General features: G+C 71.5%; 56 protein-coding genes and 1 pseudogene (2 of these 57 cut by a window edge). 27 read left to right on the plus strand and 30 right to left on the minus strand.

The features are described from left to right. The 9 genes from Pma05_RS11305 to Pma05_RS11345 form a co-directional block, all read right to left on the minus strand. Nucleotides 1–263: the 5' end (the start) of an amylo-alpha-1,6-glucosidase gene (locus Pma05_RS11305; RefSeq protein WP_203857306.1), read on the minus strand. The gene continues 1,804 nt to the left of window position 1, outside the view; only the first 263 of its 2,067 coding nucleotides appear in the window; it begins with the start codon at nt 261–263; its stop codon lies off the left edge, out of view. Beyond that, complete coding sequence (locus Pma05_RS11310) at nt 260–631, minus strand: SCP2 sterol-binding domain-containing protein (protein WP_203857307.1); 372 nt, start codon at nt 629–631, stop codon at nt 260–262. The genes Pma05_RS11305 and Pma05_RS11310 overlap by 4 nt, the downstream gene beginning before the upstream one ends. 240 nt (nt 632–871) lie before the next feature. Next, nucleotides 872–1,288: a CBS domain-containing protein gene (locus Pma05_RS11315; protein WP_203857308.1), complete on the minus strand. Its 417-nt coding sequence runs from the start codon at nt 1,286–1,288 to the stop codon at nt 872–874. Nucleotides 1,289–1,713: 425 nt separating this feature from the next. Beyond that, the gene (locus tag Pma05_RS11320; RefSeq protein ID WP_203857309.1) at nt 1,714–2,559 is read right to left on the minus strand and encodes an NAD-dependent epimerase/dehydratase family protein; all 846 of its coding nucleotides are present in this window, start codon (nt 2,557–2,559) and stop codon (nt 1,714–1,716) included. 103 nt (nt 2,560–2,662) lie between these two features. After that, nucleotides 2,663–3,100, minus strand: coding sequence for a PPOX class F420-dependent oxidoreductase (locus Pma05_RS11325; protein ID WP_203857310.1), 438 nt, complete (start codon nt 3,098–3,100; stop codon nt 2,663–2,665). 81 nt (nt 3,101–3,181) lie between these two features. Continuing rightward, complete coding sequence (locus Pma05_RS11330) at nt 3,182–4,207, minus strand: aspartate-semialdehyde dehydrogenase (protein ID WP_203857311.1); 1,026 nt, start codon at nt 4,205–4,207, stop codon at nt 3,182–3,184. Nucleotides 4,208–4,448: 241 nt separating this feature from the next. Beyond that, nucleotides 4,449–5,810 (minus strand): M16 family metallopeptidase, encoded by a 1,362-nt coding sequence (locus Pma05_RS11335; protein ID WP_203857312.1) that lies wholly within the window; start codon nt 5,808–5,810, stop codon nt 4,449–4,451. Next, on the minus strand, nt 5,810–7,108 hold the full coding sequence (locus Pma05_RS11340; RefSeq protein ID WP_203857313.1) for a M16 family metallopeptidase: 1,299 nt from the start codon (nt 7,106–7,108) through the stop codon (nt 5,810–5,812). The genes Pma05_RS11335 and Pma05_RS11340 overlap by 1 nt, the downstream gene beginning before the upstream one ends. A gap of 97 nt (nt 7,109–7,205) precedes the next feature. Continuing rightward, nucleotides 7,206–8,138, minus strand: a complete 933-nt coding sequence (locus tag Pma05_RS11345; RefSeq protein ID WP_203857314.1) for an endonuclease/exonuclease/phosphatase family protein — start codon at nt 8,136–8,138, stop codon at nt 7,206–7,208. 274 nt (nt 8,139–8,412) lie between these two features. Here Pma05_RS11345 and Pma05_RS11350 point away from each other — a divergent pair, with 274 nt between their 5' ends. From Pma05_RS11350 to Pma05_RS11370, 5 genes are all read left to right on the plus strand, one after another. Beyond that, nucleotides 8,413–12,126, plus strand: a complete 3,714-nt coding sequence (locus Pma05_RS11350; RefSeq protein WP_239312188.1) for a reprolysin-like metallopeptidase — start codon at nt 8,413–8,415, stop codon at nt 12,124–12,126. Nucleotides 12,127–12,525: 399 nt separating this feature from the next. Beyond that, on the plus strand, nt 12,526–13,620 hold the full coding sequence (locus tag Pma05_RS11355; protein ID WP_203857315.1) for a 3-deoxy-7-phosphoheptulonate synthase: 1,095 nt from the start codon (nt 12,526–12,528) through the stop codon (nt 13,618–13,620). Nucleotides 13,621–13,823: 203 nt separating this feature from the next. Then, nucleotides 13,824–16,265, plus strand: a complete 2,442-nt coding sequence (locus Pma05_RS11360) for a penicillin-binding protein (RefSeq protein ID WP_203857316.1) — start codon at nt 13,824–13,826, stop codon at nt 16,263–16,265. A 327-nt stretch (nt 16,266–16,592) separates the two neighbouring features. Further along, nucleotides 16,593–16,823 carry a hypothetical protein gene (locus Pma05_RS11365; RefSeq protein ID WP_372441456.1) on the plus strand — a complete coding sequence of 77 codons (231 nt, stop codon included), beginning with the start codon at nt 16,593–16,595 and terminating at the stop codon, nt 16,821–16,823. Between the two features lie 67 nt (nt 16,824–16,890). Beyond that, entirely contained in the window at nt 16,891–17,109 is a 219-nt protein-coding gene (locus Pma05_RS11370) for a hypothetical protein (RefSeq protein ID WP_203857318.1), read from the plus strand. 175 nt (nt 17,110–17,284) lie between these two features. Here Pma05_RS11370 and Pma05_RS11375 read toward each other — a convergent pair whose 3' ends face one another. The 3 genes from Pma05_RS11375 to Pma05_RS11385 form a co-directional block, all read right to left on the minus strand. Further along, entirely contained in the window at nt 17,285–17,803 is a 519-nt protein-coding gene (locus tag Pma05_RS11375; protein ID WP_203857319.1) for a DUF1360 domain-containing protein, read from the minus strand. Between the two features lie 71 nt (nt 17,804–17,874). Further along, nucleotides 17,875–18,210, minus strand: coding sequence for a hypothetical protein (locus Pma05_RS11380; RefSeq protein ID WP_203857546.1), 336 nt, complete (start codon nt 18,208–18,210; stop codon nt 17,875–17,877). Further along, entirely contained in the window at nt 18,210–18,572 is a 363-nt protein-coding gene (locus Pma05_RS11385; RefSeq protein WP_239312190.1) for a DUF6158 family protein, read from the minus strand. Before Pma05_RS11385 ends, Pma05_RS11380 begins: the two co-directional genes overlap by 1 nt. Nucleotides 18,573–18,707: 135 nt before the next feature. On the opposite strand from Pma05_RS11385, the gene Pma05_RS11390 reads away from it, so the two are divergent. After that, nucleotides 18,708–19,130, plus strand: coding sequence for a hypothetical protein (locus Pma05_RS11390; protein ID WP_203857320.1), 423 nt, complete (start codon nt 18,708–18,710; stop codon nt 19,128–19,130). 3 nt (nt 19,131–19,133) lie between these two features. Beyond that, nucleotides 19,134–19,457 (plus strand): DUF3817 domain-containing protein, encoded by a 324-nt coding sequence (locus Pma05_RS11395; protein ID WP_203857321.1) that lies wholly within the window; start codon nt 19,134–19,136, stop codon nt 19,455–19,457. Nucleotides 19,458–19,608: 151 nt separating this feature from the next. Here Pma05_RS11395 and Pma05_RS11400 read toward each other — a convergent pair whose 3' ends face one another. Continuing rightward, complete coding sequence (locus Pma05_RS11400) at nt 19,609–19,794, minus strand: DUF397 domain-containing protein (RefSeq protein WP_203857322.1); 186 nt, start codon at nt 19,792–19,794, stop codon at nt 19,609–19,611. 312 nt (nt 19,795–20,106) lie between these two features. Here Pma05_RS11400 and Pma05_RS11405 point away from each other — a divergent pair, with 312 nt between their 5' ends. Then, entirely contained in the window at nt 20,107–20,973 is an 867-nt protein-coding gene (locus tag Pma05_RS11405) for a helix-turn-helix domain-containing protein (RefSeq protein ID WP_203857323.1), read from the plus strand. A 200-nt stretch (nt 20,974–21,173) separates the two neighbouring features. Here the strand turns inward: Pma05_RS11405 and Pma05_RS11410 are convergent, their stop codons facing one another. Further along, nucleotides 21,174–21,713, minus strand: coding sequence for a DUF6232 family protein (locus Pma05_RS11410; RefSeq protein ID WP_239312192.1), 540 nt, complete (start codon nt 21,711–21,713; stop codon nt 21,174–21,176). 676 nt (nt 21,714–22,389) lie between these two features. Here Pma05_RS11410 and Pma05_RS11415 point away from each other — a divergent pair. After that, nucleotides 22,390–23,352, plus strand: coding sequence for a C40 family peptidase (locus tag Pma05_RS11415; RefSeq protein WP_203857324.1), 963 nt, complete (start codon nt 22,390–22,392; stop codon nt 23,350–23,352). Here Pma05_RS11415 and Pma05_RS11420 read toward each other — a convergent pair. Both Pma05_RS11420 and alr read right to left on the minus strand, forming a co-directional pair. Beyond that, the gene (locus tag Pma05_RS11420) at nt 23,349–24,377 is read right to left on the minus strand and encodes a D-alanine--D-alanine ligase family protein (protein WP_203857325.1); all 1,029 of its coding nucleotides are present in this window, start codon (nt 24,375–24,377) and stop codon (nt 23,349–23,351) included. The two genes, Pma05_RS11415 and Pma05_RS11420, sit on opposite strands and share 4 nt — an antisense overlap. Next, nucleotides 24,370–25,548, minus strand: a complete 1,179-nt coding sequence (alr, locus tag Pma05_RS11425) for an alanine racemase (protein ID WP_239312194.1) — start codon at nt 25,546–25,548, stop codon at nt 24,370–24,372. The genes Pma05_RS11420 and alr overlap by 8 nt, the downstream gene beginning before the upstream one ends. A 207-nt stretch (nt 25,549–25,755) precedes the next feature. Between alr and Pma05_RS11430 the strand changes: the two genes are divergently transcribed. After that, entirely contained in the window at nt 25,756–26,454 is a 699-nt protein-coding gene (locus Pma05_RS11430) for a hypothetical protein (RefSeq protein WP_203857326.1), read from the plus strand. 90 nt (nt 26,455–26,544) lie between these two features. Here the strand turns inward: Pma05_RS11430 and Pma05_RS11435 are convergent, their stop codons facing one another. Beyond that, on the minus strand, nt 26,545–27,342 hold the full coding sequence (locus Pma05_RS11435; RefSeq protein ID WP_203857327.1) for an ABC transporter permease subunit: 798 nt from the start codon (nt 27,340–27,342) through the stop codon (nt 26,545–26,547). Beyond that, the gene (locus Pma05_RS11440) at nt 27,339–28,517 is read right to left on the minus strand and encodes an ABC transporter ATP-binding protein (RefSeq protein WP_239312196.1); all 1,179 of its coding nucleotides are present in this window, start codon (nt 28,515–28,517) and stop codon (nt 27,339–27,341) included. The genes Pma05_RS11435 and Pma05_RS11440 overlap by 4 nt, the downstream gene beginning before the upstream one ends. A 289-nt stretch (nt 28,518–28,806) precedes the next feature. On the opposite strand from Pma05_RS11440, the gene Pma05_RS11445 reads away from it, so the two are divergent. Next, nucleotides 28,807–29,208: a GntR family transcriptional regulator gene (locus Pma05_RS11445; protein ID WP_203857328.1), complete on the plus strand. Its 402-nt coding sequence runs from the start codon at nt 28,807–28,809 to the stop codon at nt 29,206–29,208. Continuing rightward, entirely contained in the window at nt 29,205–30,329 is a 1,125-nt protein-coding gene (locus Pma05_RS11450; protein ID WP_203857329.1) for a DUF1648 domain-containing protein, read from the plus strand. Before Pma05_RS11445 ends, Pma05_RS11450 begins: the two co-directional genes overlap by 4 nt. Before the next feature lie 43 nt (nt 30,330–30,372). Here Pma05_RS11450 and Pma05_RS11455 read toward each other — a convergent pair whose 3' ends face one another. The 5 genes from Pma05_RS11455 to Pma05_RS11475 all read right to left on the minus strand — a co-directional run bounded on the left by Pma05_RS11455 (nt 30,373) and on the right by Pma05_RS11475 (nt 35,470). Continuing rightward, a complete protein-coding gene (locus Pma05_RS11455; protein WP_203857330.1) occupies nt 30,373–30,579 on the minus strand; it encodes a DUF397 domain-containing protein in 207 nt (68 codons plus the stop codon). A gap of 15 nt (nt 30,580–30,594) precedes the next feature. Further along, nucleotides 30,595–31,449, minus strand: coding sequence for a helix-turn-helix domain-containing protein (locus Pma05_RS11460; RefSeq protein ID WP_203857331.1), 855 nt, complete (start codon nt 31,447–31,449; stop codon nt 30,595–30,597). A 336-nt stretch (nt 31,450–31,785) separates the two neighbouring features. Beyond that, the gene (locus tag Pma05_RS11465) at nt 31,786–32,784 is read right to left on the minus strand and encodes a sigma-70 family RNA polymerase sigma factor (RefSeq protein WP_372441454.1); all 999 of its coding nucleotides are present in this window, start codon (nt 32,782–32,784) and stop codon (nt 31,786–31,788) included. A gap of 580 nt (nt 32,785–33,364) precedes the next feature. Continuing rightward, nucleotides 33,365–34,444, minus strand: a complete 1,080-nt coding sequence (locus tag Pma05_RS11470; protein ID WP_203857333.1) for an N-acetylmuramic acid 6-phosphate etherase — start codon at nt 34,442–34,444, stop codon at nt 33,365–33,367. Between the two features lie 117 nt (nt 34,445–34,561). Then, nucleotides 34,562–35,470 carry a MurR/RpiR family transcriptional regulator gene (locus Pma05_RS11475; protein WP_203857334.1) on the minus strand — a complete coding sequence of 303 codons (909 nt, stop codon included), beginning with the start codon at nt 35,468–35,470 and terminating at the stop codon, nt 34,562–34,564. Nucleotides 35,471–35,731: 261 nt separating this feature from the next. Between Pma05_RS11475 and Pma05_RS11480 the strand changes: the two genes are divergently transcribed. After that, the gene (locus Pma05_RS11480; RefSeq protein ID WP_203857335.1) at nt 35,732–36,439 is read left to right on the plus strand and encodes an SDR family NAD(P)-dependent oxidoreductase; all 708 of its coding nucleotides are present in this window, start codon (nt 35,732–35,734) and stop codon (nt 36,437–36,439) included. Nucleotides 36,440–36,707: 268 nt separating this feature from the next. Here the strand turns inward: Pma05_RS11480 and Pma05_RS11485 are convergent. Further along, nucleotides 36,708–37,358: pseudogene (locus Pma05_RS11485) on the minus strand (dTMP kinase); the annotation flags it as partial. 288 nt (nt 37,359–37,646) lie between these two features. Between Pma05_RS11485 and Pma05_RS11490 the strand changes: the two are divergent. The 4 genes from Pma05_RS11490 to Pma05_RS11505 are packed head-to-tail and all read left to right on the plus strand — an operon-like array spanning nt 37,647 to nt 39,494. Further along, a complete protein-coding gene (locus tag Pma05_RS11490) occupies nt 37,647–38,288 on the plus strand; it encodes a nucleotidyltransferase family protein (protein WP_203857336.1) in 642 nt (213 codons plus the stop codon). Beyond that, a complete protein-coding gene (locus tag Pma05_RS11495; protein ID WP_203857337.1) occupies nt 38,285–38,560 on the plus strand; it encodes a hypothetical protein in 276 nt (91 codons plus the stop codon). Before Pma05_RS11490 ends, Pma05_RS11495 begins: the two co-directional genes overlap by 4 nt. A 13-nt stretch (nt 38,561–38,573) precedes the next feature. Further along, the gene (locus Pma05_RS11500; RefSeq protein ID WP_203857338.1) at nt 38,574–39,347 is read left to right on the plus strand and encodes a metallophosphoesterase family protein; all 774 of its coding nucleotides are present in this window, start codon (nt 38,574–38,576) and stop codon (nt 39,345–39,347) included. Between the two features lie 3 nt (nt 39,348–39,350). Then, complete coding sequence (locus Pma05_RS11505; protein ID WP_203857339.1) at nt 39,351–39,494, plus strand: GPGG-motif small membrane protein; 144 nt, start codon at nt 39,351–39,353, stop codon at nt 39,492–39,494. 133 nt (nt 39,495–39,627) lie between these two features. Here the strand turns inward: Pma05_RS11505 and Pma05_RS11510 are convergent, their stop codons facing one another. Next, nucleotides 39,628–40,407, minus strand: coding sequence for a M23 family metallopeptidase (locus tag Pma05_RS11510; RefSeq protein WP_239312199.1), 780 nt, complete (start codon nt 40,405–40,407; stop codon nt 39,628–39,630). A gap of 128 nt (nt 40,408–40,535) precedes the next feature. Between Pma05_RS11510 and Pma05_RS11515 the strand changes: the two genes are divergently transcribed. The 7 genes from Pma05_RS11515 to Pma05_RS11545 all read left to right on the plus strand — a co-directional run bounded on the left by Pma05_RS11515 (nt 40,536) and on the right by Pma05_RS11545 (nt 48,297). After that, entirely contained in the window at nt 40,536–41,291 is a 756-nt protein-coding gene (locus Pma05_RS11515) for an HD domain-containing protein (protein WP_203857340.1), read from the plus strand. A 172-nt stretch (nt 41,292–41,463) separates the two neighbouring features. Beyond that, nucleotides 41,464–42,807, plus strand: a complete 1,344-nt coding sequence (locus Pma05_RS11520) for an ABC transporter substrate-binding protein (RefSeq protein ID WP_203857341.1) — start codon at nt 41,464–41,466, stop codon at nt 42,805–42,807. 76 nt (nt 42,808–42,883) lie between these two features. Next, the gene (locus Pma05_RS11525) at nt 42,884–43,951 is read left to right on the plus strand and encodes a carbohydrate ABC transporter permease (protein ID WP_203857342.1); all 1,068 of its coding nucleotides are present in this window, start codon (nt 42,884–42,886) and stop codon (nt 43,949–43,951) included. A gap of 1 nt (nt 43,952) precedes the next feature. Then, the gene (locus tag Pma05_RS11530; protein ID WP_203857343.1) at nt 43,953–44,924 is read left to right on the plus strand and encodes a carbohydrate ABC transporter permease; all 972 of its coding nucleotides are present in this window, start codon (nt 43,953–43,955) and stop codon (nt 44,922–44,924) included. Between the two features lie 105 nt (nt 44,925–45,029). Then, complete coding sequence (locus tag Pma05_RS11535; RefSeq protein ID WP_203857344.1) at nt 45,030–46,055, plus strand: LacI family DNA-binding transcriptional regulator; 1,026 nt, start codon at nt 45,030–45,032, stop codon at nt 46,053–46,055. 186 nt (nt 46,056–46,241) lie between these two features. Continuing rightward, nucleotides 46,242–47,891 carry a glycoside hydrolase family 13 protein gene (locus Pma05_RS11540; RefSeq protein WP_203857552.1) on the plus strand — a complete coding sequence of 550 codons (1,650 nt, stop codon included), beginning with the start codon at nt 46,242–46,244 and terminating at the stop codon, nt 47,889–47,891. Between the two features lie 127 nt (nt 47,892–48,018). Next, complete coding sequence (locus Pma05_RS11545; RefSeq protein ID WP_203857345.1) at nt 48,019–48,297, plus strand: hypothetical protein; 279 nt, start codon at nt 48,019–48,021, stop codon at nt 48,295–48,297. Here the strand turns inward: Pma05_RS11545 and Pma05_RS11550 are convergent, their stop codons facing one another. After that, nucleotides 48,298–49,770 (minus strand): MFS transporter, encoded by a 1,473-nt coding sequence (locus Pma05_RS11550; protein ID WP_203857346.1) that lies wholly within the window; start codon nt 49,768–49,770, stop codon nt 48,298–48,300. A 109-nt stretch (nt 49,771–49,879) separates the two neighbouring features. On the opposite strand from Pma05_RS11550, the gene Pma05_RS11555 reads away from it, so the two are divergent. Genes Pma05_RS11555 through Pma05_RS11565 form a run of 3 tightly spaced genes read left to right on the plus strand, consistent with a single transcriptional unit; the run spans nt 49,880 to nt 51,140 of the window. Further along, nucleotides 49,880–50,212, plus strand: a complete 333-nt coding sequence (locus Pma05_RS11555) for a PadR family transcriptional regulator (protein WP_239312202.1) — start codon at nt 49,880–49,882, stop codon at nt 50,210–50,212. Then, on the plus strand, nt 50,209–50,835 hold the full coding sequence (locus Pma05_RS11560) for a hypothetical protein (RefSeq protein ID WP_203857347.1): 627 nt from the start codon (nt 50,209–50,211) through the stop codon (nt 50,833–50,835). The genes Pma05_RS11555 and Pma05_RS11560 overlap by 4 nt, the downstream gene beginning before the upstream one ends. Before the next feature lie 2 nt (nt 50,836–50,837). Then, entirely contained in the window at nt 50,838–51,140 is a 303-nt protein-coding gene (locus Pma05_RS11565) for a hypothetical protein (RefSeq protein ID WP_203857348.1), read from the plus strand. 159 nt (nt 51,141–51,299) lie between these two features. Here Pma05_RS11565 and Pma05_RS11570 read toward each other — a convergent pair whose 3' ends face one another. From Pma05_RS11570 to Pma05_RS11585, 4 genes are all read right to left on the minus strand, one after another. Then, on the minus strand, nt 51,300–51,575 hold the full coding sequence (locus Pma05_RS11570; protein ID WP_203857349.1) for a DUF6458 family protein: 276 nt from the start codon (nt 51,573–51,575) through the stop codon (nt 51,300–51,302). 222 nt (nt 51,576–51,797) lie between these two features. Beyond that, on the minus strand, nt 51,798–53,420 hold the full coding sequence (locus Pma05_RS11575) for an amidase family protein (RefSeq protein WP_203857350.1): 1,623 nt from the start codon (nt 53,418–53,420) through the stop codon (nt 51,798–51,800). 303 nt (nt 53,421–53,723) lie between these two features. Continuing rightward, entirely contained in the window at nt 53,724–55,229 is a 1,506-nt protein-coding gene (locus Pma05_RS11580; RefSeq protein ID WP_203857351.1) for a hypothetical protein, read from the minus strand. A 121-nt stretch (nt 55,230–55,350) separates the two neighbouring features. Next, a protein-coding gene (locus tag Pma05_RS11585; RefSeq protein WP_203857352.1) for a hypothetical protein crosses the window boundary here: on the minus strand, nt 55,351–55,775 show its final stretch. Its footprint extends 634 nt past the window's final position; the window shows 425 of its 1,059 coding nt (coding positions 635–1,059); the start codon falls outside the window, past its right edge; its stop codon occupies nt 55,351–55,353.

Consider the following 55,775-nt stretch of genomic DNA (forward strand, 5'->3'; position numbering starts at 1 on the left):
TGCCGGATGATCGACAGCTTGGCGTCCACGTAGTGCGTCGGCTCGCCGGGGACCAGGAAGAACTGGGATTCGAAGTACTGGAGGTCGTCGACGGAGAGCACGTTCAGCCGGTTTCCGTCGACCGTCAGTTCCCACTTCGACAGGAACCGGGTGTCGAACGAGAAGAGCCCGGTCGGAAAGGTCGGCGACGGGTCGATGTCGCCCCGGTTGTCGCTGACCACGAAGGTGTTTCCGTCGAGGATGCTGACCAGTGGTTTCGTCACCGCTGCCCCCTCCCCCGTACCCAGTCCCGAGGTTCGTGCGCGCCGGGCGTCCCCGGCACCAGGCGGTTCAGGTAGCTGAACAGAAACAGCTTCCCCTCCACCGTGAGCCGGTTGCGCAGCAGTGCCGCGAACGGGTTCGCCTCGCCGGCGGCGATCCGGTTGAAGTACTCGCGGTCGGTCCGGACGGTGCAGTCCGCCGCCCGGTCCGTCTGGGTGGCGCTCACGCTGCCAGCACTGAACACCAGCAGCCAGGTGTCGATGTCCGTACCCGACTCGAGTTCGAAGCGGACCGTCCCCCGGATCTTGCCCAGCAGCGGGTCCGGGGCCCGGTGGTTGAGCGCTTCGAAGAACTCCGTGGTCGGATCCATCGCCGTGCCTCCCTCGCCTGCTCGTCCGACACCCTCCGGCCCGGCCGCGCCCGTCGCCGCCCTCCGGGTCCGTCCCTCACCATCAGGTGCCCGCGGATCACCTACGCGCCGAGGTCGAGGCCGAGGCGGGAGTGCTGGCCGCCGCCCGGGACGCCGACGACATCCGGGTACGGTTCGACGGCGCGGAGTAGCCCGACGGGCTCGGGGACGCCGTTGTCGCCCGGGCCCGTCGGGCCAGTCTCAGTTGTTCGGTTCATCGGCGCTGATGTCGGCGAGCACGGACTGCGGCTCCCGCTCGACCGCGAGGTCGCCGAGGGAGACCAACCCGATCAGTCGGCCCTCCTCGACCACCGGCAACCGCCGTACCCCGTACGTCCGCATCAGGTCGGCGGCGGCGACCGCGTCGTCGTACTGCGTCACGGTGATGACGTCCTGGGTGAGGATCTCGCTCAGCGTGGCACTCGACGGGTTCAACTGTTCGGCCACCCCGCGTACCGTGATGTCGCGGTCGGTGACGATACCTATCACGTCGTCCCCGTTGGTCACGATCACGTCGCCGATGGCGCTGTCCCGCATCTCCTGGGCGGCAGCGGTGAGCGTGTCGCCGCCGTCCATGGTCACCAAGCGGGTCGTCATGAACTCTCCGACGGTCGTCATCCTGCTCCCCTCTCAATGTCAGCCGACCCGGTCTACCCGGGCAGACCTCGACGTAACGCCCGCCTTCCCCGACCTGCGGTCGATCGTTCAGAGTCGGGCCCGGACAGGTTCGCTCGGCACCCGCCGACCCAGTCGGACCCGCCGGCGCACCGCCACCACCGCTCCGGCAGGTAGCACCGAAGCGCATGATCAGGGCGTTGTCCACAGGTACCGCAGTTGTCCACAATCCGGCGCCAGTTCGTTCTATGAAGTGCGCAGGTGTGCGATTCTCGGCCGAGAGGAAGGGAGGACGTGATGATCGACCGGTTCACCAGCACGTACTCGACCACCGCGTGGGGTTCTTGGTGGTACACGAGCACGGACCACCGCGGCGCAGGCGCTGACCGCTCGCAGGCCGTGGGTCGGGCCGAGGCGGTCAGCGGCGCTCAGGCGCGGTCGGCGTCGACGTGGTCGCGCCAGGAGTGCTGCGGCGCGAAGCCGAGCAGGTCCCGGGCCCCGTCGATGGCGAGCAGGGTCTCGAACTCGCCGACCTCCCGGCGCAGCGGCACCCCCGGGAAGACCTCGGCGAGCAGGTCGACCGAGGGCCGGTCCATGATGGTGTCGGCCGCCGCGATGATCACGTTCCGGGCTCCACTGACCGGCGCTTCGAGCCCGAGCCGGCACGCCTCGGCCACGTCACGTACGTCGATGTAGCCCCAGAGGTTCCACTTCCGGCTGTGCGGGTCGGCCCAGAACGACGGCACCCGCTGGTAGTCCTCGGGCAGGAAGATGTTGGAGAGCCGCAGCCCGACGAACGGGATGCCGGACCAGCCTGCGATGTGCTCGGCGAGGCTCTCGCTGACCACCTTGGACAGCGCGTACGTCGTGGTCGGCACCGGAAAGTGCGCCTCGTCCACGGGCGCGTACCGGGGCGGGGTGTCGAACGGCAGCCCGAGCGTGGTCTCGCTGGACGCCCAGACCACCCGGGCGAGGCCGAGCTGCGCCGCGCCGAGGAAGACGTTGGAGTTCATCGTGCTGTTGGCGCTCAGCGTCAGCGCCGGAGTCCGCAGCCCGGGGGCGGGGATGTTCGCCAGGTGCACCACCGCCTCGGTGCCGTGCAGCACCTCGACCGCCTGCCCGTAGTCGGTCAGGTCGGCCCGGAGCAGTGGCACCCCGAGGTCGACCGGCGCCGGCTCGACGTCGGTGGCGACCACCTCGTGGCCGTACGCCAGCAGGTGCGCCACGGCGGCCCGACCGGCCTTGCCACTGGCTCCGGTGACGCAGATCCTCATCGAAACTCCCCCTCGACGTGCCGGGCCCGAGCCTCGGCGTGTGATCGGCGACGATGCCGCCCCCGGCGACCCGGGCCGGGTGCCGGTGCCGGACAGACCCGGCTCAGCCGCGCGGCGGTGCGCCGTACACGCGCTCGACCGGGAGCCGCAGCACCAGTCGGCGGTCCGCGACCATCGCCCGGCGGTAGTCGTCCCAGTCCGGGTGCTCGCCCTGGACCGCCCGGTACACGTCGATCAGTTCCTCGACCGTCGGGTCGGTCAGCTCGGCCGCCACCGGGGTCAGCTCGGCGGTGCCCTCGGCGACCGCGTACGCCCAGCCGTCCGGGGTGCTCACCTGGAAGCTCGCCCGTGGGTCGCGCCGCAGGTTGGCGGTCTTCGCCCGGTCGTCGGTGATGGAGACCCGGATCAGCCGGCGTTCCGGGTCGAAGGTGTAGCTCACGTTGGACAGTTGTGGCCGGCCGTTCCGCTTGATCGTCGCCAGCACGCCGAGCGACCCGTCCCGGATGATGCCGAGCAGCGCCTGTTCCGTCGGACCGTCCATCACGCCCACCTCCCGAGCAAGATCACTCCCACCCTACCCACAGACCCGCCCAGCGCCACTCCGGCGGGGCGGGCACCGGAGTCACCGCGACTCGCCGGCCACCAGTTCGGCGATCTGTACGGCGTTCAGCGCCGCGCCCTTGCGCAGGTTGTCGTTGGAGCAGAAGAACGCCAGCCCGTACTCGACGGTCTCGTCGACCCGGAACCGGCCGACGTACGTCGGGTCCTGTCCCGCCGCCAGCAGCGGGGTCGGTACGTCCGCCAGCGCCACCCCGGGCGCCCCGGCCAGCAGCTCGCGGGCCCGCTCCGGGCTCAGCGGCCGGGCGAACCTGGCGTTGACCTGCAACGAGTGCCCGGTGAAGACCGGTACCCGGACGCAGGTGCCGGAGACCTTCAGCTCGGGAATCTCCAGGATCTTGCGGCTCTCGTTGCGGAGCTTCTGCTCCTCGTCGGTCTCCGCCGACCCGTCGTCGACGATCGCGCCGGCCAGCGGCAGCACGTTGAAGGCGATCGGCTGGGCGTACTGCCGGGGGGCCGGGAACTCGACGGCCCGGCCGTCGTGGGTGAGCGCGGCGGCGCCGTCGGCGACCTTGCGGACCTGCTCGTCCAGCTCGGCGACCCCGGCCAGTCCGGAGCCGGAGACCGCCTGGTAGGTCGCCACCACCAGGCTGAGCAGTCCGGCCTCGGCGTGCAGCGGGCGCAGCACCGGCATGGCCGCCATGGTGGTGCAGTTGGGGTTGGCGATGATGCCCCGAGGGCGTACGGCGGCGGCGTGCGGGTTGACCTCGGCGACCACCAGGGGCACCTCGGGATCCATCCGCCAGGCCGACGAGTTGTCGATCACCACCGCGCCGGCCTCGGCGACCCGGGGGCCGAGCGCCTTGCTCGTGCCCTTTCCGGCCGAGAAGAGCGCGATGTCCAGCCCGGTGTAGTCGGCGGTCTCCGCGTCCTCGACGGTGACCTCACCGTCCCGCCACGGCAGGGTGCGCCCCGCCGACCGGGCCGAGGCGAAGAGCCGCAGCTCGTCCACCGGAAACTGGCGCTCGGCGAGTATCCGCCGCATCACGCCACCGACCTGCCCGGTGGCCCCCACAATGCCGATCCTCATACCGCGAGGCTACCCAGCCGCTCGGCCGGCCCGGCAAGCCGATTACCACACCGCCCACCATCCGGTCAGCTCCCGGCGGTCCGACCGGCCGGGGCCGCCCCGACCCCGGCGCAGCCCGGCCAGCCCGGCGCAGATGGCGATGCCCGGCGCAGATGGCGATGCCTGGACCTGTGACCACCGCCGGCCTGCCGGGGGCTCCACGGAGCAGCCGCCCGGCACACCCGGCCCGGCGCGGGGGCCGTCAGCCGGCGGCGTCGACCACCTCGCCGAGCCCGCTGGCGACCAACTCGTCCCGGATCACCGCCGCGTCGCCCTCGATCACCAGGGTCAGCCCCTGCGGGTGCAGGTGCGTCGCTGCCGCCGCCGACACCGCCGGCTCGGCGGTCGACAGCAACTGCTCGCGCAGGGTCGCGTGGTAGTCGTCCGGCAGGTCGTGCACGACCAGCGTGGCGAGCGCGCTGGCGATGGCCCGGGGCGTCTGCAACTCCACCGAGAGCTGCCCGGCCCGCCAGGCCCGGGCGACCGCCAACTCCGGCTCGGTCACCCCGGCGTCCCGGGTACGGGTGATCTCGCCCACCGCGTCCACCAGGGCCGGCGCGGTCACCGCGGTCTGCACCCCGGAGCTGACCACGAACCGCCCGAACCGCCGCGAGTGGCCGAACTCGGCCCTGATCCCGTACGTGTAGCCGCGTACCTCCCGGATCAGGTGGTTGAGTCGGGAGGTGAAGGCACCGCCGAGCACCGTGGCGGCCAGCGCCATCGGCACGTAGTCGGGGTGCGCCCGGTGCGGTGCGGGGTGCCCGAGCCGCAGCGTGGACTGGACCGAGCCGGGCCGGTCGACCAGGATGATCCGTCGCTCGTCCCGGGTCCGCACGCCGAGCGGCGGACCGGCCGGCTCCGCCGCGCCGTCCGCACCGGCGAACGCGGTGGTGCCGAGTTCGTCGAGGTCGATCCGGTCCAGGTCGCCGACGACCAGCAGGGTGCCGAACCGGGTCAGCCAGGCGGCGTGGAACGACGTGACGTCGTCGACGGTGACGGCGGCCACCGAGTCGGGATCGCCGTCCATCGGGCGGCCGGGCCGCTGGTCGGCCCCGAACAGGTCGGCCCGGAGCGCGGCATCGGCCCGGGGCCCCGGGTTCGCCCAGTACATCCGCAGCGCGGTGACCTCGTCGTCGCGTACCCGGGTGATGTCCGCCGGGTCGAGGCGTGGGGTCCGGACGGCCTCGGCCAGCAGCTCCACCGCGGCCGGTAGCCGCTCCACCGGGACCTGCACGCTGACCTGGAACGCGTCCCAGTCGGTGGCGATGGTCAGCTCGGTGCCGAGCCCCTCCAGCGCCAGCGCGTACGCCGTGGAGTCGCGCCGGGTCGTCCCCTCCTCCAGCGCCTTCGCGAGTACCCCGGAAAGCCCCTCCCGGCCGAGCGGCTCACGCCCGGCGCCGCCGTCGAGCATCAGCACCGCGACGGCGAGGTGGTGCCCCGGCAGGTGGGCGGCGACGACCTTGCCACCGGCCACCGCCTTCCGGACCACCCGGGGAAAGGTGTACGGCCGGGCGGCCCCGGTCGGCGGCCGTTCCGTGCTCAGGATGGGGCCGGGCTCGGTCATCAAGACGCCTCTTCCTGGGTCTCCGGCAGGTAGGTCAGGGTCGCCCGGTCCTCGGGCCGGAGCAGCTCGGCGGCGAGCCCGCTCACCTGCTCCGCGGTGACCGAGAGCCAGCCCGGCAGCCGGTCGGCCGCCCGGGCCGGATCGCCGAGCTGGGTGGCGTGCCGGCCGAGGATGTCGGCCCGGCCGTCCACGCTGGCGAGCTGCCGCCACCAGCCAGTGGTGAGCAGCGCCTTGGCCCGGTCGAGTTCGGCCCCGGTCACCCCGTCGGCCAGCCCGTCCAGCACCTCGACGAGCCCCGCCTCCAGCTCGTCGGCGGTCACCCCGTCCCGGGCGGTGGCGGTGACGATCATCGGAGCCGGCGCGTACGCCAGGTCCACGCCGAACGCGCCCACACTGTCCGGCTGGGCGAGCCGGGCCCCGTCGGCGAGCCGCTGGTAGAGCCGGCTGCCCCGGCCGCTGCCGAGCAGCGTGGCCAGCACGGTAACCGTGTCGTAGCCGGGCCCGCCGAACGGGTGGGTCCGATGTGTCAGATAGACCCTCGGCGCCGGCACGTCCGCGGTGACGGTCTCCCGGACCGGCACACCGGTGGCCGGCACCTGCGTGCCGTCCGGGGCCGGCGGGATGTCCGACTGCGGCACCAGCTTGCCGAAGTAGCGCTCGGCCAGCGCGAAGACCTCGTCGGCCGAGGCGTCCCCGGCCACTGTGAGCACCGCGTTGTTCGGCGCGTAGTAGGTGGTGTGGAACGCCTGGAAGGTGGCCAGGTCGGCGGCGTTCAGGTCGGCCATCGAGCCGATCGTGGCGTGGTGGTACGGATGGCCGGGCGGATAGAGCAGCGGCAGCAGGCGCAGCCAGGCGTCCCCGTACGGGACGTTCTCGTAGCGCTGCCGCCGCTCGTTCTTCACCACCTCGCGCTGGTTGTCCAGGGTCTCCTGGGTGAGCGCCGGCACCAGGCCGCCCATCCGGTCCGCCTCCAGCCAGAGCGCGAGCGCCAGGTGCTCCGACGGCAGCGTCTCGAAGTAGTTGGTCCGGTCCGGGTTGGTGGTCGCGTTCAGCGAACCGCCGGAGCCCTGCACCAACTGCATGTGCTCGGTCTTGGCCACGTTGACCGAACCCTCGAACATCAGGTGTTCGAACAGGTGGGCGAAGCCGGTCTGACCGTCGGGCTCGTGCCGTGAACCGACGTCGTACCAGAGGTTGACCGCTACGACGGGGGCGCTGCGATCCTCGCTGACCACCACGCGCAGGCCGTTGTCCAGCCGGGTGGTCTCGATCGGCCAGGGATAACCGGTCTCGGGCATGGCCACGACGCTATCCGATCGGCCCGCCCCGGCGCGGACAGCCCCGCCGAGGGCGGGCGCCCCGGTCCGGGCGGGCCCGCCCGGACCGGGGCTCGTCTCAGGTGGCCGGCAGGTTGACGGTCATCCAGATCGGCAGGTGGTCGGAGGACTCGACCGGCGAGCCGGGCCGTCCGCAACTGTGCGCCAGGTCGGCGTTGGTGAAGAGGTAGTCAATCTTGATGGTGTCGGCGTTGTTGTGCGGAGTGCTCCTGTAGTAGGTACCCGGGCCGGTCCGCGGCGAGCCGGTGGTGGCCTGGGCGCACTCCACGAAGGAGTCGTAGAGCGGGGTGAGGCCGCCACCGGGATAGCTGGCATTGGCTGGCGGTTGCAGGTTGAGGTCACCGCCGAAGATCACCCGGAATCGGGACGGCCAGACGTACGCCTGGTAGGCCGCGACCTGCTGGGTACGGAACGCGTACGAGGCGTCGTCGCCGTTGTAGGAGAAGTGGGCGTTGCAGAGCTTCACCCACCACGACTCGACCGTGGCGCAGATCCCCACCCGCCACTCCGCACCGTCGGCCGACGGTAGGTAGCGCGCCTCCCACCAGGTGTTCTCGTCCGGTACCGCGAGCATGATCCCGTAGTCGCCCCGGCCGCGTACGCACTGCTTGTTCGGTGAGGTCGCCGGGTCGGCGGTCTGCTTCAGCTTGATCGGAGCGAAGCGGACGTCCCAGCCGTACCCGTAGTAATCCTCCAACTGGTATTCGAGCGGCTTGGCGAAGGAACTGCACACCTCCTGGATGATCGCCGCGTCCATCGGGGTGCCGTGGTTGCGCATGTGCCAGCGAATGGTCCCGATCAGCCCGTTCGGGTCCTCGTAGTACTTGCACGCCGAGTTGTTGCCGCAGGCGTTCCAGGTCATGACCTTGACCGTCCGGGCCGGCACCGCCGCCACCCCGACCTCCGCCACCCCGACGTCCGCCCCGCTGCCCGGCTCGACCGGGCGGGCGCCCGCGACCCCGGGAACACCGAGCGCCGCCACTGTGCCCACCAGCGCCAAGCCGACCGTTATCCAACGCCGTACCGACCTCATCGCGCTCCCCGTCCGAAAGGCGTGTAGAGGCACAGATATATAGCACCATGCGGCGTTACCCCGGGGCCCGTGACCACAGTGACCGGTCCTGCTTCCGGCCGTGTGGAGGCTGTTCACGGCAGGTCCGGGCGCCTATCGTGCGATCACCCCCACAACTGGTCGATGGCTTGGCCGGGTGGCAGGAACGCCCGCGCGACCGACCGGCGCTCGGAGTAGTCCCAAGGAGACAGAGTTGACGACCCCCTCGTTACCCGCCGCCACCCGCGGTCGGGCGGCACCCCGCCGACGCCTGGCCATCCTCGCGGTGGCCGCCCTCACCGCCGGCGTACTGCCGGTGCTGGCCACCCCGGCCTCGGCCGCCCCCAGCCAGCCGGCCAACCCGTGGACCCGGCTCGCCGACGGCTCCAGCGCCGCCCGGTCCGCCGGACCGACCGACGTCCACGCCGAGCGGTTCACCGGGTACGCCCTGGACCGGGCGAGCCTGGCCGCCACCCTGGACCGGGTACCCGAGGAGCGCCTCGGGACTGCTTCGGCCCAGTCCCTGGTGGTGGCGCTGCCCGCCCCGGACGGCACGTTCCAGCGGTTCGCGCTGGTCGACTCGCCGGTGATGGCGCCCGGCCTGGCCGCCCGGCATCCGGAGATCCGCACGTACGCCGGCCGAGGGCTGGACGATCCGACCGCGACCGTCCGGGCCGACCTCACCCCGCTGGGCTTCCACGCCTCCGTCCGGTCCGAGCGCGGCGTCTGGTACGTCGACCCGTACAGCCGGCAGGACCAGGGCCGGTACGCCAGCTACTTCGTGCGGGACAGCACGAACCCGGACGAGCCGTTCGTCGAGCGGGAGGACGTGGCGCAGACCGCCGAGGCGCTCGCCGACGAGGTCGGGGCGGCCCCGAGCACGGCCGGTGCCGACGTGACACTGCGGACGTACCGGCTGGCCCTGGTGACCGACCCGTCCTACGCCACCTACTTCGGGGCGGCGAACGTGACGGCCGCCAAGGTGACGCTGGTGAACCGGGTGACCCAGATCTACGAGGACGAGACCGCGATCCGGCTGGTGCTGGTCGACGAGACCGAGAAGACCAACCTGAACACCCCGGCCGAGGCGACCGGGACGAACGGGCCGTGCGGGGCGTCGCCCTGCTACACGGCGGCGCAGATCTCCTCCTGCGGCAGCGGCACGCTGAACCGCAACAACATCGTGCTCGGCCAGCTCGTCGGGGCGTCCAACTACGACGTCGGGCACATCGGGCTCGGTGTGAACGGCGGCGGGGTCGCCGGGCTGGGCGTGGTCGGCGGGGCGAACAAGGCGCGCGGCTGCACCGGCCTGCCGACCCCGGTCGGTGACTTCTTCGCGGTCGACTACGTCTCGCACGAGATCGGGCACCAGTTCGCCGGCAACCACACCTTCAACGGCACCCAGTGGAACTGCTCCGGCGGCAACCGCAGCGCCGCCAACTCGTACGAGCCGGGCAGCGGTTCGTCGATCATGGCGTACGCCGGCATCTGCCAGCAGGACAACCTGCAACCGCACAGCGACCCGTACTGGTCGCAGCGCAGCTACACCGAGATCACCACGTACGTCAGCTCGGCCCGCCCGGCCGTCAACGAGGTGCAGAACGTCTCGCTGCGCGAGTTCGGCACCAACGGCGACTCGTTCACGCTCAGCTTCGGCGGTGCCGAGTCGGCGCCGATCGTCCGGGGCGGCAACTACAGCGCGGCCGGGATCAAGGCGGCGATCGAGGCGATCCCCGGCTGGCCGGCCGGCGCCCTCGTCACCGTCGCGCCGTTCGGCGGCACCGGCCTGCTGGACGACACCGGGTTCCAGGTCACCTTCGCCGGTGGCCCGGTGGCCGGCGTCAACGTCGGGGCGCTCACCGTCACCAACCTCACCGGCACGGACGGGTTCGTCGGCGAGACGGTCAAGGGTGGCCCGATCGACAACGGCGGCTGGCAGGTCGCGCAGACCGGCAACTCCGCCCCGGTGGTCACCGTGCCGGCCGCGTACACGATTCCGGTCCGTACCCCGTTCGCGCTGACCGGCAGCGCCACCGACGCGGACGGCGACACGGTGACCTACCTGTGGGAGCAGAACGACCGGGGCGGGGTCAGCGGCGGCAGTACCGCCGGGACCGCGCTGGTCAGCAACACCAAGACCAACGGTCCGCTGTTCCGGCAGTTCGGTACGGCGGCGATCGTCAGCCCGACCGACACCCTGGAATACCACTCCCCCGGGCTGAACGCGGTCAGCACCAATCCGACCCGGGTCTTCCCGGACCTGGAGCAGATCGCCTGGAACAACACGAACGCGAAGACCGGCACCTGCCCGGCCGCGCCGGCACCACCGGCCAGCGGCGGGGCGAGCAACGTGCCGCCGGAGGTCGTCGACTGCTACTCGGAGTTCCTGCCCACCGCCGACTGGGTCGGCTTCAACGGTGACCGGACCATGCACTTCCGGCTCACCGCCCGGGACGGAAACCCGGGCGCGGGCGGGATCGGCAGCGCCGACACCGCGCTGACCCTGGCCCCGGCCGCCGGGCCGTTCCTGGTCACCTCGCAGGCCACCGCCGAGCCCCTGGTCGGCGGCACGGCCGTGCCGGTGAGCTGGGACGTCGCCGGCACCGACGCCGCGCCGATCGGGGTCAGCGAGGTGAAGATCTCGCTCTCCGTCGACGCCGGCAACACCTTCCCGTACGTCCTGGCGGAACGGACCGCCAACGACGGCGCCGAGACGGTGACCCTGCCGAACGTGGGCGCCAAGGCTGCTCGGATCAAGATCGAGGCGGTCGGCAACGTCTTCTTCGACCTGAACGACGCCAACTTCGCCCTCCGGGCCACCCCGAAGGTGACCTTCACCGGGGGTGACCTGGTGACGGTCCAGTACAGCGACCCGATCCTGCCGGAGGTGCGGGTCACCGCCACCGACCCGGACGGCGGCCCGGGGCAGCTCACCGCGACCGCCACCGGGCTCCCCGCCGGCCTGCTGTTCCGCAACACGACGCCGTCGGAATCGGAGGAGAACGGCGTGCCCGCCGTCTGGGGAGTCGTCGGCAACAACCGGGCGGCTCCGGGCGACTACCCGGTGACGGTGACCGTCGCCGACCAGCACGGCCTGGGCGAGACCCTCTCGTTTGTCATCCGGGTACTGCCGGAGGCGGCGGAGCTGGCGTACACCGGGGACACGCTGGTCTCGGCGGCCGGTTCGGGCCGGAACGCGGAGGTACTGCTCCAGGCCACCCTGCGGGAGATCTCGCCGTACACCGGGGCGGAGCCGTGGCCGGGTGACGTCTCGACCGCCACGGTGACCTTCGCCGCCGGTGGCCGGACGCTCTGCACGGACGTACCCGCGCCGCTCGACACCGACGACTTCGGATCGGTGGCGAGCTGCACGGCGAGCCTGCCGACCGGCGGCCACGAGGTGACCGTCACGCTCGGCGGCAACTACGCCGGCAGTACGAAGGCGCGGGTCGAGGTGGCCCGCTCGGACACCCGGGTGGTGATCGGCGGCGGCTCGGTGACCCCGACCAGGTCGGCCGGGGCGTACCCGGTGGATCCGAAGTCCAAGGTCGACGTCACCGTACTGGTCGCACAGACCCGGCTCGGCGGCACCGGTACGACGATCCTCTCCTTCCGCTCCGAGGGCCGGAAGTACGAGATCCGGGGCGTCGGGCTCGACTCGTTCGGCGTACGGTCCAACGGCGGCATCGACCACATCGACCTACGTACCCGAGCCGGCCTGTACGACGTCACCGACCCCCGCCGACCGGTCGCGGTGGCCACCGGACTCAACCTCCGGATCACCGGTACCGACCGTGGCCTGCTCGGCGGTAGGGACAGTGTCGCGGTCACCCTGACCGAGGGCGACCGACTGCTCCTCTCCACCGACTGGACCGGCCTGACCACCCAGGAGATCAACCTCACCACCGGGACGCTATTCGTCCTCTGAGGTCGAGGAAGGGCGTCGAAAAGGTGCCGCTGACCTGGACGACAGATGCGCTACCGGCGAGCTGTAGCGCCTCTGTTGTCCAGGTCAGGCGGGATGACCGGCTTGGCACCGCCTGTCCGCTTCGGCGCGCGCCAGCCGGTGATTCCGTGCGTACCAGGAGTTGGACAGCTGGTCCGGCGGGGGCCGGCATCGGGTATGGTTCCGTCCGTGGCGCGTTCCTATCGATGGTTTAGTCAGCCGGCTCCGGAGCCGGTGACTCAGCCATGACCTGACGTCACCAAGATCCAGCAAGAGCCGGCTGAAGCAGGGACATCGTCCCTGCTTTTTTCATGGAAACAGCCGGCTCGGCTCCCGGGCGCCGGCCCCGGGGTGGCGGTCGGCAGAGAGGGAGCCTCCACGATGACCACCACCGGGATGGGTCGGGTCAGCGACCAGCGCATCGACCGGATCGTGCCGCTGACCACCCCGGCGCTGCTGCACCACGAACTGCCGCTGGACGAGCCGCTGGCCAGCGCCGTACTGGACGGCCGACGATCGGTCGCCCAGGTGCTCGACCGGGAGGACGATCGGCTGCTGGTCGTCGTCGGCCCGTGCTCGGTGCACGATCCGGCGGCGGCCCTCGACTACGCGCGACGGCTGCGGGTGGCGGCGGCCGAGCACGCCGACGACCTGCTGGTGGTGATGCGGGTCTACTTCGAGAAGCCCCGCTCGACCGTCGGCTGGAAGGGCCTGATCAACGACCCGGGGCTGGACGGCTCCGGCGACGTGAACGCCGGGCTGCGGGCCGCCCGCGCGCTGCTGCTGGACGTACTCCGGCTGGGGCTGCCGGTCGGCTGCGAGTTCCTGGACCCGATCACCCCGCAGTACATCGCCGACACGGTGGCCTGGGGTGCCATCGGCGCCCGTACCGTCGAGAGCCAGGTGCACCGCCAGCTCTCCTCCGGGCTCTCCATGCCGATCGGGATGAAGAACCGCCCGGACGGCAGCGTGGGTACGGCGGTCGACGCGATCCGGGCCGCCGGGGTGCCGCACGTCTTCCCCGGCATCGACATCTCCGGGGCTCCGGCGATCATGCACACCCGGGGTAACGCGGACTGCCACCTGGTGCTGCGCGGCGGCCGGGGCGAGCCCAACTACGACGCCGAGTCGGTGGCGGAGTCGCTCTCGCTGCTCCGGGCGGCCACGCTGCCCGAGCGGCTGGTGATCGACGCGAGCCACGACAACAGCGGCAAGGACCACCGCCGGCAGCCGGTGGTCGTCGCCGACGTGGCCCGGCAGATGGCCGACGGCCAGCGCGGCATCGTCGGGGTGATGCTGGAGTCGTTCCTGGTACCCGGCCGGCAGGACCTGGACCCGACCCGGCCGCTGGAGTACGGGCAGTCGATCACCGACGCCTGCCTCGGCTGGCCGGAGACCGAAGAGGTATTCGCGGACCTGGCGGCGGCGGTCCGGGCCCGGCGGGTGGCGGCACCGGCGGGTACCGCTCTGGGCTGAGTGTCCGGGTCGGCGGCGGCCGGTCGGGGCCGCCGCCGAAACTCCGGGTGTGACGTAGCAGTCAGTTGGGAGAGCCACGGCCACGCAACCGTGCGGTTCGGTGCGGCGTCTGGATCAATAGGGCGAAAAGCGCGCGTACGGTTGTGCTCGCGCCGGCCGCCCCGCCCGCGACCTGCCCGCCAGACCCAGAGGTTCACGCGATCATGCCGAAAGTCCGCCGGCGTAGCCTGCCGAAGGCCGCCACGCTGCTCATCTGTGCCCTACTCACCGGGGTGGTGGTCGCCGCGGCCGCGTTCCCGGCAGTGGCCATGTCCGGGCTGGCGGCAAAGGCCGGAGCCGACTCGTTCCAGGACCTGCCGACCGAGCTGACCGTGCCCCAGGTGCCGGAGGCCACCCAGGTCTACGCCGCCGACAACAAGACGCTGATGGCGACGTTCTACGACGAGAACCGCCAGGACGACCCGCTGGCCGAGATCTCCCCGGCGATGCGGAATGCGATGATCGCCGCCGAGGACCACGCGTTCTACCGGCACAACGGGGTCGACGTGAAGGGCGCCATGCGGGCCCTGGTCTCGAACTTCACCGGCAACTCCCGGCAGGGCGCCTCCACGTTGACCATGCAGCTCGTCCGGATGTCGATCACCTACGGCGCGACCGACCCGAACGACGTGGTGGCGGCCAGCGAGGACACCAACGCCCGGAAGTGGCGCGAGATGCGCCTGGCGGCGGCGCTGGAGAACAAGCTGACCAAGGACCAGATCCTGGAGCGCTACCTCAACATGGCGCCGTTCGGCCACGGGACGTACGGGGTGGCGGCGGCGAGCCGGTTCTACTTCGGCAAGGAGCCGAAGAACCTGACCGTACCGGAGGCGGCGATGATCGCCGGCCTGGTCAAGTCTCCGAGCTACTACGACGCGCTGGACAGCAAGGGACCCGGCTACGGCCTGACGCTGAACCGCCGCGACTGGGTGATCGGGCAGATGAAGGAGACCGGTGCGATCACCGAGGAGGAGAAGACGGCGGCGCTGGCCACCCCGCTCAAGGTGACGGGCAAGCAGCCGACCAACGGCTGCACCAGCGCGGTGCACAACGACTGGGGCTTCTTCTGCGACTACTTCTACCGCTGGTGGATGGACCAGGAGACGTTCGGCAGCACCTCGTACGACCGCGAGCGGCGGCTCAAGGGCGGCGGCTACCGGATCGTCACCACCCTCGACCCGGCGGTGCAGAAGGCGGCGTACAAGAACGTGCAGCAGTACCTGCCCACCGGCAGGAAGGACGCTCTGATGCTGGCCGCCGTCGAGCCGGGCACCGGCCGGGTACGCGCACTGGCCACCAACCGGACGTTCGGGCTGGACGACGCGGCGAAGCCGAAGAACCCGATCTCCAGCAACCCGAAGCAGGCGGACAAGGGGATGCGGGCCACCTATCCGCGTACCACCAACCCGCTGCTGACCGGCGGCGGTGGGGTGGCCGGATACCAGGCCGGCTCGACGTTCAAGATGTTCACCATGGTGGCCGCGCTGGAACAGGGCTACCCGCTCAGTACCAGCTACAACGCCCCGCAGCGCTACCAGTCGAAGTACTCGGCGGCGGCCGGCTCCGACTCGGCCTGCCCCGGCACCGAGCGGTGGTGCCCGGTCAACGACAACGAGGGCATGGCCGGCATGCACGACATGTGGACCGCGTTCGGCCGCTCCGTCAACACCTACTTCGTGCCCCTGGAGGAGCGGGTCGGGGCGGCCAAGGTCGTCGACGCGGCGGAGCGGCTCGGCATCCGGTTCCGGGAGCCGGGCGAGGCGGCGATGGCCGACGACCCGGCCCAGGCGGACGGCTGGGGCTCGTTCACCCTCGGCGTCTCGGCGACCACCCCGCTGGACCTGGCCAACGCGTACGCCACACTGGCCGCGGACGGCAAGCACTGCGAGCCGATTCCGGTGCAGGAGATCAAGGACCAGACCGGCAGGGCGTTCGATATCGCCGCACCGCGCTGCGACCGGGCGGTGGACCCCGAGGTGGCCCGGGCGGCGATCGACGCGGCCCGGTGCCCGGTCGGCGACCAGTCCGCGTACGGCAAGTGCCGTGGCGCGACCGAGGCGGACGCGCACCGGGTGGTGGACCACCCGGTGGCGGGCAAGACCGGCACCACGGACAGCGAGCGGACGGCATCGCTGGTCACCACGACCACCTCGCTCTCGGTCGCCGGCATCATGGCCAACCCGGACTGGCCGGAGACCACCACCGACATGGACCACGACATCGTCAACCCGGCCGTCTACGAGACGCTGGCCGACGCGATGAAGGGGAAGCCGAAGAAGGACTTCCCGAAGCCGAGCGAGAAACTGGTCTACGGGGACCAGCGCTCGGTGCCCTCGGTCACCTGCCGCTCGGTCGACGACGCCACCAACGCGCTACGGAACGCCGGGTTCAAGGTCGAGGTCGACCCGAACCAGGTGGCCTCGAACTGCCCCGCCGGTACGGTCGCCGGCACCGATCCGGACGGCCGGACCGTCTCCGGCGGTGTGGTGATGCTCCGGGTCAGCAACGGCCAGTCCTCGGTGAACGGCCCCGGCAGCGGTCCCGGCAGCGGCCAGTCCTCAACCGAGGGCGGCACCTCCGGCGGCCTGCCCGGACGACGCGGCTGACGTCGGCGACGGGAAATGGATACGCCGCCCATGGCGAGGCCATGGGCGGCGCGGTGTCGGTGTGCAGGTCGCCTCTCGGCGAGTGGCACGACGCGGCTCCAGCCGGACGGTATTCCGCGAGGGCAATATGGTGAGGCCCGGGGACACTGGACACACCGACAGTCGTAGTCAACCTCGGATCCGGGCCCGGTGTTCCGTCCTTTGCCGTGACGCACGTCACCTGCTTCGTCCCGAGTACGGGTCACCGCCGAGGGCGGGCGAGGGGGTACGGCGAACCGGACGCCCGGCCGTCATCCGGGCGGGTTTGGCCGATTCGGCACCGGGTAGCTGATCTCCGTGACCGACCAACCGACCCGGGACGACTCGGCGAGTCCGGACCTCGACGCCCTGCTCGACGACCTGTACTCCGGCCAGGAGCGGGTCACGCAGTCGGAGATCCAGCGACGGGCCGTCGCCGCCGAGGTACCCGCCGAACTGTTGACCAGGATCACCGCACTCCCCCAGGGCGAGTACGCGGTCGACGAGGTCGCCGACCTGCTCGGCGGTACGGCCGGCTGACCCCGGGGGCGGCACGGGAGAGAGCCGGGGCGGCAAGGAGTCCGGGGCGGTGCGAGGAGGGAACCCGATGACCGAAGACGACCGGCCGGAGCGGGCCCGAGACGACCGGCCGGAGCCGGCCCGCCTGGTTCCGCTCGGCCAGGCACCCGGTGACCCGGATCCACGGGACGATCCCGACTTCACCACCGAGCACGACAAGACGGCGGTGGACGAGGAGATCATCACCGGCGCCGACACCGAACGGGAGCCGGAGTCGCCCCGGGGCTGGTCCGGCATGCAGCGCTGAGCCGCCAGCCGAGCGAATCGCCGTCAAGGGCCAGCGAATCGCCGTCAAGGGCCAGCGAATCGCCGTCAAGGGCCAGCGAATCGCCGTCAGGGAGCGAGCGAACCCGCCGACGGCCGGGCGCACCACCGAGGGCCGAGCGAATTCGCCGCCGCCCCGGCTAGCTCGCCGCCCCGTGCTACGGCCGGGAGGCGGCGCGCTGCGCGACGGCGTAGCCCATCTGGAGGAAGTCGGAGGCGGCCACCGCGGTGAAGGCCGTCGCCACCAGTCGGGTCAGCCGGGGGGCGAGCACCAGACCGCCGGTCAGCCCGGTGGCGACCCAGACGGCCAGGCAGAACGGGCAACTGAGCAGTTCGCCGACGGCGTGCCTGGTCGAGCTGCCCTGGTCGCGTACCTGCTCCATCACCTCGCCGCTGCCGATCGGCCGGTCGTACCGGGTGAACGGCGCGCGCAGCGGGCTGGTCACGGCGTCCTTGGAGAGCAGCCGGCTGAGCTTGTGGGTGGCCACCGACAGCAGTACGACGTCGGAGGCGCCCGGCCGGTCCGGAGCCCGGCGCCCGGTCGTCTTCGCCGCGATGCCCAGCGCCAGCGCCACCCCGGCGTACGTGCCCATCGCCGCAAGATAGCCGCCGAGCGGCCGGTACTCGTCGGGCGCGTACGCCTGCCGAAGTCGCGCCACCCTGTCCCGTACGTTCATCCCGCCTCGTTCCACGTTCCGCCTGCCGTGTACTGCTGCCGCCTGCCATCCGTCCCGGTACACCGGCACGCTCAACCCGGGGCGAGGTTGTCGTCGACCTCCCGGGCGAGGCTGGCCAGCGACTCGTCGGCGATCTCGGGCAGCCGCCGTTCCGCCGGGTCGGCCTCCAGTTCGAGTCGTACCGTGGCTCCCCCGGCGTCGACCGGTGACACCTGCAACCGGGCCGACCAGTCCGGGGAACCGGCGCTGCGCCACCGGGCCCGCAGCTCGGCGGCGGCCAGTTCCGGTCCCGGCATGCCGGTCCGGCGCAGCGGGGCGGGCAGCCAGGCCGAGACCCGGTCCGGGTCGGTGGCGGTGTTGAACACCACCTCCGGCGGGGCGGAGATGCCCCGCTCGGCGCGGGCCATCACCACGCGCCGTCCCGCAGGCGGCTCGGATCCACCTCCCGGCCGGGGTGCCGGGTCAGGTACTCGGTCTCCAGGTCGGCGGTGCGCCGCAGGTGGTTGCCGAGCGCGGTGTCGGCGGCGTGCCGGAGCGTGTCCAGCCTGGTCCGGTGCAGGCTGTGCATCTCCCGGTACAGGTCCTCGTCGCTCAGCTCGACCGGGTCGATGCCGAGCACCTCCTCCTCGGCGACCACGAAGTCGCTGGCGGTGCCGCCGTGCCGGACCGGGTCACCGTCCCACTGGCCGACCCGCTGTTCGGGGCTGGCGTCGATCGGTGTACCGACGTCGGCCGGGGAGAACTCGTCGTGGCGTACTGATTCGGACATCGTCGCCCCCGATAACTCGTCTGGGTGGACGACTAGACGGTTGCCCACACCGGGCACCGCCAAACCCCGGCTGGTCGGGCGACACTACGACGCCGCGTCGGAGACGGGACCGACCCGCCCGGTACGCTCGTGGGCATGAAACGGCTGTGCACACCGGCGTGGATCATGCGCCACGTGTTCACCGTCGCGGTGGTGGTCGGTTTCCTGGCCCTCGGCTGGTGGCAGATCAGCCGGGCCCTGGCGGGCAACACCCTGAGCTGGGCGTACGCCTTTGAGTGGCCGATCTTCGCCGGGTTCGTCGTCTTCCTCTGGGTGCGCGAGGCGCGCTACACGCTGCGCGGTGGCCGGTCACCCGCCGTCGAGCCGGCCGCTCCGCCGGCCCGGCCGACCACTCCGGGGGTACGCCGACCGGTGCGCGCGGCCCGGCCACGGCTGGCGGCCGAAGGGCCGGAGGACCCGGCGCTGACCGAATACAACCACTACCTCGCGTGGCTGAACGCCAATCCGGGCGCTCGGCCCGCCGACTATCCCGGCCTGGGCCGGCAGCAGGAAGGATGAACCGTGGGCGCAGCCCTGACCCGCTACCGTGTGGTCGCTTACGTCGTCGGCGTCGTGTTGATCGCGCTCGTCGTGGTGGGCATGCCGCTCAAGTATGTCTGGGACGACCCGGTGGTCGTCGAGACGGTCGGCCCGGCACACGGCTTCCTCTACATGGTCTACCTGCTGGCCACCTTCGACCTGGGTCGCCGGGCGCGCTGGCCGCTGAGCCGGATGGTGCTGGTCATGCTCGCCGGGACGATCCCGTTCGTCTCGTTCGTCGCCGAGCGGGCGGTCACCCGGCAGGTACGCCAGCCGGAGCCGGAGCCGGAGCCGGTGGCCGGCTGAACGCCGCCCGGGGCGGCCACGACCGCGAGCCGCCCCGTCGACCGTTGAACCGTTCATTCATTTGAATGTCTCGCGATAAGCGAGGCCAACCACCGTGCTCAGCGGCTCCGCCAGACCGGAACGTGAATGAATCACGCCTCCGGATCGGCTTTCACGCGTTGCGGAGCCCGTGTACGAATGCCTGCCAGGCACCCGTACCGAACAGCAGTGACTGCTCCGGATCGACCGAGTCACGGACGGCGGCGCCGCCCCCGACCTGAGCCACCTCGACACAATGCTGCGATTCGCATCGAGTGCTCTTCCGCCAGTTGAGCTCGGCGGAACCAGTCTGTGACATGCACCCTCCCCGGCACTAATACTGTTGCGGCAGATGCCGCGACAACGGACAGAGGCTACCCGTCTCCCCCGCATTCCGCACGGCCGGAATATCCGCGATTATGATGTCGACATCGACAATGGACACAACCGGTGATGGCGTCGTCGCGGCAAGCAGGGGCGCTGGTGGAACGCAGCCTGCCCGTGTAGCCTGCACAAAAGTCTGGCAATCTGGCAGGTAGCCGGTAGCCAGGTGGCAGGTTGCCGGGATCAGAATGAGCCGAATTGACCCCTCGCTCGGCCGCCGGGGCGCCGTTTGAAGGGAGCGTTCCCGATGACTACGGCGTACGGCCCGACGGTGGGTCGCCGCAAGCTCCGCTCGGCGATCCGGCGGGCCCGGGAAGCGGCCGGGTTCACCCAGGAGCAGGTGGCCGTCGCGATGGACTGGTCGCTCTCCAAGCTGATCCGGATAGAGGCGGGATACGTCTCGATTTCCACCAACGACGTCAAGGCGTTGCTCGATTACTATCAGGTGCGCGATCCGGAACAGGTCGCCGAACTGGTGCAACTGGCCCGGGTGTCCCGGCAGCGCACCTGGTGGTCGCAATACCGTGACGCACTGCGGCCCGCCTATTATTCGTACATCGGACTGGAGGCGGAGTCCTCGGAACTCTATTTCTACCAGTCGGTCGGCATGCCGGGACTGCTCCAGACAGAGGCGTACGCGCAGGCGGTCCTCAAGACGGCAATTCCCAAACTGGACGATCCCGAGGAGGCACAGGCATCCATCGCGTTGCGGTTGCGCCGCCAGCAGGAAATGCTCGGTCGACCCGATCCGCCGAACATTGTCGTGGTCTTCGACGAGGCGGCCCTGCACCGGCAGACCGGCGGCCCGGCGGTCATCCGGGAACAGCTCCTGCATCTGGTCGGCCTCGCCGACTCCGGCCGGATCACCGTCCAGGTGCTGCCGTTCACCTCCACCGTCTACACCCCGCTCGGGCAGTTCGTGATCATCCGCTTCGCCACCGAGGAGGACGCCGACGTCGTCTACCTGGAGAGCACCGGCCTGGAGGACGTACTCGACGATCCCGAGGCGGTGACCGCGCACCTGCGGACCTTCACCGGGCTCCGCGACGCGGCCCTGACCCCGGCCGACTCGCTGCGCCGGATCTCGGAGATCGCCGCCGAGCTGGCCCGCTGACGGGCACTCCCGTCCGACAGGGGTCCGGATCGGACGGTCACCGGTGGCCCGGGCGGCACCGCCGGACCCGTCGAAGGTCCGGCGGACCCCGCCCCGGGCTCACTCCATTGAACCTTTTTCAACCTCCCCTTGCGGTCCGCCGTGGCCGCAGGTGGAAGTCGGGGCGCATGCGCCGCGCGGTTCACGTTGAAAAAGGTTCACTACGGCATCGGCTCGTACGGGGTGTCCGAGGCGGGCGGAAACGCCAGCCCGCCCAGCCGAGCGGCTTCGCGGGCCCGGATCAGTGCCCGGGTCACCTGACCGAACTGCCGCTCGTGGTCGGAGCTGAACAGCAGCAGCGTCTCCCCCTTGTACCGCCCCCACAACTCGTACGCCGGCGGTCGCCACCGGTGGCCCACCAGGGCGAGTCCGACCGGCACGAAGGCCGCGAGCCCGAGCCCGGCGTACGTGGTGGCGGGCAGCCGGTGCAGGTCACCGGTGTAACCCAGCGCTACTCCGATGCCGACCAGCACTGCGGCGGTGACCATCACCGCGCGCAGGGTCAGTCGGTCGTGCGGCCCACGGGCGGTCTGTAGGTGGGTGAGTCCGGAAATCGAGAACCTGCGGCCGGCGACGATGAACGCCTCGTTGGTGATCCGTACGCCGGGTTCCCGGTAGAGGTCGACCGGACGGGGGCGGGCCAGTCCAGATACCTCGAATGACGCGTCTGGCAGGTGGACGGGAGGGCGAGTAGGCTCCATTCTTGCCTCCAACGGCTCCTGAGGCGGGCTGGTGTGGATGGTTCGTAGAGATCGGCATCTGGTGGCAGCCGGATGCCGATCGTCTTGCGGACGGCGACCTCGGGCGCGCTGACGGCCCGTAAGCTACGACTGGTTCACTGCACGCGACCTCGCCCCCCTGCTGGCGACTACGCCGTGTACTAATACGCCGGTCCCCCCGGAGAGCCTGTCGGCTCCTGCATTCATTGTGCGAAGCGCACTCCAGCAAGTGGAAGGGACGCAGACAGCCACCTGGCAGATTTCCAGGCGGCAGCCGGGCTGCTCGCAGCCCTCTGCCCGGTTCCGTGGTGGTTTGCCCATACTCAGCCCGAGCCACCATCCGCCAAGACCGACCTATCGGGCGAAGAGCGAGGGAGTGGCCCGACATCCCGCCCACTGCCAGCCAATATCACGCTCGGGACGTCCGCCGGCACGGTTCGTGATCACGACATTCTGGTTATCGCTCTCCACTGCCGCATCTCGCCCGCCGACCACTGTCGGTAATCCCGGACCCGGGTTACGTTGAACCGGCCGGCCCGGTCATCAGTCATCCCTGGAGGGTGGCGCCGGCCCGGTGCCGCCGCAGGAGCGGTCGCGGTGGCGTACGGCCGCCACACGCTCCACCGTGGTGGCGTGAGGAAGAAGGGTTCTGCACACGTTGTCTTCGGTGCGGATCCTGCTGCGTACCCTCGTCGTGGCCGGCCTGTCGGCGGCACTTCTCGCCCCGATGTCGGCGGCCCGGGCCGAACCGTCGGCCAGCGAGCTCACGCAGCGGATCAACAGGGCCTCCGCCGAACTGGAGAAGGTCGTCGAGTCGTACAACAAGCTCAACGAGGAGATCAAGGAGAGCAAGGCCGCCGCGGCCACGCTCGGCGCCCGGATCGGACCACTGCAACAGCAGGCGGACCAGAGCCGGGCCGAGGTGGCCGAACTCGCCACCCGGGCGTACAAGCTCGGTGGCTTGAGCACGGCGAGCGCGTTGCTGAGCCGGGGCGACGGCAGCAGTCTGGTCAACCGGCTCGGTGCGCTGGAGCAGTTGGCCCGGGACCGGGACCGACAGATCGCCGGGTTCGACGCGACACAGCGCCAGTACGCCGAGGAGAAGGCCCGGCTCGACGCCACGCTGGCCCGGCAGACCGCCCAGGCGAAGCAACTGGCCAGCGGCAAGAAGAAGATCGAGGGCGATCTGGCCAAGCTCTACGAGATGCGCCGCGAGGCGTACGGGTCGGCGACCTCGTCCGGCAGCAGGTACACCGGCAGTGTCCCGGCGGTCTCCGGCAAGGCCGGTGTCGCCGTCCGGTACGCCTACGACGCGATCGGCACCCCGTACGTCTGGGCGGCCGAGGGGCCGAACGGCTACGACTGCTCCGGGCTGACCCTGGCCGCCTGGCGGGCCGCCGGCAAGTCACTGCCGCACAACGCGGCGATGCAGTGGGACAAGGTGGCACACATCGGCCGTGGTGAACTGAAACCCGGTGATCTCGTCTTCTACAGTGGACTCGGCCACGTCGCGCTCTTCGTGGGCAGCGGCAAGGTGATCCACGCACCATCGGCGGGCGAGAGCGTCAAACTCGCCAGCGTCGACATGATGACCCCGTACGGCTACGGACGCGTCCGCTAGTTCTGGAGCAGGGTCGCTCGCGCGCCGGACCGGTCGGGCCGGCGCGCGAGTGCGTTCTCGACCAGTACGTCCAGCAGTTCCGGGTAGTCCAGCCCGGCGACCTGCCAGATCCGGGGGTACTGCGAGACCGGAGTGAACCCGGGGAAGGTGTTGACCTCGTTCAGCACCGGGGCCAGGCCGTCGCGGAGGAAGAAGTCGATCCGGGCCAGCCCGGCGCAGCCGAGCGCCCGGAACGCGCGTACCGCCAGGTCGGAGAGTTCGGCGGTGACCGCGTCGGCCAGTCGGGCCGGGATCTCGAAGACCGTGCCCGGGTCGTCGTACTTGGCGTCGTAGTCGAAGAACGACCGGTCGCCGGTGACCCGGATCTCCAGCGGCGGGCCGACGTCGAGCCGGCCGTCGGGGTGCTCCAGCACCGCCAGGTCGATCTCGCGGCCGGGGACCGCCGCCTCGACCAGTACCTTCGGATCGCTGGACCGGGCCCACTCCAGCGCCGCCGGCAGTTCGGCCCAGTCGGTCACCCGGGTCACGCCGAGGCTGGAGCCGGCCCGGGCCGGCTTGACGAAGACCGGCAGGCCGAGCCGGCGCAACTCCGCCTCGGGCGGCACCCCGTCCGGGTCGGTCGGCCGGGACACCACCGCGTCGGCCACCGGAATCCCCTCGGCGGCGAGCAGCTTCTTGGTGAACTCCTTGTCCATCCCGGCGGCGCTGGCCAGTACGCCGTTGCCGACGTACGGCACGCCGGTCAGTTCCAGCACCGACTGGAGGGTGCCGTCCTCGCCGTACGGGCCGTGCAGGGTCGGGAAGATCACGTCGACCGTACGCAGCCGGTCGACCGCCTCGAAGACGCTGACCGGCATCCCGGTGCCGAAGACCCACTGCCCGGTACGGGTGATCAGTACCGGTTCCGGCCGGTAGCGCGCCGGATCCAGGTTCTCCAGTACGCTCGCCGCCGACCGGCGGGAGACCCGGTGTTCTCCGCTGCGCCCGCCGGAGAGCACCGCGATCCTGATCGACGACTCAGACACTGACCCGCTCCCGTCCACTCTGCCGCTCGACCCGCACCGGCAGATAGCGCCGGCCGACCCGGGATCCGATGCCGGTGAAGATCTCGTGGGGGTTGGTACCGGCCCAGCCGGCCCAGTCGACGACCGTCGGCTCGCCCCGGTCACCGGGACCGAAGAGCAGCACCTCGTCGCCGGTGCGTACCGGCAGGTCGCCGACGTCGACGACGATCTGGTCCATGGTCACCCGACCGGCGACCGGGCACCGGCGGCCCTGGATCCACACCTGGGCCGCTCCGGCGGCGGCCCGGGGGATCCCGTCCGCGTAGCCGACCGGCACCAGCGCCAGGGTGGTCGGGGCGGCCGTGACGTAGTCGTGCCCGTAGGAGATGCCGGTGCCCGCCGCGACCCGCTTGGTGAGGATGACCCGGGACCGCAGGGTCATCGCCGGCCGCAGTCCCACCGGCCGCTCCGGCACCGGCTCCACGCCGTAGCCGGCGATGCCGGCCCGGACCAGGTCGAAGTGCGTCTCCGGCCGGCCGACCAGGGCGGCCGAGTTCGCCAGGTGCACCAGGTCGGGCGCGAGCCCGGCGGCCCGGGCCAGCGCGAGCGCCCGACCGAACCGCCGCAACTGCGTGGCGTCCCCGGGGTCGGCCGGAAACTCCCCGCCGGCCAGATGGGACCAGACGCCGCGTACCCGGATCCGCCCGACGGTCTCGAAGCCGCGTGCCAGGCGTACCAGCTCGGGCCAGACGCCGTCGGTCGCACCGTTGCGGGACAGCCCGGTGTCGACCTTGAGATGCACCTCGGCCCGTACGCCGGCCCGGGCCGCACCGGCGGCGATCCCCCGCAGGTGCGCCACGGAGGGCACCGACAGGTCGATCCGGGCCGCGACGACCGGGGCGAAATCCTCGTCCTCGGCGTGCAGCCAGCACAGCACCGGCGCGTCGACGCGGCCGGCCCGCAGGGTCAGCGCCTCGGCCCGGGAGGTCACGCCCAGCCACCGTGCGCCGGCCGCCAGCACCGTCCGGGCCACCGGCAGGACGCCGTGCCCGAACCCGTCGGCCTTGACCACGGCGAGCAGCTCCGCACCGGTCCGGCCGGCCAGGGTACGGGCGTTGTGCGCGATCGCGTCGAGGTCGACCACCGCCTCCGCGAGTGGGGTCAGGCCACCCGCTCCGCCGAGTTTGGTCACATTGCGTGAGACTAGAAGGAGTCTGTGCGGTTTTCATGAAGGCGAAGTGCGGGAACGGTTCGGCCACCTGCCGACCCGGATCGCCCCGAGACCCTGGTCCCGCCCCTGGCCGTGCCCGACCCGACACCGTGCCCGATCCGGTGCCGGGCCCCGGCCCGCGCCGTGCCCGATCCGGTGCCGGAGCCGGAGAGGCGCTAACCTGCCGGGATGACTCCGTCGGAGGCCAGGGAACTCGCCGCTGTGCTGCTCGACCGCCTCGCCCCACACCTGCCCGAGGTCGCCACAGCCGGTGACTCGGACCCGGCCCGTCGACTATACGGCCTGGTGGCGGAGCGGCTGCGTGCCCTCGGCGAGCAGGATGCGCTGGCCGACCTGGTCCGGGAACCCCGGAACAACTCGCTGGTCAAGCGCCTGCTGAGCACGGCCGCGATCGAGGATCCCGGGTACGCCGCCGAGCTGGCCGCCGCCGTCGAAGCCCTGCCGGCGGCGGCCGGCAAGCCGGTCCCGGCGAACCGGACGACCCCCGCCGGAGCGACCCGGCCGGAGAGCCGGGAGCCGGTCGAGGCGGCGGAGGCCGTACCCGGATCGGGCGGTGATCGACGGCCGCGCCGCTACGGTCCCTGGATCGCGGTCGGCGCGGTCGTACTGCTGCTGGTGGTGGGCGGCCTGGTCGTCCGCGCGGTGCTCGACGGGCTCACCGACGCCGGTGGGCTGACCGCCGACTCGACCTGCGAGGAATACCAGCAGGCCCCGCCCGAGGAGCGGGTCGCCGCGATCCGGCAGATCGGGCTGGCCAAGGGAATCTCCGGAGTGGACAGTCCGCTGGTGATGACGGCGGTGGACCAACTCTGCGACGCCTCCCCGTCGGCCCGGATCGGCGACCTGGTCGCCCGCTTCGACGGCTGAGCCCTCGACAGCCGAGCCCCTCGACAGCCGAGCCGCTCGACACCTGATCCCCTCGACGGCTGAGCCGTTGGGCGGGCGTCGGCCCGGCGCTCAGGTGACATCCCGGCGCAGGGGTACGGCGACGGCGAGCACCGTGGCCACCGCCGCGTAGCCGGCGAGCAGCAGCCCGCCGCCGAACGGTGACAGGAGCTGGACCGGTGCGGTACCGAGCCCTTCGGCCGCCGCGTCCACGACGTAACTGAACCCGGTCAGCGAGGCGGTCGCCCCGGCCGGCAGGTACGGATACAGCCGGCTCACCCCGGGGACGATCGCCAGCAGGGGTTCGAGCAGGTAGAAGTAGCCGACGACCACGGCGAGGGCCGCCACCTGGTTGCCGACCAGCGCGCCGATCCCGACTCCCAGCAGCGTGTACACCGCCATCGAGAGGGCCAACCGGGCGAACAACTCCAGGATCGACCCGGTGGAGAGTCCCGGGCTGATGCCCCGGGCCGCCGTACCGGCGAAGAACACCGCCGCAGCGGTGCCGGTGAGCACCAGCCCGTACGCCAGCCCGGCGACGCCGTACGCGACCAGTTTCGACACCAGCACCCGCCAGCGCCGGGGCGCGAACAGGAAGGTGAAGTCGACGGTCCGGTGCCGGTACTCCGCGCTGACCGCCAGCGTGCCCAGCACCGCCGGGACGAACATGGTGTAGCCGACCATGCCGAGGACGACCCGTACCCCGGTCTCGGTGTCGAGCCCCGGCATCGGCGGGTCGAAGTTCTCCGGACCGAGCAGGGTCAGCAGGCCGATCAGACCAGCGCCGCAGACCACGGCGATCAGCAGCGCGACCAGCCAGAGCCGGGTGGCCAGCAGGCGACGGAACTCGGCTCGGACCAGGCGGTTCATCGGATTCCCTCCGCAGTCTCGGCACGGTCACCGGTGGCCGTGCCCGGGCCAGCCTGCTGCTGGTCGCCGCCGTCGGCGTCCGGCGCGGTCGAGGTGAGCCGGAGGAAGAGCTGTTCGAGGCTTCCCGACGCGCCGACGAGGTCGACGAGCCGGCCGGCCACCAACCGCCGTCCGCCCCGGATCACCACGACGTCGTCCACCAACTGCTGGACCTCGCTCAGTACGTGACTGGAGACCAGCACGGTCCGGCCCTCCCGGGCCAGCTCGCGGAGGAAGTCCCGCAGCCAGGCGACGCCCTCCGGGTCGAGCCCGTTGCCCGGCTCGTCGAGCAGCAGTACCGACGGGTCGCCGAGCAGCGCGGTGGCGAGGTTCAGCCGCTGCCGCATGCCGGTCGAGAAGGTCCTCGTCCGGCGGTGGGCCGCGTCGGACAGTCCGAGCAGCCGGAGCAGCTCGTCGACCCGGCCGTCCGGGTAGCCGCCCATCGCGGCGTACGTCCGGAGGTGGTCCCGGGCGGTGTGCCCGGGATGGAACGCCGAGGCGTCGAAGACCGCGCCGACGATGTCGGAGGGCCGGTCCAGGTCCCGGTAGCGCCGGCCACCGATCGTCGCGGTACCCGAGGTCGGCCTGACCAGACCGAGGATCATCCGCATCGTCGTGGTCTTGCCCGCGCCGTTGGGCCCGAGAAAGCCGGTGATCGCCCCGGGGCGGACGGTGAAGCTCAGCTCCCGCACGGCGGTGACCGCGCCGAACCGCTTGGTCAGCCCGGACACCTCGACCGGGACGGCCGCCCGGCTCATGCCCGGTCCCCGGTGCCGGTGCCGGTGCCGGCGACGCCGCTCGACGGCCGCGGCGAGGCGGGCCGCGTCCGGGGTGGCGAAGACCACCTCGTCGAAGGCGCCGTCCACCATGCTCCGATCGAGCCGCAGGTGCAGGCCGGGCAGGCCACGGCGGGCGTACACCAACTGGCGTGGGCCACCGAACACGCCCCAGACCCCGATCTTGGCGACGCCGCTGACCACCAGTCCCCGGCGGGCGCCGGAGGCCAGCCGCAGTGGCCGCTCGACGTACGCCACCCGCCGGATGGACCGCAGCGGCACGGTCAGGGCCTGCCGACCGAGCCAGAGCCGTTCCAGGCCCTCGAACTCGAAGGCCACCGTGTCGCTGGAGATCCTCATCGTCGCCATCCGTTCCACCCGCGTTTCCTCGTCGTGGTCGGTCACGTCCGACCGAACTCGCGCCCGGCCAGCCGCCGCCGCCTCGGTCGCCACCTTCTGGCCAGGACGACTATCTGTTCTATTAGTTGTATAGCAGACCTCGGAGCCGATGGCGAACGGCGGCCGATGGCGAACGGCGGCCGGCGACGAACCGCGACGGGCAGGGATCGAGGACCGGTCGCCGCCACGGCGAGCTTGTCAGGAGAGACCGGGCTGTTCTATAACTTGTGGAACAGGAGGGGCGGCCGGCGTGATAATCGAGGTGGACCCGAACAGCGAGGTCCCGATCTACCAGCAACTGCGCGACCGGGTGGTCGAGGCGATCGCCAGCGGCGCGCTCCAGGAGGGCAGCCCGCTGCCCTCCACCCGCGCCCTGGCCACCGACTTCGGCATCAACTTCCACACCGTCAACAAGGGCTACGACCTGCTGCGCCAGCAGCGCCTGCTGCGGATCAACCGCAAGTCGGGCGCGGTGGTGCTCCGGGACGGCAACTCGGGTCCGCCGGCACCGGAGTTCGTCGCCGACTGGACCGGCCGGGTCACCACGCTGCTGGCCGAGGCGACCGCGCACGGCCTGGGCCGGGAAGAGGTACTCGACATCTGTCGCACGGTGCTGAAGACGTTCGGCGAGAGTCAGGAGGAGTCGCGATGATGACGGCCGCCTGGATCAACCTCGCGCTGCTCACGATCGTCGGTTCCGCCTGGATGATGCCCTCCGTCCAGCGCCCGACACTGCCGTTCGGCGTACGGGTGCCCGCCCAGCGGGCCGGCGACGCCGCGATCGCCGGTCAGGTCCGTACCTTCCGGGGCAGGGTCGCCGCGAGTGGACTGGTCGGACTGCTGACCGCTGTCGCCCTCACGCTGACCGTGGCCGGTGACGGCGACGACGAGCGGGTGGCGCTGGTCGGCCTGGCGCCGACGGTGGCCCTGATGCTGCTGGTCGCGCTCTTCTACCTGCGAGCCCGCCAGGCGATCCAGCGGGTCAAGGCCGAAGACGGCTGGTACAGCGGCGTCGCCCAGCGGGTCGCGGTGGACACCTCGCTGCGTACCGGGCCGGAGCGGCTGCCCTGGCCGTGGGTACTACCCGCGCTGCTGGTCCCGCTGGTCACGCTCGCCGTCGGAATCGCCGGCTATCCGGAGATGCCGGAGCGGGTGCCGATCCGCACCAACGGCTCCACGGTGGTGGCCTGGCAGGCGAAGTCGCCGTGGGTGGTCGGCGTACCGGTGGCGATCGAACTGGTCACCACGGTCCTGCTGGTCGCCCTGGTCGCCTGGTCCTACCGGAGCCGGCCCGATCTGGAGCCCTCCGCCCCGAGGCGCTCGGCCCTCCAGCACCGGCTCTTCCTCCGGCGCGTCTCCCGGGCCCTGCTGGTGCTCGCCACCTGTGGAAACCTCACCATCCTCTTCGCCTACGTACCGATCTGGCAGGGGCGGGCACCGGGTCCGCTGGCCACCGCCGCGATGCTGCTCTCCGCGCTGCTCGGCACCGCCTACGTGGTCGTCGTGGCGGTACGCGCCGGCCAGGGCGGCAGCCGGATCGCCACCGTCCCGGCCCCGTCGGCCGAACGCCCCGACGCCGCGCACACCGACGACGACCGGTACTGGCGGTTCGCCGGCCTCTGCTACGTCAACCGCGACGACCCGGCGATCCTGGTGCAGAAGCGGATCGGCGTCGGCTGGACCTTCAACTTCGGCAACCCCCGCAGCCTGCTGCTGCTCGCCGCCGTCCTGGCGGCGCTGCTGGCCGGCATCCTGGTGCCCGCGCTGGGGTGAGGAGTGGACTGCCCGGGGTGGTCCGAGGCCCGGGGCAGCCGGGTCAGCCGGGGACCCGGCCGTCGGAGCCGAGGGCCGTGAGAAAGGCCACCCAGTCGGTCGACACGAACCGGAGTACCGGGCCGTCCGTGTCCTTCGAGTCACGTACGGCGACGCCGGCGGTCAGCCGGGCCACCTCGACACAGTTGCCGCCCTCGCCCCCGGATCGGCTGCTCTTTTGCCAGGTCAGCGTGTTTTCGTCCGGCCGCATCCCGTCCGGCCCTCCTCATGTCCAGAAGGCCGCCGTCTCCCTGAGCAGCCGCGCCGATTCTTTCCGCGACAACGCTGCCGCAACCAGGTGGTCGAAGGCAAGCGCGAAGGAGGCGATCTGGGCCGGCTCGTCGATGTAGAGCGCGCCGGTTCGGTGTTCGGTGTAGACGAGGCCCGGATCGGTGGGCTCGGGAAAGCCGAGGATCGCGAACGGCCGGCCGAAGGCGGTGTACGCCGGACTGCCGAACCGGACCACCCGCAGCTCGACGTGGGACCGTTCGGCCAGCACCGCCAGGTGGCCGAGTTGGTCGCGCATGATCGCCTCGTCGCCGACCCGGCACCGCAGTACCGCCTCGCCGAGCACCACCCGCAGCCGCATCGGGTCGTGCTCGTGCAACCGCCGTTGCCGGGCCAGCCGGAGTTCGACCTGACGGGTCAGTTCCTCGGCCGGCGCGAGCGGCTGGGTGGCCCGGATCAGCGCGGTCGCGTACGCCTCGGTCTGCAACAGGCCGGGCACCAGATGGGTCTCCACGGTACGGATCTCGGTCGCCTCGGACTCCAGTCCGACGTACACCTCGAACCAGTCCGGGATCGCCCCGCCGTAGGTGACCCACCAGCCGCGCTGGGTCGACTGCTTCGCCAGGGTCGCCAGCACCTCACGGGTACGCTCGTCGGCCACCCGGTAGATGTCGAGCAGGGCGAGGACGTCGCGGGTCCTGGTGGAGTGCTTACCCGCCTCGATCCGGGAGATCTTGGCATCGGAGCACTTCATCCGCTGTGCCACCTGGAGAAGCGTGAGCTGCTCCCGCTCGCGCAGGCGGCGCAGTTCGATACCGAGCCGGCGACGCCGGGCGGTCGGACTGATCGGCACGGAGTCCTCCCCGGATTCCTCCGTCGGTGACGGGCGCGCCGACCGTTCGGGGCTGGCGCACCTTCCGACGCGAGTGGAACTCACTGTCGTGGTGCCGGTCACCCTAGTGGTTGATATTGGTACGGCGCTGCGCGGACACCCGGCATCCGGTCCCGGGTACGGACGACGAGTGGCCGGCGTCCCCGTCGGACGCCGGCCACTCACCGGTTTGTCGAAGTTCCTGACCCCGGCTACCCCGCCGGAGTCACCAGCCCTGTTCGTTGGCTCAGGCCCCGGTTGGCTCGGGCCCTGTGGTCCGCTCAGGCCCCGTGTCACTCAGGCCCGTGTGTGTGTCGCTCAGGCCGCCTGGAGCCCTTCGGCCCGGGCCAACTCGCGCAGCCGGCCCAGCGCCTGGATCTCCAGCTGCCGGATCCGCTCCCGGGAGAGCGAGAAGCGGGACGCGACCTCGGTCAGCGAGTGCTCGCGGCCGTCCTCCAGGCCGTACCGGGCCCGCATGATCCCGGCCGACCGGTCGTCGAGGTGGTTCAACAGGCCCTCGATGCGCTGCCGCTCCAGGCCGGTGAGCACGATCTCCTCGGGCGACGGTGCGTCGCTGTCCGCGACCAGGTCACCGAGGTTGGTGTCCCCGTCGTCGCCGACCGGGGTGTCCAGCGAGACGGTGTCCTGCGACCAGCGGACCAGCTCGTGTACCCGCTCGACGGGCACGCCGAGCGACGCCGCGATCTGCTCCGGCTCCGGGTCGGTACCCAGCTCACGGGTGAGCTGACGGGCCACGTTGCGCATCCGGTTGACGTCCTCGACCAGGTGCACGGGCAGCCGTACGGTGCGCTCCTGCTGGGCGATCGCCCGGCTGATCGCCTGCCGGATCCACCAGGTCGCGTACGTCGAGAACTTGTAGCCCCGCTCGTAGTCGAACTTCTCGACCGCCCGGACCAGACCGGTGTTGCCCTCCTGGATCAGGTCCAGCATCGGCATCCCGGAGCGGACGTACCGGCGGGCGATGGAGACGACCAGCCGGAGGTTGGCCCGGATGAAGAGGTCCTTCGCCCGCTCCCCCTCGACCACCAGCCGCTCCAACTCCGCGCGGCTGACGCCGACCGGGAGCTTCTCCTCGTCGACCAGGTGCTCAGCGTAGAGGCCAGCCTCGATGGCCTTGGAGAGGTCGACCTCGGCGGCGGCGTCGAGCAGCGGTGTGCGGGAGATCTCGTGCAGGTACACGCCGACCAGGTCGCGCTCCTCGGCGACCTCGTCGGTCCGCATCACGATCTTCTTCTCCACGTTCCCCACGGTCCCCTCGTCGTTCCTCCCGGTGGCCCGGGTTCCTGCCCCTGCCATCCCCACGTTCATCAGCCCTCCCCGTAACTTCCGCTGTGTCCCGCGGTGCTGACACCTACACAACAGTTGAGACGCGTTAGGGATTCCATCTGGTGAGTCGAAAGTGTCACGAATGCCTGAGTAGTTGCTGAAAGCACGATCGACGTTTGCTGTCAGTCGTCCCGATCGGGGTAGGTCGGAGCCGGCGATACCGCAGCTACCGGGCCTGCGACGGCTGTCCACCGGCTATCGCATCATCGCCACACAACGACACACAGCGATCCAGGTCACCTGAGTCCTGCGATGCTCGTCACGCCTCGATATACGCACGGCGCGGCCAGTCGGTTCATCCCGCCCGCTCCAGGGTTACCCTTCCGCCTACGCAACAATCCGGAGCCCGGAGATAGTCCCACAGTCTCTCCGTCGGGTCCCCGACACTCCCGGCCCCGCCGCTCCGGGTCCGGCCCGGCCCGGGTCGCCCCCAAACCCAGGAGCAGCACTTCGACACCCGGCCGTGGCGCACCCCGCACCGGGCCAGGCCGAACACGGCCGCGCCGGGGTCCTGGCCGGGCCGGTCGGTCGGATTCCGGACCGCCGGCACTCAGCCGGCGAGCAGGGCGATCGCGCCGCGTACCTGGTTGGCCGAGCGGTCCAGCGCGGCACGGGCGTCGGCGACCGCCGCACCGGACAACAGCGACACCAGGGCGGCCTTCAGGTCCCCGTCGGCCTCGGTCAGCGCGTGCTGCGCGACCTCCTCGGCAGAACCGGTCGCCTCCACGAGGATCGAGATCATCCGTCCCCGAAGTTTGGCGTTGGTGGCAACCATGTCGATCATCAGGTTTGAGTAGACCCGGCCCAGCCGCACCATCACGGCGGTGGAAAACCCGTTCAACACCAGTTTCTGGGCCGTCGCGGCCTTCATCCGCGTCGAACCGGTAACCACCTCCGGGCCGGTCTCGACCCCGATGAACACCGTCACCGACCGGGCCGCCAGGGCGCCCGGATCGGCACAGATGAGCACGGTGTCCGCACCCAGGTCGGCCGCCGTGCGCAGCGCCCCGAGCACGTACGGGGTACGCCCGCTGGCGGCCAGGCCGACCACGACGTCACCGGGGCGTACGCAGGCCCGCGCCTCGTCTGCCCCGCCGGTCTCGTCGTCCTCGGCATCCTCGACGGCCCGCAGCATCGCGTCCGGCCCACCGGCCAGGTGGGCACAGAACCACCTGTCCGGGGCGTTGAACGTGGGCGCCAGTTCGGCGGCGTCGAGCACACCGAGCCGCCCCGAGGTGCCCGCGCCGAAGTAGTGCACCCGGCGCCCGGCCCGCAACGCCGTCACGGCCAACTCGACCGCCACGGCGATCTCGTCCAGCACCTTCGCCACCGCGGTCGGTACCCGCCGGTCGTCCTCGTTGATCACCTTCAGGACGTCCCGGACGGACATCAGGTCCAGGTCACGACTGCGCGGATTGCGCAGCTCGGTCGGGGAACTGACCCGGACCACCGCCCGGGGCTGCCGCTCCCGCCCCTCGGCCGCGCCTGCCGGCGGGCCAGGGTCCCCGGACTGCGCGCCTCCGCCGTCCGGCCGGTGGCCCGGCTCGACCGGCGGGTAAGAGGACCCCGCGTCGGAATCCGGACGCGGGGTGGCAGGTAGCGCACCGGGCTCGACCCGTCCGGCCGTCATGTCCGCCCCCCAGCACCTCGACCACCGCCGAGCCAGTGACTCATCCCGCCGCCGCCTCGCCGCGCCCGGCGCCGCCCTGCGGCACCGTCGCGCCGGACCGGCTGGTCCACACGCCTGTCATGCCCGTCTCCCCTTGACCCGGTGCGGCTGCACCGCTTCGGCGGTGACCTCGAGTGCCTTCTTGGCTCTGGCCCGGTTGCGCGCGGCGACCCCGACGAAGAGGCAGTCGACCACCGTCAACTGGGCAAGCCGGCTGGCCATCGCGCCGGACCGGTACGTCGTCTCCCGCGCCGCCGTGGTGAGCACGTAGTCCGCGACGTCGGTGATCGGCGACCGGGGGAAGTTGGTCAGCGCGACCGTGGTGGCACCCCGGGCCCGGGCCTGCTCCAGTACCTCGATCGCGTCCAGCGTGGTGCCGGTGTGCGAGATGCCCATCGCGACGTCGCCCTTGCCGAGCAGGGCCGCCGAGGTGAGCGCGGTGTGCACGTCCGGGAAGTAGAACGCGGTCCGGCCGATCCGGTGCAGTTTCTGCTGGAAGTCGGAGGCGACGAAGCCGCTCGCCGCGGCGCCGTAGATGTCGACCCGGCCAGCTCCGCTGATCGCCTCGACCACCTGCTCGCAGACCGCCGCGTCGAGCTGCTCCGCGGTCTCCTCGACGGCCCGGGCGTCGCTGAAGGCGATGGTCGCGATGATCTGCGCCAGGTCGGCGCCGGGTGGGATGTCACCGCCGACGACCCGGGCGTCCGGCGGCTCCACCCGGCGGGCGGCCTCGGCCGCGAGCCGGATCCGCAGTTGCGGGTAGCCGTCCATGCCGACCGACCGGCAGAACCGGATGACGGTGGCCTCGGAGGTCTCGGCGGCGGTCGCGAGATCTGTGATGGTCCGGCGAGCGGCGTCAGCGGGATCGGCCACCACGAGTCTGGCGACCCGTTGCTCGGCGGGCGACAGCGATGGGAGCAGGCCGCTGATATGGACAATCAGCCCACCTGTCTCGTGACTCGCAGAAACCTTCGCAGTCTTCACCACGGATGAAACTTACTTTCACGGAGGCGGGAGCGTCAACCGTGACGCGCTACACCTGCGAAAGTACGCCCAACCGGTGGGAAACTGCGGACAGTCGGCCCAGCCGAGCGTGCCATTCCCACCACACCTTCGTCTCGACAGGCCCACCGAGCCCGCAACGCGGGACGGCGTCCGGGTGAATAGTCATCCGTCGATAGGCTACCGGAGTGGCTCCGGCAACGGTCCGAAAAACTGGTCTCCGGTGCTGCCGATAGCGTGGCAGGCATGGCGGATCGCAGTGTGCTCATCAGCGGCGGGGCGGGCGGGCTCGGCGGGGCGGTCAGTGCCGCGTTCGTCGCGTCCGGGTGGCGGGTGGTCGTACCCGTGCGGCCGGCCGGCGGGGCAGTGCCGCCCGCGCTGCCCGGCGAGGCGGGCGACGGTGTGTTGCGGATACCGGCGGACGTCACCGATCCGGAGCAGGTCGCGGCGGCGGTCGAGGTGGCCGGCGGCGATTCCGGGGCGCCGTTGCGGGCGGTGGTGAACCTGGCCGGCGGGTACGCGGCCGGCGGGCTGGTGCACGAGACCCCGGTCGCCGACTTCGAGCAGATGCTCGTCCGCAACCTGCGCCCGACCTACCTGGTCACCCGGAGCGCGCTGCCGTACCTGCTGGAGGCCGGCGGCGGATCGGTGGTCTGCGTCTCCTCCCGGGCGGCGCTCGCCCCGTTCCCCGGTGCCGCCGGCTACGTCACCGCGAAGGCGGCGGTACTCGCCTTCGCCTCGGCGGTCGCGGTGGAATACCGGCCGGCGGGCGTGCGGTGCAACACCGTGCTGCCGAGTGTCATCGACACGCCGGCCAACCGGGCGGCGCAGCCCAACGCGGACCACTCCCGCTGGGTGGCGCCGGCGGAGATCGCCGGGGTGATCCGCTTCCTGGCCAGTGACGAGTCGGCGCCGACGAGCGGTGCGGCGATACCGGTGTACGGCCGGGCCTGACCGAACCGGCCCCGGCCGGCTCCGCCTCGTCCGGCCCGGCCGACCGGCTGGCCGGATCCGGCGTACCCAGCGGATCCGCAGCACCACGAGAGCCCGCCGAATCACGCGAGCCGGTCGGATCGGCCTTGGCGGGGTCGGTGGGGTCGGTGGGTCCGACGGTCTGGGCGCCGACGGGCGGGGCCGGGCCGGGATCGGCGGGCGCGGGGCCAGGAACGCCTGGCGCGGGGGCGGATTCGCTGGGCGGTACCGGTGATTCGGTGCCTCGGCCGGGCACTGGGTGGTCGGCCGGCAGCCACGTCCGCAGGCCGGCCCGGATCGCCCGGGTCACCTCGTCCGGGGAACGGTTGGCGTCCACCACCACGAACCCGGCGAACTCCGGCAGCGAGCGGTACGCCGCCGACCCGGCGGCCAGGTAGGTGATGTTCTCGTGGTCGGTGCCCCGGGCCTCGATCCGCCGGTACGCCTCACCCGGGTCCACCGCGAGCAGCAGGGTGACGTCGGGCGGCGGGAAGATCCGGTACAGGAGCCGGGCGAGGGTCTCCCAGCGGCGTCCGCCACCGTGCGCCCGGATGCTGGCGTACTGGCAGACCGAGTAGCGGTCCATCACGGCGACCCGGGAGCGGAGCCGGGAGCGGAGCAGTGCCCGGGCGATGGCCAGCCAGCGCAGTGCCGATTCGGCCAGCAGCATCCCGTCCCGGCCCAGCAGGCGCTGGGCGTCCCGCCGGCCCAGTTTGCGGGCCAGTCGGCCGAACCACCGCCGCCCGCCGGCGTTCTGCCAGTACGTCGCCGGGATGCCAGCCGTGGTCAGGGCGTCCGCCAACCGGTGTGCCTGGGTGGTCTTGCCCGAGCCGTCGATTCCGACCAGGGCGACGGTCCGCAGCCGTCCCCCGTTCCGCCGCTCGTACAGAGTTCGGGCCACGCTCAGCAACGGTACCCGGCGCGCGCAGCCCCCCGGCCCGACAGAGCCCGTACCGCGCGGGATGAGCCGTTCCGGCCGGCCCGTCCCGGCGGGCGCGGCCACGCCCTCCGTGCCGGTACGTCCGGTTCGGTCGGGGCGGCGGGACTCGGCCCGGACCAGGGGTGAGCCGCCGGATCCCGGCCCAGGTGTGAAGGAACGAAGTGCCGGGTACCGGTAAATCTCCACCCCGTTGACCAGATGCCCACCGACCCGACGACCCGACCGACCCACCGACCCGGGGAGAGCCCGATGGATCACCGCGGCGACGAGACCCTCCTTGCCACCCTCAAACGGGTCGCCGCCGTCCTCAAGCAGTCCGAGATCCCGTTCGCGCTGGGCGGCAGCTTCGCCGTGTACGCGCACGGCGGCCACTCCAGCGAGCACGACGTCGACTTCCTCATCCGCGAGCAGGACACCGAGCGCGCCCTGGCGGCGTTGGTCGAGGCCGGTTTCACCGCCGAGCGCCCCCCGGAGGACTGGCTGGTCAAGGTCTGGGACAGCGACCGGATGGTGGACCTGATCCACCGGCCGATCGAGACCCCGGTCACCGACGAGACGTTCCGGGACACCGTGGTACGCCCGGTCGACGCCATCCACATGCCGGTGTTGTCGGCCACCCATCTGATGGTGCACAAGCTGCTCAGCTTCTCGCAGCACTACTGCGACTTCGCCCGTGGGCTGCCACTGGCCCGTTCGCTCCGGGAACAGATCGACTGGGACCGGGTACGCAAGGAGACGGCGCACTCCCCGTACGCCGAGGCGTTCCTGGTGCTGCTGGACCGGCTGGACGTGGTGCCGTACTCGCCGACCGGCGAGGAGAAGCGCTATTCGCCGGCCGGGGCGGAGAAGGAGATGACCGGCATGGACGAGCGGAGCGAGGTGGCGACATGACCCAGCGCGGCGCGGCGGGCACCGATCCGCCCGACGACTATCTGGAGGCGGCGATCCAGCGCCTGCTCACCGAGTGCACCGAGATCGCCGAGCAGGGCATCACGGTGACCCGCCGGGACCACTCCGTACTGCTCTGCGGCGAGGTGGAGAGCGCCCGGCGCCGCGAGGAGATCCTCCGCCTGGTGGTGGAGCACTTCCCCGAGGTGCCGGTGACCGTCGACATCGGACTGATCCGTACCCAGGCGCCGACCGAGGTGGAGGAGCTGCGGTGAGGGAGGCGGCGACATGGTGATCCGGATAGCGGCGGTCGGCGACGTGCACCTGGACCAGGACGTGGTCGGGCGGTTCCGGCCCGCCCTGGAACAGTTGCCGGAGAGCGCCGACGTCCTGCTGCTGGCCGGTGACCTGACCAGGCACGGCACCGAGTCCGAGGCCCGCTGCGTGGCGACCGAGTTCGGCGACCTCGGCGTACCGGTGGTCGCGGTGCTCGGCAACCACGACCACCACTGCGACGAGGTGCCGGCGGTGATCCGGGTACTGGAGGACGCCGGCATCCTGGTGCTGGAGGGCACCAACGTGGTGCTGGAGTGTGCCGGGGTGCGGCTCGGCATCGCCGGGGCGAAGGGCTTCGGCGGCGGCTTCGCCGGCCGGTGCGCCAGCGAGTTCGGCGAACCCGAGATGAAGGCGTTCGTCCGGACCACCAGCGCGATCGCCGACCAGCTCGGCGAGGCGTTGCGCGAGATGGACTGCGACCTGCGGGTGGCGCTGACCCACTACGCCCCGGTACCCGACACTCTGGCCGGGGAACCGCCGGAGATCTATCCGTTCCTCGGCTCGTACCTGCTCGGTCAGGCCATCGACTCGGCGCCGACCGAGTTGGCGCTGCACGGGCACGCGCACGCCGGCAGCGAGCGGGGCACCACCCCGGGCGGGGTACGGGTCCGCAACGTCGCGCACCCGGTGATCAAGCAGGCGTACAGCGTGTTCCACCTGCACCCGCCGTACGCCGGGGCCACCGCGGGCAAGGTTTCCGCGGTCAGCGCCGGGGGTAGTTCCTGAGGCATGGACTTCCTGCTCTGGATCCTCGCGGTTGTACTGGTGGTCGCTGGTGTGCTGGCACTGTTCCGGCGGCAGATCCTCTGGGGCGTCGTACTCATCATCGTCGGCCTGCTCGTCGGCCCCGGCGGCGTCAGCATCTTCAGTTGACGCACGGCCGAAGACCCCCACGGACAAGCCGGGGTCACCGCGCCCGGGTCTCCCGCTCCCGCTGGGTGACCCGGGCCCGGCGGCCCCGGCGAACTGTCTGTCCGGCCTACCGGCGGCCGGGGCTGTCAGCGGCTCAACACCGTGGTACGCCGGGGATGAAGCCGTCGTAGCCGGTGAGGACGTACGCGTCGGAGATGAACCGGCCGGTGCCGATCCGGTCCCAGATGTTGCTGGTGCCGTAGGTGCCGGTCACCGTGGTGCCGGTGGTCTGGCAGTAGATGGTGACCCCGGCGCCGTCGGCGACCGTGCCGACCGAGGAGTAGTTGGTGCCCGGCCCGGACCGGACGGTGAGCGGGCCGCCGGCGGTGTTCACCGTGCCGGAGCCGGTGCCGCCGCCGGAGCAGGCGTTGTCGCTGGTGTAGGTGTGGGTGCCCCAGTAGAGCGCGAGCGCGCCGTTGAACCGCACCTGGACGTCGGAACCGTTGAGCCGCTGCTCGTAGTGCAGGTGCGGGCCGGTGGAGCCGCCGGTGGTGCCGACGTACCCGATCACGGTGCCGTAGCCGACGGTCCGCCCGACGGCGGTGTTGAAGCTGTTCAGGTGGGCGTAGTAGGTCGTGTACCCGCTGCCGTGGTTGATCCGCACGTACTTCCCGTAGCTGGTGTTGCCGAGGTCGGTGACGACGTCGACGGTGCCGGGGGCGCTGGCCACCACCGGGTCGCCCAGGTCGTCGGTGCGGTTGAAGTCGACCGCGTTGGCCGGGCTGTGGTTGGTCCGGGTCTGCCCGGACCAGGACTGGCCGCAGGGGAACGGCACCTTGAAGGTGGGTGCGGCGGCGGCCGGCGAGGCCGGCACCAGCACCGCGGCGGCCAGCAGCAGGCCGGCACCGACGGAAGCGAACAGGCGGAAGCGCACGATGACCTCCCATGGCGAAAGTTTTCCATGTATCAATTGATCGTGGCAGAAAACTTCAGCCAGCGGAAGAGCGGAACCATGCGCGGGGAGGACCCGCCAATCGGACCGATCCGGTATACCTGGACGACATGGCCTCGCCGACGTACCTGAGGAGCATGCCGCTGCACGCCGTGACCGAGGTCTACGGCGAAGCCGGCCTGCGGGACCGGTTCCGGCTGGAGGCCGAGCGCTTCGCCCCGGCGGAGCAGACCCGGCTGACGGCGGCGCTGGACCTCGCCGGCACGCTGCACCGCGACGACCGACGGGTTCGCGAGCCCTACCTCAACCACCTGCTCCGGGTGGCCATCCGGATCATCTGCTACTACTCGGTGACCGACGTCGACGTGATCGTGGCGGCGCTGCTGCACGACGCGGTGGAGGACCATCCGGCGGAACTCGCCGGACTGCCCGCCGGGACGACCGGGCCGGCGGCCACCGAGGCGGCGCTGGCCGAGGTGGCCCGGCGGTTCAACCCCCGGGTCGCCCGGCTGATCGCGGCGGTCACCAATCCGGAGTACGACCCCGCCCGCGACCGGAACGAGCAATACCACGCGCACCTGGCGGAGAGCCTGGACGGGGAACCCTGGGCCCGGGTGATCAAGGTGTCCGACTTCACCGACAACGGCGTGGGGGTCATCCACACCACCGGCGACAAGGTGCACCGCTCGGCGCGGAAATACCGCCCCCTGGTGCCGCTCTTCCGTGACCTGGTCACCCGGCCGGACACCCCGCTCTCCGCCGACGCGCGGGCACACATCCTCGGCCAGCTCGACCTCGCCGAACAGCGCTTCGCCGCGATCCTCGACGAGCCCGAACCCGCCCCGGCGGTCCCGGCCGCCGAGTAGCCGGGCAGCCTCCGGCTGACCGGCAGGCTGTTGGCAGGTTTCCGAATCGTTACGGCCTCGTGGCTCGCCGGGTCTGGACGACCTTGGCTGCAAGCGCTTACATGTGGTGACGCCCACAGGCCGGCTCGGAAGCCAACAGGTGACCGGCACGCCGGCACGAAAGGAGGACGGCATGGCGGTCCAGTCCAGACCACGCCAGGCCTTCGCGATTGCCAGTGTGTTGGCCCTGGCACTTGGCGCCACCGCCTGTTCCGGCGACAGCGAGAGCGGGCTCGACCCCGACTCGGCGGAGTGCCAACCGTACTCGGCCTACCAGGGTCACGACGGCGAGAGCGTTTCCATCTACGCGTCGATCCGGGACGCCGAGGCCGACCTGCTCCGGCAGTCGTGGAAGCAGTTCGAGGACTGCACCGGCATCGAGATCAAGTACGACGGCAGCGGCGAGTTCGAGGCTCAGCTCCAGGTCCAGGTGGACGGCGGCAACCCGCCCGACCTGGCCTTCATCCCGCAGCCCGGGCTGCTCGCCCGGTTCGCCCAGGCCAACAAGCTCAAGCCGATGACGGCGGAGCAGAAGACCCTGGCCGAGGCGAACTACCCGGCCGACTGGCTGAAGTACGCCACCGCTGGTGGGCAGCTCTACGGCACGCCGCTCGGCGCGAACGTGAAGTCCTTCGTCTGGTACTCGCCGAAGGCGTTCGCCGAGAAGGGCTACCAGGTGCCGACCACCTGGCAACAGTTGATGGAACTCAGCGACAAGATCGCGGCGACGAACCAGAAGCCCTGGTGCGTCGGGCTGGAGTCGGGCGAGGCCACCGGCTGGCCGGCGACCGACTGGATCGAGGACCTGATGCTGCGTACGCAGCCGGCGGAGGTCTACGACCAGTGGACCACCCACGGCATCCCGTTCAACGACCCCCGGGTACTCCAGGCGGTCGACCAGGCGGGCCAGGTCCTCAAGAACCCGAAGTACGTCAACGGCGGCTACGGTGACGTGAAGAGCCTGACCACCACCCCGTTCCAGGAGGGCGGCCTGCCGATCCTCCAGGGCCAGTGCTCGATGCACCGGCAGGCGAACTTCTACGCCAACTACCTGCCGGAGGGCACCAAGGTCGGCCCGGACGGCGACATCTACGCCTTCTACTTCCCGGCCGTCGACCCGGCCAAGGGCAAGCCGGTACTCGGCGGCGGCGAGTTCACCGTGGCCTTCACCGACGGCCCGGCGGTGCAGGCGGTCCGGCAGTACCTGATGACCGGCGAGTACGCCAACTCCCGGGCCGCGCTCGGCAACTGGATCTCGCCGAACAACAAGCTCGACGTCAGCAAGGTCGAGCAGGCGGTCGACAAGCTCTCGATGGAGGTCCTGCTCGACAAGAGCGCGGTCTTCCGGTTCGACGGCTCCGACCTGATGCCGGCCGCCGTCGGCTCCGGCACCCTCTGGAAGGGCATGGTCGACTGGGTCAACGGCAAGGACACCAAGAGCACCCTCGACTTCATCGAAGGCTCCTGGCCGAAGTGACACCCCCTGACGGTCCGGCCCGCGCCGCAGCGGGCCGGACCGTCGGCTTCCCGTTCGTTCCGGCTTGGAGGCGCTGATGGAGTTCGCCGACGAGGCACCGAAGCTGCTCATGCTGCTCTACGGCCTGATCGCCTTCGCGGTCGTGGTCGGCGGACTGCTCGTGCTGCTTGACGTCGTACCCAACTGGTTCGCCCGGCGCCGCGAGGCGGCGCTGGTCGCGGCCTCGGCCGAGGGCTCGGCGGTCGCCGCCGGCCCCCGGCCGCGCCGCCGTTCGGTGGTGAACCGCCCGGAGGGCGTACTCGCGCTCTTCTTCCTGCTGCCCACCCTGCTGCTGCTCGCGATCGGCCTGGTCGTACCGGCCGTCCGGACCACCGTCCTGTCCTTCATGGACGGTGGCAGCGACAACTGGGTCGGGCTGGCCAACTACAAGTGGATGTTCGCCCAGGACGAGATCCTCGGCATCCTCACCAACACCCTGATCTGGGTGGTCCTGGTGCCGCTGGTGGCCACCACCATCGGGCTGGTCTACGCCGTCCTGGTCGACCGGGCCCGGTTCGAGTCGGCGGCCAAGGCCCTGATCTTCATGCCGATGGCGATCTCGTTCGTCGGCGCCAGCATCATCTGGAAGTTCGTCTACGCCTACCGCTCCGGCGAATACGACCAGATCGGCCTGCTCAACCAGGTCTGGGTGATGGTCGGCGGCGAGCCGCAGCAGTGGCTCAACAACCCACCACTGAACACCCTGCTGTTGATCGTGATCATGATCTGGATCCAGGCCGGCTTCGCCATGGTGGTGCTCTCGGCCGCGATCAAGGCGATCCCGAACGACGTCGTCGAGGCGGCCCGGCTGGACGGGGTGAACCCCTGGCAGATGTTCTGGCAGATCACCCTGCCGAGCATCCGGCCGGCCCTGATCGTCGTGGTGGTGACCGTCTCGATCGCCACCCTCAAGGTCTTCGACATCGTCCGGACCACCACCAACGGCAACTTCGACACCGGCGTGATCGCCAACGAGATGTACAACCAGGCGTTCCGGTTCGGCCAGACCGGGCAGGGGTCGGCGCTGGCCGTCTTCCTCTTCGTCCTGGTGATCCCGATCGTGATCTACCAGGTCCGCAGCCTGCGCAAGCAGCGGGAGGTATGAGATGATGACCACCACCACTCCTCCTGCGCCGGCCGGCACGGAATCCGTGCCGGGCCCGCCGGTCACCCGGGCCGCCCGGGTACGCCGTCGGCTCAACAGCCCGATCGCGACCGGCGCCTCGATCCTGATCGCGGTGCTCTGGACGGTGCCCACCTTCGGGCTCTTCGTCTCGTCGTTCCGGCCAGAGGACGAGATCAAGACCACCGGCTGGTGGACCGCCTTCAGCAATCCCCAGTTCACCCTCCAGAACTACCAGGAGGTGCTCTTCGGCCGCTCGGCCTCCTCCGGGCAGCTCGCCGGCTACTTCATCAACTCCCTGGTGATCACGATCCCGTCGGTGCTCTTCCCACTGGCCTTCGCCGCGCTGGCCGCGTACGCGCTGGCGTGGATGAACTTCAAGGGGCGGGACTGGATCTACATCGCCGTCTTCGCGTTGCAGATCGTGCCGTTGCAGATGGCCCTGGTACCCCTGCTCAGCTTCTTCTCCGAGGGGGTCAGCCTGGGCGGCATCGAGCTGATGCCGGCGTGGAACCTCGACGATGAGGAGAAGTTCGTCCAGGTCTGGTTCGCACACACCTGCTTCGCGCTGCCGGTCGCCGTCTTCCTGCTGCACAACTTCATCTCGCAGCTTCCGAAGGACCTGATGGAGGCGGCCCGGGTGGACGGCGCCACCCACCCGAAGATCTTCCGCTCCATCGTGCTGCCGCTGATCGTGCCGGCGCTGGCCGCGTTCGGCATCTTCCAGTTCCTCTGGGTCTGGAACGACCTGCTGGTGGCGCTGATCTTCGCCGGTGGCGGCAGCGAGACGGCACCGCTGACCGTACGTCTGGCCGAGCTGGCCGGTACCCGGGCCAACGAGTGGCAGCGGCTCACCTCCGGCGCGTTCATCTCGATCGTCGTACCGCTGATCGTGTTCCTGTCCCTCCAGCGCTTCTTCGTGCGTGGCCTGCTCGCCGGCGGCGTCAAGGGTTGACCGGCCGTAACGGGCCGACGACTGCCGGGCGGGCTCCACCGCCCGGCAGTCGGGACCCGGGCCGGGCAGTCGTCACCGGCGGTACGGCCGGATCAGGATGGCACTGTGACCACAATCGACGATGTGGCCCGGTTGGCGGGGGTCTCCACCGCCACCGTCTCCCGGGCACTGCGCGGGCTGCCGACGGTCTCCGAGACGACTCGGACCCGGGTACTGCGCGCCGCCGAGCAACTCGACTACACCGTGTCGCCCAGCGCCTCCCGGCTGGCCGGTGGCAAGACCGGCACCGTAGCGGTGATCGTCCCCCGGATCGCCACCTGGTTCGTCGGCGCCGTGGTGCAGGCCGCCGAGGAGGTCCTGCACACCGCCGGCTACGACCTGCTGCTCTACAACATCGGCGGCCGGGAGCAGGCCCGGACGCGCCTGCTGCACAAGTCCAACCTGCCCAAGCGGGTCGACGCGGTGATGCTGGTGGCGACGCCGATGCGCGCCGACGACCGGGCCACCATCGCCAGCCTGGCGCTGCCGGGCGTCACGGTCGGCTCCGGAACGGTGGTACCGGGCTGGCCGAGCATCCGGATCGACGACCGGGCCGCCGGCCGGGCCGCCACCGAGCACCTGCTGAGCCTCGGGCACCGGCGGATCGCCTGCGTCTGGGGCGAGCCGGTCGACGAGTACTCGCATCCCGCCCATCTGGAGCGGCACCGCGGCTACCGGGAGGCGCTCGACGGCGCCGGGCTCGGCCCCGACCCCCGGCTCGGCATCGCGGCCCGGGCGGACGCCGCCGGTGGCCGCGCGGCCACCGAACGGCTGATCGCCCGGGGCGAGCTGCCCACGGCGATCTTCGCGAGCTGTGACGAGGTGGCGATGGGGGTGCTGAACGCGCTGCGAACGGCCGGGCTGCGGGTGCCGCAGCAGGTCAGCGTGATCGGCGTCGACGACCACGACCTGGCCGGCGCGTTCGGCCTGACCACCGTGGCCCAGCCCGCGGCCGAGCAGGGCCGGCTCGCCGCCGGTACGCTGCTGGGCCCGCTGGCCGGCCGGACCCGGACCGGGGAGGAGTCGGCCCCGGTGGTCCTGCCCACCCGACTCGTGCTACGCGATTCGACCGGTCCGCCTCGGGAGGACTGAGCCTCGATCATCGGGAAGACTGGACCTCGACCGACCGGACTCGTACCCCGGGCCCGCGCGGGTCACGACCGATGGGAGAGCACCCTGAACAGCACCGAGACGACGTCCCCTGGCACCGAAGCCGCCGCCCCGCCGGCCCCCGGCAACGGGTCGACCGAGGTCGGACCGTGGTGGCGGCACGCGGTCATCTACCAGATCTATCCGCGCTCGTTCGCCGACTCGGACGGTGACGGCGTCGGCGACCTGCCCGGGATCACCGCCCGGCTGGACCACCTGGTCGAGTTGGGCGTGGACGCGGTGTGGCTGTCGCCGTTCTATCCGTCGCCGCAGGCGGACGCCGGCTACGACGTGGCCGACTACCGTGGCGTGGACCCGCTCTTCGGCACCCTGGCGGACCTCGACCGGCTGGTCGCCGAGACCCGGGCCCGGGGCCTGCGGTTCATCGTCGACCTCGTGCCCAACCACACCTCCTCGGCGCATCCGTGGTTCACCACCGCGCTGGCGGCCCGGCCCGGCAGCCCGGAGCGGCAGCGCTACATCTTCCGGGACGGTCGCGGCCCGGCCGGCACCGAACCGCCGAACGACTGGCAGAGCGTCTTCGGCGGCCCGGCCTGGACCCGGGTCACCGAGCCGGACGGCAGTGCCGGGCAGTGGTATCTGCACCTCTTCGACCGTGGCCAGCCGGACCTGAACTGGGACCTCCCCGAGGTACGCGCCGAGTTCCGCGACATCCTGCGGTTCTGGCTGGACCGGGGCGTGGACGGGTTCCGGGTCGACGTGGCGCACGGGCTGGTCAAGCAGGCCGACCTGGCCGACTTCCATCCGCCGGTGGAGCCGGTCACCGGCGAGGGCATCGAGGGGCCCCGGCCGCCGATGTGGGACCAGGACGGGGTACACGAGATCTACCAGGACTGGCGGCGGGTGCTGGACGGGTATCCGGGCGAACGGATCCTGGTCGCCGAGGCGTGGGTGCAGCCGGCCGAGCGGCTGGCCGCGTACGTCCGGCCGGACGAGATGCACCAGGCCTTCAACTTCGAATACCTGGAGGCGGCCTGGACCGCCCCGATCCAGTACGCGGTGATCACCCGTTCGCTGGCCGCGAACGAGGCGGTCGGCGCCCCCACCACCTGGGTGCTCTCCAACCACGACGTACTGCGGCACGCCAGCCGGCTCGGGCTGCCGGTCGGCACGCCCCGTCCCCGGGGCATCGGCGTCGACGATCCGCAGCCGGACGCCGTCGTCGGGCTGCGCCGGGCCCGGGCGGCCACCCTGCTGATGCTCTCGCTGCCCGGCTCGGCCTACCTCTACCAGGGCGAGGAGCTGGGACTGCCGGAGCACACCACGCTGCCGGACGAGGCCCGGCAGGATCCGACCTGGGAGCGGAGCGAGCACGCCCAGCGGGGCCGGGACGGCTGCCGGGTGCCGATCCCGTGGGAGGCGGACGCCCCGTCGTACGGCTTCGGGCCGGGGGACGCGAGCTGGTTGCCGCAGCCCCCGCTCTGGGCCGAGTACGCCCCGGACCGGCAGCGCGGGGTCGCCGGCTCGACGTACGAGCTGTACCGGACCAGCCTGCGGCTGCGCCGGGAACTGCGGCTCGGCTCCGGCACGGTGTACTGGCTGACCAGCCCGGACGACGTGCTCTCCTTCCGCAACGGCGAGTTGCGGGTGCTGACCAACTTCGGCGCCGACCCGGCCGAGTTGCCGGCGGGCGCCGAACTGGTGCACGCCAGCGGCCCGCTCGACGCCGACGGGCGGGTACCGACCGACGTCACGGTCTGGCTCCGGGTCGCCGAGGAGACCGGGCACGAGGAGACCGGGCGCGGCGAAGATCACTGAGCGGCGAGGATGACTGAGCGGTGAAAGTTACCGGGCGGTGAAGGTGATTGGGCGGTGAAAGCGGTCTGACAGCCGGCGAAGGTCTACTGGAGCGGTCGACACACCCGTGGGACCTGGGGGGAAACACATGATCACCCGACTGCGCCGGATCGCCCTGACCGCTGCCCTGGCCGGCGGCCTCGTGCTGGGCGGCCTCGCGGCCACCTCGCCGGCCAGCGCCGCCACCGACGCCCGGAACACCGCCTCCGTCAGCCCGATGATGTACGTCGAGTACGGTCCGTTCTCCAGCTCGGACGCGTGCTACATCCACCGGGGGCTGAACGACTGGCGGTACAAGAGCGACTGCACGTTCCAGTGGGACAGCCGGCATCCGATCGGCTTCTACTACGGCGAGTACAACCGGTAGTCAGCGGACCGGGCCGGCCGGGCGGGGATCCCCGGCCGGCCCGGCGCCGTCCGGGGCCACCTCCTCGGCCCGTGCGGTGAGCAGCTTGTGCACCTGCCGGATGTCCCCGGGGGCGCTGCGCGAGGCGAGCCAGTACATGATCCCGGTGGGGATGAAGAAGAGCTGGAAGGCGGCGAGCCCGACGGCGAAGTTCAGCGGTGGCGGGAACGCCGAGCGGAGCGCTGCGGCGGCCACCCCGATCAGCCCGTTGCCGGCCGCCCGGCCCACCCCGTTGACCAGATTGCCGAGGCTGTAGACCGTACCCCGGTGTTCCGGCGGGTTGACATCGGCGATCAGCGCGAACCAGTTCGGTGAGTTGGCCGAGGTGAGGCCGAGCGCGAGCAGGGCGGTGAGCAGGCTGAGCCCGACCGTCGGCTCGGTGAGGACGCTGCCGAGCACCGCTGCGGCCACCGCGCCGGCACCGGCGCCGTCCGGCACCTCGATCCGGATCGGCACGAAGAAGAGCACCGCGTAGAACGGCACCGCGGCCAGCACCCCGACCGCCGCGACCAGGGCCCGGCCCCGGGGGGTACGCCGTTGCGCGGCGTCGCCGACCAGCCCGCCGACGATCGAGAGCACCCCACCGAGCTGGAACAGTACGGCGAAGATGCTGCCCACCACCGTGGCGGTGGCCGACGAGTAGCCCTGGGCCTCGGCCCGTTCCCGGAACAGCGCCGGCAGCCAGACCAGCGAGCCGAAGGCCACCTGCGCGGTGAGCCCCTGGAGGATCAGCCACCGGTTCGTCCAGCCTCGCAGGATCACCGGCAGGTCGGCCCGGCTGATCCGGTAGTCGTAGTCCCCGCCGACCGCCAGCGCGTCGGTCAACTCCGGCTCGCTCTGGCCGCGCCGGATGTCGTAGGTGAACAGGTAGGCCGCGGTCGCCACCAGGCCGGCGACGCTGAGCAGCAGGAACGGGCGGCGCCAGTCCTGCGCGCCGAGTACGCCGCCGGCCAGGGTGCCGGCCAGGGTGCCGATGCCCTGGGAGAGCCCCCAGAAGCTGAGTACCACGCCCCGGCGGCGTGGGCTGACCAGGTCGGTGACCACGGAGAAGCCGACCGCGCCGACCGCGCCGAGCCCGATCGCGGCCAGCAGTTGCGCGCCGAAGAACGCCAGGTAGGTCGGGGCGAGCGCGCTGCCGGCCGTCCCGGCGGCCCAGAGCAGGGTGCCGAGCATGAGCAGCGGCTTGCGGTTGGCCCGGTCCCCGACGTACGCCCAGCCGACCGCGGCCACCGCGCTGACCAGGAAACTCGTCGCGGTGACCGCACCGACCGCGCCGATTCCGACGTCGAGGGCCGGGGCGATGGAGCCGTAGAGCGGTGGCACCAGCCCGATGGCCACGTTGTCCAGCGAGGCGAGCACGACGAAGACGGCGACGCTGTAGAACCGGTGGATCGGGCCCCCACCTCGGGCGACTCGCTGGCCACCGATCGTCATGTCCGGCACTCAACCAGGATCAGGTAACGGCGGGATGACGGTGCCGTCGGGTGGGGTACCCGCCGAAACACTAGGTTGAACTCTAGCTAGGGCTTGGTAGAGTACGACTATGCCTGATCCCCGGATGACACTGCCCACCCGGGCGGTGCTGCGTACCCTGCTGGAGCACCCGTCGCGCGAGTTCTATGGGCTGGAACTCTGCGCCGCAGCCGGGCTGGCCAGCGGCACCATCCATCCCATCCTGGCTCGGTTGGAGAGTCTCGGTTGGCTCCGCTCCCGCTGGGAGGATCTGGACCCGCACGAGGCCGGTCGCCCACGCCGGCGTTACTACTCCCTCACCTCGGACGGGGCCGTCCAGGCCCACCGGGCACTGACTCAGGCGGACGCCCGGGTCGCCAGGCTCGGCGCGCTCCGGCCGGGACTCGCCGGAGGGCAGTCGTGACCGGGCCGGGGCAGCCGCCGGAGGCGTACGAGATTACGGTCGGCAACGCCCTGCGACACGCCGACACCGCCGACGAGGTGGTACTGCGGGTCCTCGCCGGCCTGCGCGCTGCCGGCGGCCCCCGGACCGGCCCGCAGCCGCACCGCACGACGTCGGACTGGCCGCTGCCGCGCCGGATTCCGGGCCTCGACCCCGGCCCCTACGCGCCATGGGCGGACCAGCCCCTCGTCCCGGCCGTCCGGGAGGCATCGGCCATCGCCACCAACACCAGCAACTACCTGCGGGGATGGCGGCTCGGCAACGAGGCCGTCCGGGCCGTCCGGGCTTTCGAGGCCGCGCGGCCGGCGGCTGCCGCAGCCGTGGCCGCCCCGATTCCGCCGCCGGCACTGCCCGGTGTGGTCCGCCGACGGATCGCCGCCCGGACCGGCGCCGCCGCGATGCGCCTGATCGGCCTCGTCGTACAGGCCCTGCCGGCCGGGGAACGCCCCCGTTACCAGGAGGAGTTCCGGGCCGAACTGAGCAGGCTGCACGGCCTGCACCAGCTCGGCTACGCCACCCGGCTACTGCTGTCGATGTTCGCGCTCCGCCGCGCGCTGCGGCAGACGCGGGTCGAGGCGGAGTAGCTGTGCCACTGCGCCGGACCGGCACGGTCGTGGCCGGCGGCGGGGTCGTGGCCGGCCTGTCGATAGTGGACTGGTCGGTGCTGCTCGCGCTCCTCGCGGTCGGTGCGATGGCGGTGGGCGCCATCTGTTGGGTGGTGAGCGACCAGGAACGCCCGGAACGGCTCGCGCTGCTGATCCGTAGCTGGCGCGGTCAGCCGGAACCGACGCGACCACGCGCCCGGCCGGTGGCCCGCCGGCCGTCGGCGGCGGGAGCACGCGCCGCCGCGCCCGCCGCGAGGGCCGCCGGGACCACCGACGGTCGATGACCCGGCGACGCTACGTCCAGCGCGTGACGCGTACCGGGCCGGCGGCGCTATCCGAGTAGCCGGCTGGGGTGGGGTGTGCGCCCGGTGCCCCCAGCCACCGAACCACACCCCAGCCGGCCCGTCACCTCTCGCGCCAGCGGGACGGCGCCGGACGGTTCGTCACCGGGGCGGCAGGACGTCGCGGCGCTCCTCGACCCGGCGATACTCGGTCGGCTCGGTGGTGGTGACCTGGCGGTACTCGGTCGGCTCGGCCGTGGTCACCACCGAGCGGCGCCGGTTGTTCCAGATCACCATGGTCATGATCAGACCCAGTACGCCGGCCGCCATCAGGATCCAGCCGACCACGTCCAGGTCCAGGCCGCCGATGGTGACGTTCAGAGCGAAGCTGAGGATCGCACCGAGCGCGATCAGGAAGATGCTGGTGCCGATACCCATGACACGCCTCCTCGTGGGGGGATGCTTGGCTGTCCCGACTGCTGCTACCCACTCCCCACAACGCCGAACCGTCGTACCGAGCCGCCCCGTCCCACCTGGCACCCGCCGATCGTGTGCTCCTACTACCCCGCTGGGGGTAGTAGGAGCACACGCAGGGATCCGCGTCGGGGTCCACACCAGCAGTGCCGCCTCAGGCGGCGCCAGAACGATGCGGCGTGGACGTCATGGTGCGCAGCTCGGGTCGCGGTCACCGAAGTCGGCGCAGCGGAACAGCGACGGGTTGACCTGAGACGGCGGTCGCCACTTCAGCGACGCCTGCTCGTAGTCGTACGCGAAGGCCAGCAACTGGGCCTCGGTGTAGGCGGTACCCAGGAAGGACATCCCGACCGGGCGACCGTTCGCCGGGTCGTACCCGATCGGGACCGCGACCGACGGATACTGCGCCCGCGCGCCGATCCCGGCCGACCCGCTGCCGACGAAGACGATCGCGTCCAGGTTCTCGGCGGCCAGTGTCGAGTCGATCCGCTCCCGTGCCCCGGCGATCCCGGTGTCCCGGTTGGACTCGTACGCCGCCTTGGCCACCGGATCGGTCAGGTCGACCTCGTTGGAGGCGGCGAGCTGGGTCTGGCCGAACTTGACCGTGCCCTCGTCGACGTGCGCGAGGTTCCACTTCACCACGTCGTCCAGGGTCTCCATCGGGGCGTTGCGGGGCAGCCGGGCCAGGTAGGCGTTCAGGTCCCGCTTGAACTCGTAGGTCAGGATGCTCGGCGGCAGCCCGCCGGTGTTGACGGTGACCGGCACGACCGTGGCGCCCCGGGCCCGCAGCACGTCCAGCGCCTCGGTGAACAGCACCCCCTGGTTGCCGGTCGGGTTGCTGGCGACACCGATCCGCTTACCCCGCAACGCGGTCGTCGAGAGCGCCCGGGTGTAGTCGGTGCCGACCACGCCCGCGCTGGTCTCCGTGACCGGGTCCTCCGGGTCGATCCCGGTCAACGCGCTGAGCAGCGCGGCGGCGTCGTAGACGGTCCGGGTCATCGGGCCGGCGGTGTCCTGGCTGGCGGCGATCGGCACCACCCCGGTCCGACTGACCAGCCCCACCGTCGGCTTCACCCCGACCAGCGAGTTCGCCGCCGACGGGCTGAGGATCGAGCCGGAGGTCTCGGTACCGATGGTGACCGTGGCCAGTGCCGCCGCGGCGGCCGAGCCGGAACCCGAACTGGACCCGCTCGGGGTCTGGCTGACGTCGTACGGGTTGAGCACCTGGCCGCCGAGTCCGCTGTAGCCGGACGGCATCCCGTTGGTGGTGAAGTTGGCGAACTCGGTCAGGTTGGTCTTGCCCAGGATGATCGCCCCGGCCGCCTTCAGCCGGGTGACCAGGAAGGCGTCCTTCGCCGGGTACGAGTTCTCCAGCGCCATCGCCCCGGCGGTGGTCGGCAGCCCGGACAGGTCGATGTTGTCCTTGATCAGCACCGGGATGCCGTGCATCGGCCCCTTCGCCCGGCCCTTGCCGCGCTCCTGGTCGGCCCGCTTCGCCTGCGCGAGCGCGTCCCGGGCGACCACCCGGACGGCGTTCAGGCCCGGGCCGTTGGTGTTCAGCGTCCGGATCCGCTCCAGGTATGCCTGGACGAGTTCCTCCGAGCTGATCCGTCGGGCGGCCAGCGCCTCACGGATCTGCGGGATGCCGGCCCGTTCCAGGTCGAGCGGGAACGGCCGGTGCCGCCCGGTCGCCTCGGACGGGACGCCGAGCGAGGTGGCCACCAGTGCGGCGATGCCGACCAGGACGGTGGCGAGAACGACAGGCCGGAACGCGGATCGCGGCCGGATCGGCACAGCGGATTGATGCACAGCGGATTGATGCACCTGCACGCCCTTCCATGACGCCACGCCCGGGCGGCCCACGGACACCCGGACGCGAGGGGGATCTCGGAAGCACAAGGTCTTGATGTTGACGCTACGATACGGATCGATTTCCGCCCGGTAAAACGATCTTCGTCTCCGCCGGCCATGCCGTTCCCCCGCCGGTGTTCCCGGCAGCACCGCCAGCCCCGCAGTGCCGTTCCCGGCCGGTGTTCCTGCCAGCGCCGCCAGCCCCGCCGGGCCGTTCCGGCCCGCGCCGGTCCGCGCCGGCCCGTTCCGGCCGGCACTGGCTCAGCGGTTGAGCGTGCGGGTCAGGCCGGCGACGACTGCCGTGGTGAGCACCCAACCGGCCAGGACCAGCAGCGCGGCCACGTATTCCGTGCCACCGCTCGGTTTCCAGGCGTTGTCGTGCCCGAGGTTGACAATCGGCAGCAGCAGGTCGAGGGCCTGGAGCGCGGCGTTCCGCTCCGGCGCCTCGGCCGGGTTACGGGCCACCGACGGGTCCAGGGCGAAGCTGAGCGTACCCAGTGCCCAGAAGCCGACCAGCCAGATGCCGGCCAGCCAGGTGCGATAGCCGTACCCGACCAGGGCGTCGACCAGACAGCCGAAGAGCCGCCCCGGAACCCGCAGGGTGGCCCGCCGTCGCCGCTGCCGCTCCAGCAGTACCCGGCGGGCCTCCGCCTCCTGCCCACCCCGCCGGTACTGCTCGGCGAGTTGCTCGTACGGCTGCGGGGTGTAGCCGTCGGGACTGCGCCGCAGCCAGTCCAGCCGCTGCCGCACGGTGACCGGCACCGGTGGCGACGGCGCGTGCGGTGCGGACGGCGCACGGGCGATCAGCAGCCGGTAGGTGCAGCCGATCAGATCGAGTTCCGCCGGCCAGGTCGCCGGATCGTCGAAGATCGAGTCGGCCTGTAGACCGGAGAGCCGGACCCGCCCGGTCGGCCGCTCGGCGAAGGTCAGCCAGACGCTGCCGGCCCGGGCACCACCGAGATGCAGGGTGAACATTCCCGCCCCACGGAGTACGGCGTTGTGGAAGTTGAGCTGGTTGCCGACCTGGGCATGGATGAGCAGTACGTCGCCCTCGGCGGTGAAGCCGTACCGGGCGGTGAGGCTGCCGGCCACGGTCAGCCGGTCGGCACTCAGCGCCGCCCCGGTCGGATGCCGCAGGGTGGCGCCGTCGAGATCGAGGTTGCCGCCGACCTTGGCACCACCGAGCCAGACCTGACCCTCGGCGACGAAACCCTGCCGGGCGTGCAGGTTGCCGGTCACGGTCAGCCGACCCGCCGCCAGGGCCGTACCAGGGTCGATCGGCGGGAAGACCGGATCGCCGCTCGGCTCGGCCCGATCGGACAGCCGCGAGCCGTTCAGGGTGACCGTGCCACCGACCTGGGCATCTCGCAGGTCGATCGGGCCGGTGACGACACAGTGCAGCAGCGCCAGATCGCCGCGCAGGTCGAGCAGCCGGGCCCGAAGTCCGGGCAGGGCGCAGTCGGTGAGGACCAGGTTGACCGCCCGGGCCTCGGTCAACTCGGGTACGTCGGTGAAGGTGCACCCGCCGATCGAGACCGGCACGGTGATCTCGGCGTGCCGCAGGTCGAGCCGGCCGACGATCCGGGCCGACCGCAACCGCAGCCCGGCCCGGGAGCCCGCCCGGTCACCGCCGCCGGCGAGCAACTCCACCAGCAACTCCGCCCGGACCGGATAGGTCGTGCCGCGCAGGTCGACCTCGGCCCCCCGGCCGAACGCCGCCCACACCCGCCGTTCCGCCGGATTCCACCGCCAGGAAGCCCTTCGCACGAGAGCGAGAATTCCAGATGGCCACCCCGCACGGGTACCCCGGCGACCACCGCCAGTCAGTCCAGGTCGGACCCCGCCGGCCCGATCGGGCGGTCACTCGGGGTCGTGCACGGTCGGGTGGTCACTCGGGGTCGTGCACGGTCGCCCAGTCGGTCGGGATGAAGTGGTCGGGCGCGTTCAGCACGTTGAGCATGCGCTGCCGGATGCTCTCGTGCATCACCGGCCCCCACGGGAACCTGCTGGGGTACTGCACCATGTTGCGGAAGGTGTTCGCCGGCCCGTTGTTCCGCTCCAGGTACTGGATCGCGGCCTGGGTGCAGACGTAGTCGGCGTACGCGAGCGCCTGGTGCGCCGCGGTGAAGAGCGCATCGGTACCGGGCTGGTGCCGCAGGTACGGCTCGAACCAGGGTAGGTCGACCCCGGCCATCGGGGTGGGCTGGAACTGGAGGTCGCCCGCGAGCGCGATCGGCAGCGGGTCGTACTCGACGCCGTTGGCCAGGGCGAGTATCTGGGCCCCGGCCAGTACCCCGGCCGGCTCGGCCAGGT

It is taken from the genome of Plantactinospora mayteni, assembly GCF_016862935.1.
Classification (GTDB): Bacteria; Actinomycetota; Actinomycetes; order Mycobacteriales; family Micromonosporaceae; genus Plantactinospora; species Plantactinospora mayteni.

Coding starts and splice junctions, on each gene's coding strand:
- Pma05_RS11375 (WP_203857319.1), bottom strand. CDS start 17,803: ATGAACGTACGGGACAGGGTGGCGCGACTTCGGCAGGCGTACGCGCCC.
- Pma05_RS11480 (WP_203857335.1), top strand. CDS start 35,732: ATGGCGGATCGCAGTGTGCTCATCAGCGGCGGGGCGGGCGGGCTCGGC.
- Pma05_RS11340 (WP_203857313.1), bottom strand. CDS start 7,108: ATGCCCGAGACCGGTTATCCCTGGCCGATCGAGACCACCCGGCTGGAC.
- Pma05_RS11470 (WP_203857333.1), bottom strand. CDS start 34,444: ATGACGGCCGGACGGGTCGAGCCCGGTGCGCTACCTGCCACCCCGCGT.
- Pma05_RS11500 (WP_203857338.1), top strand. CDS start 38,574: ATGGTGATCCGGATAGCGGCGGTCGGCGACGTGCACCTGGACCAGGAC.
- Pma05_RS11380 (WP_203857546.1), bottom strand. CDS start 18,210: ATGGCCCGCGCCGAGCGGGGCATCTCCGCCCCGCCGGAGGTGGTGTTC.
- Pma05_RS11360 (WP_203857316.1), top strand. CDS start 13,824: ATGCCGAAAGTCCGCCGGCGTAGCCTGCCGAAGGCCGCCACGCTGCTC.
- Pma05_RS11455 (WP_203857330.1), bottom strand. CDS start 30,579: ATGCGGCCGGACGAAAACACGCTGACCTGGCAAAAGAGCAGCCGATCC.
- Pma05_RS11515 (WP_203857340.1), top strand. CDS start 40,536: ATGGCCTCGCCGACGTACCTGAGGAGCATGCCGCTGCACGCCGTGACC.
- Pma05_RS11330 (WP_203857311.1), bottom strand. CDS start 4,207: ATGAGGATCGGCATTGTGGGGGCCACCGGGCAGGTCGGTGGCGTGATG.
- Pma05_RS11310 (WP_203857307.1), bottom strand. CDS start 631: ATGGATCCGACCACGGAGTTCTTCGAAGCGCTCAACCACCGGGCCCCG.
- Pma05_RS11570 (WP_203857349.1), bottom strand. CDS start 51,575: ATGGGTATCGGCACCAGCATCTTCCTGATCGCGCTCGGTGCGATCCTC.
- Pma05_RS11450 (WP_203857329.1), top strand. CDS start 29,205: ATGATGACGGCCGCCTGGATCAACCTCGCGCTGCTCACGATCGTCGGT.
- Pma05_RS11525 (WP_203857342.1), top strand. CDS start 42,884: ATGGAGTTCGCCGACGAGGCACCGAAGCTGCTCATGCTGCTCTACGGC.
- Pma05_RS11325 (WP_203857310.1), bottom strand. CDS start 3,100: ATGGACGGTCCGACGGAACAGGCGCTGCTCGGCATCATCCGGGACGGG.
- Pma05_RS11505 (WP_203857339.1), top strand. CDS start 39,351: ATGGACTTCCTGCTCTGGATCCTCGCGGTTGTACTGGTGGTCGCTGGT.
- Pma05_RS11410 (WP_239312192.1), bottom strand. CDS start 21,713: ATGGAGCCTACTCGCCCTCCCGTCCACCTGCCAGACGCGTCATTCGAG.
- Pma05_RS11530 (WP_203857343.1), top strand. CDS start 43,953: ATGATGACCACCACCACTCCTCCTGCGCCGGCCGGCACGGAATCCGTG.
- Pma05_RS11465 (WP_372441454.1), bottom strand. CDS start 32,784: ATGGCAGGGGCAGGAACCCGGGCCACCGGGAGGAACGACGAGGGGACC.
- Pma05_RS11315 (WP_203857308.1), bottom strand. CDS start 1,288: ATGACGACCGTCGGAGAGTTCATGACGACCCGCTTGGTGACCATGGAC.
- Pma05_RS11440 (WP_239312196.1), bottom strand. CDS start 28,517: ATGAGGATCTCCAGCGACACGGTGGCCTTCGAGTTCGAGGGCCTGGAA.
- Pma05_RS11550 (WP_203857346.1), bottom strand. CDS start 49,770: ATGACGATCGGTGGCCAGCGAGTCGCCCGAGGTGGGGGCCCGATCCAC.
- Pma05_RS11320 (WP_203857309.1), bottom strand. CDS start 2,559: ATGAGGATCTGCGTCACCGGAGCCAGTGGCAAGGCCGGTCGGGCCGCC.
- Pma05_RS11520 (WP_203857341.1), top strand. CDS start 41,464: ATGGCGGTCCAGTCCAGACCACGCCAGGCCTTCGCGATTGCCAGTGTG.
- Pma05_RS11490 (WP_203857336.1), top strand. CDS start 37,647: ATGGATCACCGCGGCGACGAGACCCTCCTTGCCACCCTCAAACGGGTC.
- Pma05_RS11430 (WP_203857326.1), top strand. CDS start 25,756: ATGACTCCGTCGGAGGCCAGGGAACTCGCCGCTGTGCTGCTCGACCGC.
- Pma05_RS11435 (WP_203857327.1), bottom strand. CDS start 27,342: ATGAACCGCCTGGTCCGAGCCGAGTTCCGTCGCCTGCTGGCCACCCGG.
- Pma05_RS11355 (WP_203857315.1), top strand. CDS start 12,526: ATGACCACCACCGGGATGGGTCGGGTCAGCGACCAGCGCATCGACCGG.
- Pma05_RS11370 (WP_203857318.1), top strand. CDS start 16,891: ATGACCGAAGACGACCGGCCGGAGCGGGCCCGAGACGACCGGCCGGAG.
- Pma05_RS11495 (WP_203857337.1), top strand. CDS start 38,285: ATGACCCAGCGCGGCGCGGCGGGCACCGATCCGCCCGACGACTATCTG.
- Pma05_RS11545 (WP_203857345.1), top strand. CDS start 48,019: ATGATCACCCGACTGCGCCGGATCGCCCTGACCGCTGCCCTGGCCGGC.
- Pma05_RS11400 (WP_203857322.1), bottom strand. CDS start 19,794: ATGTCACAGACTGGTTCCGCCGAGCTCAACTGGCGGAAGAGCACTCGA.
- Pma05_RS11390 (WP_203857320.1), top strand. CDS start 18,708: ATGAAACGGCTGTGCACACCGGCGTGGATCATGCGCCACGTGTTCACC.
- Pma05_RS11385 (WP_239312190.1), bottom strand. CDS start 18,572: ATGTCCGAATCAGTACGCCACGACGAGTTCTCCCCGGCCGACGTCGGT.
- Pma05_RS11555 (WP_239312202.1), top strand. CDS start 49,880: ATGCCTGATCCCCGGATGACACTGCCCACCCGGGCGGTGCTGCGTACC.
- Pma05_RS11405 (WP_203857323.1), top strand. CDS start 20,107: ATGACTACGGCGTACGGCCCGACGGTGGGTCGCCGCAAGCTCCGCTCG.
- Pma05_RS11335 (WP_203857312.1), bottom strand. CDS start 5,810: ATGACCGAGCCCGGCCCCATCCTGAGCACGGAACGGCCGCCGACCGGG.